We start from the raw sequence: 54,921 nt of genomic DNA on the forward strand, positions 1-54,921 counted from the left end.
TCAGCGCGAGATAGGCGGATTCCTTGATCCCGTCAACCCGGTTTGCCTCTGCCACACCGATCATTTTGCCCAAACAAGTGGTGTGGGCAAGTCTGCCGCAGCGTAATCAATACGAAGCACTCTGCGGGTCGTTGGCATAGCGGCAGGGAATGAACGGTGCAGTGTCAGCATGTTCAAAACCAGAATGTCGCAGCGCTGCGCCGTGCAAATGTGATGCGCATAGGAGTTGGCAACGGTCTCTGCGTCTTCGGCAGGCACGCGGCCCGCATTTTGGCTGCCAGCGGCGATCTCCATTGCGCCGGTTTCTGCCCCGCTGTCATCAAGGTGGACGCGAACAAACAACATGTGCTTGAGAAGCGAAATTGGTGGTTCGCAATGCCAGACACCGTGTTTGCGGGACCAATTGTGGAAGCCAGACACATCATGCTTTGCATCGACCGCGATGACCCGGTCTTGATGCCAAGGCAGCACCCAGTTCGTTTCGGGCGTCTTGTCAAAGGCGATTAGTCGCACTGGCACCATGTCGCGATCAAGATTTTGAATGAGACGGGTCACAGGTGAAAGCGCGTCAGTGGCAGACTGATCAAGCGGGATGCGCACACCTGGCCTTTGTCTATTTGTGCCGAGTTTGTCCAACGCGGCGAGGTCTTGGCGATCTACCGCGCCGCGCAGCCACGCCATGCCATCGCCAGAGTTGCCCTGATCCACCCTACGCCAACCGATCCCGCAAAGGTCCCAGCACCTGCGCTGCCGCTGCCGCAGAGGTCACGCGGCCTGTTTTCACGTCTTCTTGGGCTGCCCTCATCCGTTCTGCTGTTTGTGGGTCTTCCAACAGGAGTGCCAGCAACCCGTTACGGACATCTTGCGCGAACCAATAGCTTGCCTGCGCCTCGCGGTTCGCGTTCCAGATGCCGTTTTTGTGCCGCCAATCGGTTAGCGTCATCATCTCGTCCCAAGCGCTTTGCAAACCCTCTACCTCAAGTGCCGAGATGGTCATCGCCTTGGGAAACCCATCAGGATCTTGCGCCCGTTTGCGCAGCAAGCGCAAGGCACCCGCATAATCCGCACAGGTCCGGGTCGCTTGCGGTTTCAGATCACCATCGGCCTTGTTCACCAAGATCAAGTCGGCCATCTCCATGATGCCACGCTTGACACCTTGCAGCTCATCCCCGCCCGCAGGGGCCAGCAAAAGCACAAAGAGGTCCGCCATTTGCGCGACCACGGTTTCGGACTGGCCTACGCCTACGGTCTCAATCAATACCACATCAAAGCCCGCCGCCTCGCAAAGCGCCACAGCCTCGCGCGAACGTCGTGCCACGCCGCCCAGTTGCGTTTGACTGGGTGAGGGCCGGATGAAGGCATTGGGATCGCGCGCTAAGTAATCCATCCGGGTTTTGTCACCCAGAATTGAGCCTCCAGAGCGGGCCGATGACGGATCAACCGCCAGCACGGCGACACGTTTGCCCAAGCCGGTCAGCATCAGACCAAAGCTTTCAATGAAGGTGGACTTGCCGACACCGGGCGTGCCCGACAGACCTATGCGCAAAGCCTGTTTGTCTGTTCCAAGCCTGTCCAGCAGCGCCAGCGCATCGTCGCGATGATCTGCGCGCCCGCTTTCAACCAGCGTGATCGCGCGCGCCAAAGCCCGGCGATCGCCTGCTTGTACACCTTCGGCCAGTGTCGCGATATCTGTGGTCTTGCTCATGGCACCCTTCTTATCGGGCGACAGCCAAAGGTCCAGCCCCTAGCATAGCGTGGCGACCCATGCTGGCACGACCTTGGTTGCGGGGCCAAACAGGTGATCATCGAAGGCATTTGCGCGAGCGGAAGGCTCCAGATTGATCTCAAGCGTCTGTCCTTTGGCCAGTTCCACAAGACCAGCCGCAGGATAAACCTCAGCCGAAGTGCCAATGGCGACAAAGAGGTCGGCCGTCCCCACTGCGTCCATGATCGTATCCATCGCGTAAGGCACTTCGCCAAACCAGACGATGTCGGGGCGAGTCGCGGCTTGGCCGCAGGACGGGCAGGCATCAGCGGGGTCCATCTTTAAAGGTGCATCCCATCGGGCCGCGCAAACAGCGCAAAGGGCGCGCATCAGTTGGCCATGCATATGGATCACATCCGGCGATCCCGCGCGAGCGTGCAGATCGTCGACATTCTGGGTAATCAGCGTCACCTCATGTGCGCTTTGGGCCAGTTGCGCCAGTGCAGTATGCGCGGCATTGGGCGTGGCCCCTGCACAATTAGCGCGGCGGGCATTGTAGAAATCGTGGACCAGTGCAGGATTGCGGGCAAAACCTTCGGGGGTTGCGACCTCGTTGAGGTCATAACGGGTCCACAACCCGTCTTTGTCGCGAAAGGTCCCAAGTCCGCTTTCGGCCGACACCCCGGCCCCTGTAAGGATCGCAATTTTCATGAGCGTCACTTTGACCGCGAAAGTGGCACCACAGCAAGCCAAAGTGGCGGGGCCCCGCAACATTTGGTAGCATGTCAGCAATTGAAGGGGAGGAAAGACCATGACCAAAACACCTATCCATCTTTGGGTTGTCGGGGTTCTATCGCTATTGTGGAATGCAGGCGGGGCGGTTGATTACGTCATGACACGCACCAACGCGCCTGAATATCTGGCGGCGCAGCCCCCCGAACGGCTAACGATGTTGCAGGACGCGCCGATGTGGTTTGGGGTCACCTGGGCGCTGGGCGTGTGGTTTTCGGTCATCGGATCACTGTTGCTGCTACTGCGGTCGCGGTTTGCGGGATCGGCTTTCGCGCTGTCGCTGCTCGGGTTGATTGGATCGTCGGTCTACACATACGGCATCGCAGAAGGGGGCGGCATGGTGGCCGCCGCTGGACCCGCCGCGATTGCATTCACGGTTGCGATCCCGGTTATCCTGATCCTGCTTTGGATATATGCGCGGGCGATGACCAGACGCGGAGTGCTGCGCTGATGCGGATTGTCTTTGTCTGTCTTGGAAATATCTGCCGGTCGCCCGCTGCGGAAGGGGTAATGCGCAGCCTCGCGCCAGACCTGACGCTGGACAGTGCGGGCACTGGAGGCTGGCATGTGGGGGACGCGCCTTATGGGCCGATGCAAGAAGCTGCAGCGGCAAGGGATATCGACTTCAGCAGCCTGCGCGCACGCCAGTTCAGCCGGGCTGACTTTGACACCTTCGACCTGATTGTCGCGATGGACCAACAAAACAAGGCAGATATCGAAAGGCTGCGGCCTGCGGGGAATACCACGCCTGTGCAGTTAATGGCGGATCAGGACGTCCCTGATCCCTATTACACGCGCGACTTCGAAGGGGCGCTGGACATGATTGAGGTGGCGGCTAGACGTCTACTGGCTGACATATCTCGGACGCCAGATCGGTGAAGGACCTATAGCGGTCCCAGAACCGCTCATCCCCGCGACGGTCAGACTGGCGGGTGTCCTGCGCCAGTTGCGGGTTTTCAAAGAATGTGACAGCGCGGGCCTGATCACTGTTCGACAGGGTCTGGTTCGCGACTTGCTGAATACACGAACACAGTGCTGGCGAGGCCGCACGGCGATCCGCGTCAATACAGGCACGGCTGATGTCACCTGTCGCGCCCCGGCTACCACCGCCACAGGCGGCAACTGATGCCAAAGCACCTGCCAATAGAAAATACCGCATTCGCCTATCCTCTGCCCGACCTCCGGGTTTGTCCCGGATGATCCACGTTAGGTTATGCCCCACGGGGAGAGTATGGCGGGGAGAGGGGGATGTTGCAATTAGACAAATGACTTTCTGCAAGCGTGGCAACCCTTGTCTTGAAATAAGAATGCCCAGATGGTGGTATAGACCAACATTCAACTAAGGATTGTTTTCAATGCGATTTCTAGGCTTTGCTTTGCTGTTTGTTTTGCTACCAGTCTGTGTCATGTCGCAAAGTCGCGCGGATGATATTCGGGCATTTTCATATGATGGCAATTTCGAAGCGCTGGAGGCTGCTTTCGCGCAAGCGCACGAACAGTCGCTGACAGGTGAACTTGAGTTTGATGAACTGCGCGATCTTGTTTCGGCGATAGCAACAAGTCATCCGACCTTTTTTGAAACGATTAATCAATGGCTAGTTGCTTATCCTCAGTCGCCTTATGCAAATGCGGTGCGCGCTTTTCAGTACAGAACGACCGGCTGGAACATACGCGGTAGCGGTCCCGCAAGACAAAAACCGCGCGATGCGCTGGCATTGTTTTCAGAGTATCAAAATGCTGCTGCCGAGCATGCCATGATAGCCTATCAAGCTGCGCCGGATTATGTGCCAGCAAGTGATGCAATTTTTAGATTGCAGCCCGCAACCAAAATGGTTCCGCGCCTTGCTTATCTTGTTGTGGTCGCGAAAGTCATGGAAACAACGCCAAATTTGGGATCCCTTGAACGCGCAGCAGGATTTGCCGAACCTGGTTGGGGCGGTCGTGGTCTGGAAGACGTAAGGCTGCTGTGTGAAACCCATGCTGAAAAAGTGCCTGACCCCGATTATGACGTCGATATCTGTGTCGTTCAACTGTCTTATGCCTCTGGGTGGCGGGGCGGAGAGCTTCCACGAATATGGCAAAACATTAGGGATCGAACGCATCCCTCAATCGCTTACGCTTGGGCCTACCGCGTTACCGCTGGCGCATATGAACGGCGCGCGGCACATGATATCGCGGTTGTTCAAGATTATCTGACAGGTGCGGGTCAGACTGACTACGAGGTTGCAGAACGGTTTATGCAATCATTTGATGTGCGTGGGCCGGAACCGCAACGGATTTTGACTGACTTGGCACAGCGGCTGATGGCCGAAGCCCGTAAAGAAATCGAGCATGACCCATTCAATCCGCAGCTTATTCGTGTCTTGTTGCGTGAGCCACGGGTGCTGCAAATGAACATAAATGAGCATTTGGACGAGTCCAGGAGTGATGCGTACCGTATTTTGCGGTCACGCTTAGCCGTGGCCCGTCCGTTTGATCCAGACATTTGGCTTAGCGTTGCCAGCAGTTATTCAAATGACATCGAAGAAGTGCTTTCCAACCGCGCGATGCCGTATTTTCAGAATGCGCTCTACTACAGCGATTATGACGTCTATACTATTGAAAAAACACTATTTTACTTGATCGATCGCTTGGCTACTACGCATTATACCAGAAACCCCGGCGATCCGGATGTCCGGGTCGTCGACAGTATGCCCGCCGATCTCGTTTGCGAATTTGTGAGGTTAGACAGGATTGCGACGCATCAATGCCGTGGTGATGGCTTGGGGCCTGACAGGTGTATGGAAGTGATAAAAGAGTTTCGGCCCAATTATGAACGCTATGTTTCAGAAGCTGCCGCGACAGGGCTTTGTTCTGCAGAGATAAGTCAGAGCATAGCGGATCTCAGACATCAACCTGCAACTATACTGCTGCAGCAACTTGCAAAGCCGTTGAATTGGGACTGAGACAAGAGGTGTAAATCGAGGAAGGGTGAGGGCTGACGCCATGTAACGTGCGGAACGCCGCATCGATAGCCGGCCGCGTAACGTCGTACAGTTTTGCTGCCTCACCATCCCACTTGACCGCCCCTCAAAACCCCTACATATCCCTGCTATGACAGACCTCTCGCATATCCGCAATTTCTCGATCGTGGCGCATATCGACCACGGTAAATCGACGCTTGCTGACCGGCTGATCCAGTCCACCAACACGGTGGCCGATCGCGACATGAAGGCGCAATTGCTTGATAGTATGGATATCGAGCGTGAGCGCGGCATTACCATCAAAGCGAACACCGTGCGCATTGATTACACAGCTGACAACGGTGAGGCCTATATCCTCAACCTCATCGACACCCCCGGTCACGTCGATTTCGCCTATGAGGTGTCGCGCTCCATGCGCGCCGTCGAAGGGTCCTTGCTGGTTGTTGACAGCACCCAAGGGGTCGAGGCGCAGACGCTGGCTAATGTTTATCAGGCCATTGATGCGGATCACGAAATCGTCCCCGTCCTGAACAAGATCGACCTGCCTGCGTCAGAATGTGACCGTGTGGCGGAACAAATCGAAGATGTGATCGGGATCGACGCATCCGGGGCCATTCGGGTCAGTGCCAAAACCGGCATCGGCATCCATGAGACGCTGGAAGCCATCGTCAACCTGCTGCCTGCGCCCAAGGGCGACCGCGATGCGCCGCTGAAAGCGATGCTGGTGGATAGCTGGTACGACAGCTACCTTGGCGTCATCGTGCTGGTGCGCGTCATCGACGGGGTGATGAAGAAAAACGACCGCGTCAAATTCATGTCCAACGGGACGGTCCACGGGATCGACAAGATCGGGGTGTTCCGCCCGCAAATGCAGGACGTGGCCGAATTGGGACCGGGCGAGATCGGGTTCATCACCGCCTCCATCAAACAGGTGCGCGACACGCGGGTAGGGGATACGATCACGTCGGAACGTAAAGGAACCGAAGTGGCGCTGGACGGCTTTAAGCCCGCGCAACCCGTGGTCTTCTGCGGGCTCTTCCCCGTCGACAGTTCCGAATTCGAAGACCTGCGCGATGCGATTGAAAAACTCGCGCTCAACGATGCGTCCTTCAGTCACGAGATGGAGACATCGGCGGCGCTGGGCTTCGGCTTCCGCTGCGGCTTCCTCGGGCTTTTGCACCTCGAAGTCATCCGTGACCGGATCGAGCGGGAATATGACATCGACCTGATCACGACCGCCCCCTCGGTCGTCTACCACGTCTACATGCGCGATGGTGAGATGATCGAACTGCACAACCCCGCCGACATGCCCGACCTGACGCATGTGGACCACCTGGAGGAACCGCGGATCAAGGCCACGATCCTTGTGCCCGATGAATACCTGGGCGATGTGCTGAAGCTGTGCCAGGACCGGCGCGGCGTACAGCTGGACCTGACCTATGCAGGATCGCGCGCGATGGTGGTCTATGATCTGCCGCTGAACGAGGTGGTGTTCGACTTCTACGACCGGCTGAAATCGGTGACCAAGGGCTATGCGTCCTTTGATTATCAGATGACGGGGTATCAGCAGGACAATCTGGTGAAAATGTCGGTGCTGGTGAATGACGAACCCGTCGATGCGCTGTCGATGATGGTGCACCGCGACCGGGCTGAGGCGCGCGGCAGGGCGATGGTCGAAAAGCTCAAAGACCTGATCCCGCGCCACATGTTCAAAATCCCGATCCAGGCGGCGATTGGCGGCAAGGTGATCGCCCGCGAGACGCTCTCGGCACTGCGCAAGGACGTGACCGCGAAGTGCTACGGCGGGGACGCCACACGGAAACGCAAACTGCTGGACAAGCAGAAGGCCGGTAAGAAGAAGATGCGGCAGTTCGGTAAAGTTGATATCCCGCAGGAAGCATTTATCTCCGCCCTGAAAATGGACAGCTAGAATATGACAATGGTCCCGCCCCCCAAGCTGCGCAAAAGACTGCGCAAACTGTCGCTGAAACTGGCGCGGCTGGGACGGGAACCTTCGGATCGTCAGGATTACACCTGCCCGCTTTGCGGCTACGAAGGGCCGTTCAAACCGCGCTTTGGAACCGTTGCCATCCGTCTTGATGCGGCCTGCGCGCAATGTGGCGCGCTGGAACGGCACCGCCATATCGGGTTGTGGTTTCGTGACAACGCGCACCGGACCTGGGGGGATATCCTGCACTTTGCCCCCGAACGGCAGATGCGCAAGCTGTTGCAGGGGCTGGGGTCCAGCTACACAACGGCCGAGTTGTTGGCAGGCGTCGCCGACCTTGCGCTGAATATCGAGGCGATTGACCTGCCCGATGCGTCCTACGACACGATCATGTGCAATCACGTGCTGGAACATGTGGATGATGCCAAGGCGCTGCCGGAACTCTACCGTATCCTGCGGCCCGGCGGGCAAGCCATTCTGACCTTCCCCCTGATCGCGTCATGGCCCGAAAGCTATGAAAACCCGGACGTGAAAACGGAGGCCGACCGACACAAGCACTTCGGACAAAGCGACCACGTGCGCTACTTCGGCTGGGACGCCACGACACGGATCGCGGCGGCGGGGTTCAAACTGACAACAATCGTCGCAACAGGGCAAGAAGCGGTGACCTATGGGGTTGCCCGGGGGGATGTGATTTTTCTGTGTGAGAAGGGGTAGGGGGATGCTCTTGAGCACGCAGAAGGCCGGTAAGAAAAAGATGCGGCAGTTTGGCAAGGTGGATATCCCGCAGGAAGCGTTTATTTCGGCTTTGAAGATGGATGAGTGATGTATTTCTGCTTGGAAGACAGAGGGCATTGGCCGATGCGCGCGAATTGCTTTGGGACAACCTGGAAGAAAGCATTTGGTGGGACAAATACCGTGACCTTACTGCAAGCGAATTATCTGCCGAGAAAATTCGACTTCAGCACGAGAATTTTCATCCCGTACTTGTTTCCTTTCAAACGTCTTTTGTTCCGACCATCCTTGAGGTCCAAAATGAAGCTGCCCGTTTGGTGCTACAGTATGGGGCATCAAGACGCCTAGCATCTATCTATGCAGCAATGAATGTCATTGCGGATGTATCATATCCTGCGCGAAGCGAGGTTTGCTCTGAAGAGGAACATGGCCGTCTTAGCGATGCTTTGATGATATTCTATGTTAGTATTCCAGCATTTTTTGATGCCCTTTCAATGGCAAGCCATCGTGTTTTTCAGCCGAAGCACTACTCGGAAAAAGACGCTGATTTGTTTTCAAGAAAATACTGGGATGCAATCGGATTGATCGAGGGCTACTCGAATATATCCGGCTTTACCGGATGGTTTCGTCGAATAAAGAACGTAATGAGGCATCCGTACGCACACCGAATTCCGCCTTACGTGCCGGCGGCAGAACACTCGATAGAAGACGCAGAAAAGAACAAACGGCTTCAAGCAGCTTATTCTACAGCTTTAGTCGAAAAAAGGTTCGATGATCTTTCAAGAATAATGGGTGATCAAAGGCGACTTGGTACCTTTTCTCCGAAGATTTACTTCTTTGAAGAAGACTCTTGGACGCCGCTGAATCCTACAGTTTTCGAAGATTTATTCACATTTCAGGTTGCCGCACTGTCTATGCTTGAGGCGTTGCTACCGTCCGAGGGGTTTCTCAATAAAGGAACGTAGGGTGGGTGAAACCCACGCGTCACCCAAACCCGGACCGTTTACGCGTGGGTTTCACCCACCCTACGGAAACTCGAATACGGCCAATCTTCCGGTCGCTTAACCAAACCGTGTTTCACCGGGTTCCACCGACAATAATCCACATGCGCCTGAAAATCACTGGCGTCCCGGATCGCGTGCTCCCAATACCGCCGTTGCCAAATGCCCTTTTCACCGCGCGCCACTTTGCTGGGCGATGGCGCACCCGTTGCCCGGCAAGCTTGTGAAAACCGCCCCTTGATCTTTTTCCAACGGACCGAGAAATCCGCGTCCCCCGGCGGTAACGTCCACACTGCATGGATGTGGTCCGGCAGGATCACCATGGCGTCACAGCTGATTGGATGTTCGCGCGCCACAGACGCATAAACCGACCTAAGAAGGTCAATCTCATCCACCAGCGTCGTTGCCGACCGGTCCGCGAGCGTGACCGTGAAGAAATAGGTACCACCCGGCACATAAAGACGACGATAGCGCGACATGCCGCCACTATGACGAAAGATGGTTAATAATGCGTAGGGTGGGTGAAACCCACGCGCAAAAATATCGGTTCAATGCGCGTGGGTTTCACCCACCCTACAGCGCGTTATCAATCGCCGCGCCCGATCCCTTGGACGGTTTCACAGGCGGCAAGGCCAAGAATGGAAAGGACAAGGGCGATACGGATCGTGGGTGAACCTCTTTGCATCGCGATGTTCGGCGGCAGCCTAGCGCACAAGGCTTTGCCTTTTCAGCCCAAAAAAGCGCTTACTGCCGCCGCGAACTCACGCGGCCTTTCGGCGTGCAGCCAGTGGCCTGCGCCGGGGATTTTGGCGAATTTTGCATTGGGGAAAAGGGTTTTGATTTGGGGGCGCGCGTCGCGTTGTACGTAGTCCGATGTGCCGCCTGACAAGAACAGTGTGGGGCCGTCGAATTGGCCTGAGACCTGCGGAAATCCGATGATCTTGTCCATCTCGATGCTCAGCACATCCAGATTTAGCCGCCACTTTCGGTCTTTCATATCAAGGCTTTGCAGTAGGAAATCTGCGACCCCGGGTTCCAGATCACCCAGTTGCGCCTTGGCGTCGGCCCGGCTTTCCACGGCTGTCAAATCAACCCGCCGCATCGCCTCAATCGGCCCCATCTGGCTGTGGCTATAGGTGACAGGGGCGATATCTGCGACAATCAACCGGTTCACCAGCGACGGGTTTTGCAGCGCCAGCACCATCGCGGCTTTGCCTCCCATCGAGTGTCCGAGTACGTCTGTTGGCCTGTCGATGACCTCAGCTAGGTCAGTCGCTAAATCGGGGTAGCTGTGGCTATCCGCCCAATCGCTGCCCCCATGATTGCGCATATCAACCGTGATCACAGGCTGCGTGGCCGACAACCGTTTCGCGATCACTCCCCAATTGCGCGCGGACCCAAAGAGCCCATGCGCGATCAATAGCGGGGTGCCCGCAGGCCCGTCATATGTCACCGTGTTCAACATGCATCTGTTGGTAGCCAACCGCGGCGTCGGGGGCCAGAGGGATTGAGCATATTGCCCCAACCAATTACCGGGGGCCTCATGGGGATGACGCTGCAACAGATGGTGGATGAGGTTCGTGACGCGCTGGCAGACAAGTTGCGCGTGCGGGGGCGGACGTTGGATGCACAGGTCCGCAAGGCGGGGCGCTTGTTGCCCCGTGCGGTGCGGCGGGACGCCACCTTTCTGGCGCAGGCCGTTGGGTTGGCGGACAATCCAAAGCTGGCTCGCATGGTGGACATGGCCAAGGCCCGGCAGGCGCGTCGCCGCGTCTTGGCCTATCTGCAAAGTGTGGATATGGCCGCACAACGGCGTGATGCTGCGCTGAACCTCGTGGCCTCGATTGCCTTTGCTTTGCTGGCAACGGGTGTCTTGCTGCTGTTTGTGTTGTGGGCGCGCGGGTTTGTGTAAGGTGGCCCGGCATTACCGCCAGGCCGAACCTTGATTTAGAGCGCCGGATAAATCGGGAACTGATCGCAGAGCGCTTCGACTTCGCCGCGCACCTTCGCTTCAACCGTGCCATTGCCATCTTCACCGTTCGCTGCCAGCCCTTCGGTGACTTCCACGATCCAGTCGGCGATCTGTCGGAATTCAGGTTCGCCAAAGCCCCGTGTGGTCCCCGCGGGTGACCCAAGGCGGATGCCGGATGTCACCATCGGCTTTTCAGGATCAAAGGGAATGCCGTTTTTGTTGCAGGTGATATGGGCGCGACCGAGCGCCTTTTCCGTCGCGTTGCCCTTCACACCTTTGGGGCGCAGGTCAACCAGCATAACGTGGGTGTCTGTGCCGCCTGTGACGATATCCAGACCACCTTTCATCAGTTGGTCAGCCAGGGCTTGGGCGTTCTTCACAACTTGTTCTTGGTAAGTCTTGAACTCAGGGCGCAGTGCCTCGCCAAACGCGACAGCTTTGCCTGCGATGACGTGCATCAAAGGCCCGCCTTGGATGCCGGGGAAGATGGCGGAGTTGAATTTCTTCGCCATCGCTTCGTCATTGGTGACGATCATGCCGCCGCGTGGACCGCGCAGGGTTTTGTGCGTTGTGGTTGTTGCCACATGTGCGTGCGGGAAAGGCGATGGATAGAGGCCAGCGGCAACGAGACCTGCGAAATGCGCCATGTCGACCAAGAGGTAGGCACCGACGCTATCGGCAATCTCGCGCATTTTTGCGAAATCAATGATGCGTGGGATGGCAGAACCACCGGCGATGATCATCTTGGGCTGGTGTTCGGTGGCAAGACGCTGCACCTCATCATAGTCCAGCATGCTGTCTTGCTGGCGGACACCATACTGCACCGCGTTGAACCATTTGCCGGATTGGTTGGGCTTGGCGCCGTGGGTCAGGTGGCCGCCTGCATCCAGCGACATCCCTAGGATCGTGTCACCGGGCTGGAGAAGCGCTTGAAAGACGCCTTGGTTGGCCTGAGAGCCTGAGTTGGGCTGCACATTGGCGAAACCGCAGTTGAAAAGCTGCTTGGCGCGTTCAATGGCAAGGTTCTCGGCCACGTCCACGTGTTCGCACCCGCCGTAGTAGCGGCGGCCCGGATAGCCTTCGGCGTATTTGTTCGTCATCACGCCGCCTTGCGCTTCCATCACCGCGGCGCTCACGATGTTCTCGGATGCGATCAGCTCGATCTCTTTGCGCTGGCGCTTGAGTTCAGCTTGCATTGCGGCGTGGATTTCTGGATCGCGGGTTTCCAGTTTTTCTGTGAAAAAGCCGTTGTCGCGGACAGTGACGTTCATGGGTGCATCCCCTCTTTTGCAGGTGCCATGTTTGAATTCTTGCGCCCTCATAGCGCAGCGCACGGCCTTTCTAAAGCATCAAAACGACCATGATCTTCATGAGGGCGGCACGGGGGTTTCGTATCGGCGTCTTGCGTTTCGGGGCTGATCACCGCACAACTTATCGGAAATGAAAGGTTTTTGACCAATGCCCCGCCCCAAGATTGCCTTTGTCGCAAGCCCTGTGCCGATTGCGCAGACAGCCCTGCGCGAATTGGCCGCAAAGCATGGTGACGTCCCGCAGGCCGAGGCGGATGTGATCGTAGCCCTTGGTGGCGATGGTTTCATGTTGCAGACTTTGCATAGCACCCAAGGATTGGACGTGCCCGTTTATGGGATGAACCGGGGCACCGTTGGGTTCTTGATGAATGAGTATCACGACGGCGATCTGCGCGCCCGGCTGGACGAGGCTGAGGAAGAGGTGATCAACCCGCTGACCATGACCGCCCTGACGGTTGACGGCACCATGCATGAGGCGCTGGCCATCAACGAAGTCAGCCTGCTGCGCGCGGGTCCACAAGCGGCCAAGCTGCGGATCACGGTGGACGGACGGTTGCGGATGAACGAACTGGTTTGCGACGGCGCGCTGGTCGCGACGCCTGCGGGATCGACGGCCTATAACTACTCCGCGCATGGCCCGATCTTGCCGATTGGGTCGGACGTCTTAGCACTCACCGCGATGTCCGCGTTCCGCCCACGTCGTTGGCGCGGCGCGTTGTTGCCCAAGAAGGCTGTCGTCCGGTTCGATGTGATTGATCCCGCGAAGCGGCCTGTGATGGCGGACGCTGACGGGAAATCCGTACGGGATGTGGTGAGTGTTGAGATACACTCAGAACCTGCCATCGCCCATCGGATATTGTTTGATCCCGGGCATGGGCTGGAAGAGCGGTTGATTAGGGAACAGTTTGCCTGACGGTGTAGATTGGATGTGGTCTGACCCCAGCAGATAGCGCAGCTATTCTTCTGTCTCGGACACTTGCTGCGCAAGCCGCTGAAATATGCCCATGACCTCTTCCGTCGTGGCGTGGTTGAAGGCGCCCGCGTTGATCTGCTCGCGTGTCCACATCCAACTTTGCACCGGGTCGTCGCGCATGGCCCACTTCCCAAACAGCCGTTCAGACACATCATGACGCAGCAGTTCGGTGACCTCAACATGGCGGTCGTCTTGCTGGATTTTGCCATAGATGCGCCTGACGCTATGCGCGGGCCCTTCTAGTAGTTGGAGGTAGATATCATCGCGGCAGATCAGACAGCCTGTCACTTCGGACTGTGCATTATGGGCGCGGGCATGAAACAGGATACTAAGCAGCGTACTCGCATCAAATCCAAAGGGACGCGATGCATAAACGATCTGGAGATAGGACATGGTGCGGGTCAATTCCTTAGGAAAGGGTGTCCACCCCTCAGGATCGCAGGACGCAGCAAAAATTAGCGTGCCGCCTTTTCGCGTGATTGTCCAGCGAGATGCAATCGCAATGGTTGTGCGATCCCCCTTTGATGTCTCTAGGGTGTGCTGGATGCGATCCAATCCACATCCAGTTCAGCCTCATAATCCGCGCCATAGGCGACGATCCCAAGGCTGCGGATGCCGCCGGCTGCAAAGGCCCCCGATAGTCCGCCTTGCGGTTTGAAGGCGGACCAAGGCAATGCAATCTCTTGCCAGTCACCGGAGGTTTCAAAGGCAGCTTGATAGAATTGCCACGGGCGGCGCGAAGCATCCGGGCGGATGTGGATATAGTAGGTGGCGCCATTGCCTCTGGCACGCAGCGCAATGCCTGTCGCATCGGCGGGCAGGCGCGTTGCCAGTTCTTGCCGTACCTGAATGAATCCACCGTTGTTTGCCGTGCTGACGGTACCGCGCAGTTGGACATAGGTAACCCCACCCTCGGCGCCGATCCCGGCGCGACCTTCCGAGACACCGCCCATCACCTGGTCGCTGGTATAGCGCCAGCGGGTTTCGGCACCTTCAGAGAAATCTTCAATCAGCATAGGCTCCGCCACGACAGGGGCTGCTAGAAACAGCAAGGTCAGGATCATCTTCATCACCCTGACCTAGTGCGTGTGCCTGCGATTTCTATGCCGTGCCAGAGACTAGCCCTGCGCGTAGCCCAAGGGTACCAGCGCCGCCTTGATCTCATCCAGAATAGCCGGGTCATCAATCGTCGCGGGCATTTTGAAGTCCTGCCCGTCCGCGATCTTCACCATCGTGCCGCGTAGAATCTTGCCCGAGCGCGTTTTAGGCAGCCGGTCCACCACTGCAACCATCTTGAAAGCGGCCACTGGGCCGATCTTGTCACGGACCAATGTCACGATTTCCTTGGCAATCTCATCATGTGGGCGGTCGCAGCCTTTGTTGAGGCAGACAAACCCCATGGGCAGTTGCCCTTTGAGTTCGTCCGTCACGCCGATCACGGCACATTCGCCAACGTCCGGGTGCCCTGCAAGGACTTCCTCCATCGCACCCGTCGAAAGCCGGTGCCCGGCGACGTTGATCACGTCATCGGTGCGCGCCATGATGTAAAGGTATCCGTCCTCATCAATCATGCCTGCGTCGCCCGTCTCGTAATAGCCGGGGAAGGTGTTGAGGTAGGATTTAATGAACCGATCTTCAGCATTCCAAAGCGTCGGCAACGTGCCCGGCGGCAGGGGGAGTTTCACGGCGATAGCGCCAAGCTCACCCGCAGGCAAAGGGTGCCCGCCATCGTCCAAAATCTGCACGTCGTAGCCGGGCATTGCCACGGTGGGCGAGCCGATCTTGACCGGCAGCGCCTCGATCCCCGCAGGGTTGCCCGCGATGGTGTAGCCGGTTTCCGTTTGCCACCAGTGGTCATAGACCGGCACGCCCATGACGCGCTGTGCCCATTCAATTGTATCGGGGTCCGCACGTTCGCCCGCGAGGTAGAGTGCGCGCAGGCCAGAGATGTCGTAGTTCTTGATCATCTCGCCTTTGGGGTCTTCGCGCTTGATCGCGCGGAAGGCGGTGGGGGCGGTGAAGAAGGATTTGACGTCATATTCTTCGATCACCCGCCAAAAGGTGCCTGCATCGGGCGTGCCGATAGGTTTGCCTTCGAATACAACGGTCGTGTTGCCGTGGATCAGTGGTGCGTAGCAGATGTAGGAATGGCCCACGACCCAGCCGACATCAGACGCGGCCCAGAAGACCTCGCCCGGGTTCACGTCATAGATGGCTTTCATGGTCCAGTTGAGGGCGACAAGGTGGCCCGCCGTGGGTCGCACAACTCCTTTAGGTGCGCCCGTGGTGCCAGAGGTATAGAGGATATAGGCTGGGTGGTCGCCTTTTACGGGGACGCATTCGGCGGGTTCTACACCGGCCTGAAAGCCGTGCCAGTCATAGTCGCGACCTTCGATCAGCTCGGCGACTTCCTGTTCACGCTGGAAAATGACGGTGAAGTCAGGCTTGTGCGCCGCCAGTTCAATGGCACCATCCAGCAGCGGTTTGTAATGTACAACGCGTCCCGGTTCAATCCCGCAGGACCCGGCAATGATCGCCTTGGGGGCCGCATCATCAATCCGCACGGCCAGTTCGTTTGCCGCAAAACCGCCGAACACAACCGAGTGGATGGCACCAAGGCGCGCACAGGCCAACATCGCCTCCAGTGCTTCGGGGATCATCGGCATGTAGATGATGACACGGTCACCTTTTTCGACACCTTTGGCGCGCAAAGCACCGGCAAGCGAGGCAACGCGGGTTTGTAACTCCGCATAAGTGATCTGGCGTTTGGTGTTTGTAACGGGGCTATCGTAGATAATCGCCGCCTGATCACCGCGCCCGTTTTCGACGTGGCGGTCAACGGCATTGTAGCAGGTGTTCACCTCGGCATCGGTAAACCAGCGATAAAGCGGGGCTTTGCTGTCATCCAGCGCCTGCGTCGGCGGGGTTACCCAGTCGATTGCTTTGGCCTGATCCATCCAGAAACCCTCTGGATCGTTCTTCCAAGCGCCATAAACGTCAGCGTATCCCATGATGTCCTCCCAAACCTGTTGGGCGGATTGTTAAGCGCGCTGCGAGGGCAGAGCAAGCGCGGCCTCGTAAAGACCCAGTCAGGATGTCAAAAACTTGACTACCCGTAGTGCGCGACGGGTGTGCCTGCCACGGCTGACATGTTCAGCAATCCGCGTGCGGTAATTGACGGCGTTACGATATGGCAGCGGTTGCCCATGCCCATCAGGATCGGTCCAACCTCAAGCCCGCCACCCTTCATTTTCAGGATGTTACGCACGCCAGAGGCCGCATCGGTGTTGGCGAAAACCAATGTGTTGGCCGCACCCGGCAGGTGGGCCGCAGGGAAAACGCGGTTGCGCAACTCGACATCCAGTGCCGCATCGACGTGCATTTCGCCTTCATAGTCAAAATCGCGGGGTGCTGCGTCAAGGATCTCCATCGCCGCGCGCATTCGCCGTCCGCTATCACTGTCGAGGTTGCCGAATTGGCTGTGTGAGCACAGCGCGATCTTGGGATCAACGCCAAAGCGCCGCACATGGCGGGCTGCACCGATGACCGTTTCAGAGATTTGTTGCGGCGTCGGTTCTGGGTGTACCTGTGTATCTGCGATAAACAGTGGTCCATCTTCGAGGATCATCAGCGACAGGCCAGCAATCGGGTGGAATTCCGTCGCGCCAAGGATTTCGCAGACATATTTCAAGTGCCACAGATACTGGCCGAATGTGCCGCAAATCATACTGTCAGCTTCACCACGCTGCACCATCACTGCCGCAATCGCGGTGGTATTTGTGCGCATGATTGCTTTCGCCAGATCAGGGGTCACGCCCTTGCGCGCCATCAGATCGTGGTAGGTGCCCCAATAGTCGCGGTACCGGGGGTCGTTTTCTGGGTTCACGATGCTGAAATCGACGCCGGGCCGGATTGTCAGGCCCGCGCGCTTACAGCGCCGCTCGATCACCTCGGGGCGGCCGATCAGGATCGGCGTGTCGGTGGTTTCTTCCATGATTGCTTGTGAGGCACGCAACACGCGTTCATCTTCGCCTTCGGCAAAGACGATTGAGCGCGAGGCGGTGCGCGCAGCGTCAAACACCGGGCGCATGATCATCGCGGACTTGAAGACAGAGCCGTCGAGGTTGGCTTTGTATGTTTTCATGTCTTCCACGGGCCTAGTTGCCACGCCGGTTTCGATGGCGGCACCGGCAACCGCGCTTGCAACGACGCCCATGAGGCGCGGATCGAACGGTTTTGGGATCAGGTAGTCGGCCCCGAACGTCAGTTGCTCGCCTTGATAAGCGGCGGCTGCTTCCGCGCTTGTTGTCGCACGGGCAAGGGCCGCGATGCCTTCAACGCAGGCGACTTTCATCTCGTCGTTGATCTCGGTCGCGCCAACATCAAGCGCGCCGCGGAAGATGAAGGGAAAGCACAGCACGTTGTTGACCTGATTGGGGAAATCGCTGCGGCCTGTGGCGATGATGGCGTCGGGGTTGGCGGCGCGGGCATCCTCTGGGCTGATTTCAGGGTTAGGGTTGGCCAGCGCAAAGATGATTGGCCGCGCGGCCATTTTCTTGACCATTTCGGGCTTGAGGATGTTCGGCCCTGACAAGCCCAAGAATAGGTCGGCACCGTCGATGACATCCCCCAGCGTAGCGGCGGTTTTGCCTTGTGCGTACTCCGCCTTTTGCGGCGTCATGTCCTTTTCGCGGCCTTCGTAGACAAGGCCCTCGATATCGCAAAGATAGATGTTTTCGCGCTTCACGCCGAGTTTCAGCAGCATGTTCAGACAGGCAATACCCGCCGCGCCGCCGCCGGTGCTGACAATCTTGATGTCTTCGAATGCCTTCCCCGCGATGCGCAGAGCGTTGGTTGCCGCTGCACCGACCACGATGGCTGTGCCGTGCTGGTCATCGTGGAAAACGGGGATGTTCATGCGCTCGCGGCAGAGTTTTTCTACGATAAAACAGTCAGGCGCTTTGATGTCTTCAAGGTTGATCGCGCCAAACGTGGGTTCCATCGCGCAGACGATATCTGCTAGCTTTTCAGGATCAGGTTCGTTCAATTCAATATCAAAGCAGTCGATGTTGGCGAATTTCTTGAACAAAACCGCCTTACCTTCCATCACCGGTTTGGACGCCAACGCGCCAATGTTGCCAAGGCCCAGTACCGCAGTGCCGTTCGTGACGACGGCCACCAAGTTGCCGCGCGATGTATAGTCACGGGCGGTGTCGGGATTGGCTTTGATTTCGGTGCAGGCCTCGGCGACGCCGGGTGAATAGGCACGTGCCAGGTCGCGACCTGTCGCCAGCGGTTTAGTTGCGCGGATTTCGAGTTTTCCGGGTTTGGGGTACTTATGATAGTGAAGTGCGGCCTCTCTCAGGCTGTTCTTTGCATCGTCTGTCATAACGTCCTCCCAATATGGTTTAATGTTAAACCATTCTGCTTCCCTTAGGGAAAGCATGTCGCGGGGTCAATCGCGGTACGCCTACTCTTGCAAAAAATTCACCGCAGGGACAGGGTGCAAAACATGACACAGACACATGAAATACGCGCTGAGGTCTGCCTGAGTACGACGGACCTGCGTGCAGACTTGGGCTTTTTTGGCGGTACCTTGGGGATGCGGTTGGATATGATTTATCCGGCGGATGATCCTTCTGTAGCGGTTTATTCGGGGCATGGGTTGCGGGTGCGGTTGGATCAGGCCGCCGGGGTGAACCCCGGCTTACGGATTTTGACAGACGATCCTGCGTTTGCGGATGGGGCGACTGAATTGACCTCACCGGGCGGCACGCAGGTGCAGGTGCGACCGCTGAACCCACCGCTAGAGCTGCCGCAGACAGATCATGCCTTTGTTGTCCGCCGTCTTGCAGACCAAGCGCCTTGGGTGATTGGCCGTGCGGGGATGCAGTACCGCGATTTGATCCCCAGCCGTTTGGGCGGTTCGATCATTGCCAGTCACATCCGTATTCCCGATGGCGGCCCGGTCCCTGATATGGTGCATTTCCATAAGGTCGGGTTTCAGTTGATCTTTTGTTATCGTGGCTGGGTCGATGTTGTGTACGAAGACCAAGGGCCGCCGATCAGACTGAAGGCAGGGGATTGCTTTATCCAGCCGCCCGAGATCAGGCACCGGGTGCTGGAAGCGTCAGATGGCATTGAAGTGATTGAGATTGGTGTGCCCGCCGAACACATCACAGAGATTGATCACGAGATGGACCTGCCGACCCCGCATCTGCGCCCAGACCGTGAATGGCAGGGGCAGAAGTTCGTTTTCAACGAAGGGGCAACGGCCACATGGCATTCTGCGCATTTACCCGGCTTCATCGCGCGCGACACCACGATCGCCACAAATACCAAAGGCGTCGCGGGCGTGAATGTGATCCGCACAGGGGAAGGCGCGCCGGTTTGGGCCAGCCATGACGCGGACATCCACTTCACCTTCGTGATGGAAGGCAGCATGACGTTAGAAGGTGAAGGCAAAGACCCCTTTGCGCTCGCCCCCGGCGATGCCTTCGTCATTCCACCGGGGATGCGGACACGCTACTCTGATCCGTCCGACGATCTGGAACTGTTGGAAGTAACGCTTCCGGGTGTCTTCACGACGACCTAAGCCTCTTGCATCCGCCCGCGTCCCGTCACACTCTGGTTTGAAGTTCAGTAGGAGGCCGATATGTCCTTGATCGACAGCGCGCGTCGCGTCCGTGAAAACGCCCATGCACCCTATTCCAAGTTCAAGGTGGGGGCAGCACTCAAGGCAGCGTCTGGCGCGGTCTATACCGGGTGTAACGTGGAAAACGTAGCCTATCCCGAAGGCACATGCGCAGAGGCAGGTGCGATCGCTGCCATGGTCGCGGGCGGCGATACAGCCATCGCTGAGATTGCAGTGATTGCCGACAGTCCCAAGCCCGTAAGCCCGTGCGGTGGATGCCGCCAAAAGATCGCAGAGTTCGCGCAAGGCGATGTGAAGGTGACCCTCGCCACGACGGATGGTGTGGTCCATGAAACGACCGTTGCGGCGCTTTTGCCGGGTAGTTTTGATGCCGACTATATGAGCCGCGTGTGATATGGACGCCCGTGCGATCATCGCAGCCGTTCGTGGTAAGACGACCCCAACGCAGGAGGAACTGACGTGGTTTGCCCAAGGCCTTGCCTCGGGTGATGTCAGTGACGCGCAGGCCGGCGCATTTGCGATGGCCGTCGTGCTGAACGGGCTGTCAGACGAAGGTCGTGTGGCCCTGACCCAAGGGATGCGTGACAGCGGTGATGTGATGGCCTGGGATTTGCCCGGCCCTGTGATTGATAAACACTCGACAGGCGGGGTGGGTGACTGCGTATCGCTGATCCTTGCCCCTGCATTGGCCGCTTGTGGCGCGTATGTTCCGATGATTTCTGGGCGGGGTTTGGGCCATACCGGCGGCACGCTGGATAAGCTTGAGGCGATACCGGGCCTGAACATCAACGTCACCGACAAGCAGTTGCGTTTGATCACGCGCGAAGTGGGTTGCGCGATTGTCAGTGCCACAGGCCAGATCGCGCCTGCTGACCGCCGCCTTTATGCAATCCGCGATGTCACAGCGACGGTGGAAAGCGTTGATCTGATCACGGCTTCGATCCTATCGAAAAAGCTTGCCGCAGGCTTGGAAAGCCTGATCTTGGATGTGAAATGCGGCTCTGGCGCCTTCATGAAAACCCACGATGAAGCGCGAAAGCTTGCCCGTGCTTTGGTGGATGCCGCGAACGGGGCAGGGTGCAAGACGGCTGCCCTGATCACTGACATGAACGAACCGCTGGCGCCTGCATTGGGCAATGCGGTCGAAGTGGCCGTCTGCATGGAGGTGCTGGCGGGCAATACCGCTGCCGCCCCACGTCTTTACGACCTGACCGTTGCACTTTGCGCGCAGCTTTTGGTGATGCAGGGTGAAGACGCCGCATCCGCTGCGGATCGCGTGACCGTGGCAATCAGTTCGGGTGCCGCGATGGAACGCTTTGCCCAGATGATCGCCGCTTTGGGTGGTCCGCCCGATATGGCGCATGACTGGCACACCCATTTGCCAAAAGCGCCGGTTGTGGGTGAGGTGACGGCGCCTGCATCAGGTCACATCGCAGCGATTGACGGAGAGGCGCTGGGCCTTGTTGTTGTTGGCTTGGGCGGTGGGCGCAAGGTCGAAACGGACCGTGTTGATCCAAGCGTTGGACTGACCGAGATGGTGGGTTTGGGCGATGCCGTCAGCCGTGGTGATCCGCTTTGTGTGCTGCATGCCGCTGATGAGGATGCAGCTATCGCGGCGGCACAGGCCGTGCAGGCTGCGATCACAATTGGCGATCCGGTTGAGCCCGGTCCATTGATCATAGAAGGAATAACCTGATGCCACGCGCGTTTCTTGTGGTGATTGATAGCGTCGGCATTGGCGGCGCGCCGGACGCTGATCAGTTTTTCAACGGTGATTTGCCAGACACAGGGGCCAACACTGTGGCACATATCGCCCGCGAAGCCGGGCTTAATGTGCCAACGCTGGACGCGCTGGGGCTTGGGGCTGCGGTCAAGCTGGCCTCTGGCGAAGACGCAGTTGGTTTAGGGATAGAACCCATTGGCGCATGGGGTGCAGCTACTGAGGTGTCGCGCGGTAAAGACACCCCATCGGGACATTGGGAACTGGCCGGCGTTCCAGTGCCGTGGGAGTGGCACACCTTCCCGGATGATGATCCTGCATTCCCGGACGACGTGACCGCTTTGATTTGCAAGCTGGCGGGAACAGACGGGATTTTGGGCAACCGCCACTCCTCAGGCACCGTTGTGATCGAAGAGGAGGGCGAGGCGCATCTCAAAACCGGCTGGCCGATCTGCTATACATCGGCGGATAGCGTGCTTCAGATCGCGGCGCATGAAGAGACGTTCGGGCTTGAGCGGTTGATGCAGCTTTGCAAAGATCTGGCCCCCGCGTTGCACAAGATGAAAGTCGGTCGCGTCATCGCCCGGCCATTTGTGGGCGAGGTGGGCAATTTCAGCCGCACCGCCAACCGCAAAGACTTTGCCATTGCACCCCCGTCACCCACGCTTTGCGACTTCGTGCATGATGCCGGACGGACCGTGCATGCGGTCGGCAAGATCGGCGATATCTTTTCGATGCGCGGTATTGATGACCTGCGCAAAGGGCGCGATGTGGCCTTGATGGATCACTTGAATAATCTGGCAGATGAGGCGGGTGACGGATCGTTCGTCTTTGCCAACCTCGTCGAATTTGACAGCGAATATGGGCACCGTCGCGATCCCGTGGGTTATGCTGGCCATCTGGAATGGTTTGACAAAGAACTCGCCGCATTGCTGCCGAAACTGCGCGATGATGATCTGTTGATCGTTACCGCCGATCATGGCAATGACCCGACATGGGCAGGCACCGATCACACGCGCGAACGGGTGCCGGTTCTGGTGCATGGTATGGGGGCGAAAGCTTTGGGCCAATTGGCGTTTACGGATGTTGCAGCGACGATCGCTGCCCATTTGAATGTGCCCTACAAAGGTAAAGGAAAGAGCTTTCTATGAATTTCCGCGAGCTACCGAAAGTTGAGCTGCATACGCATCTGGAAGGCTGCGCGCCGCCTGCGTTCATCAGGCAGTTGGCGCATGAAAAACGGCTCGATCTCTCGGGGATTTTCACCGCAGAGGGTGGCTATGATTTTCGCGATTTCGATCATTTCTTGCAAGTCTATGAGGCAGCATGCACCACGCTGCAAAGCCCAGAGGACTTTCGCCGTCTGACGATGGCCGTGCTGGAAGAAACCGCATCGCATGGTGTGGTTTACATGGAAACTTTCGTCTCGCCCGACTTTTGCGGTGGGGGCGATCTGGTGGCATGGACAGACTATCTGGCTGCGATGCAAGAGGCAGCGGCTGAGGCCGAAGACAAGTTCGGGATCACACTGAAGGGTATCGTCACCGGCATCCGCCACTTTGGGCCAGAGGCCTGCAAGCCAGCGGCGCTTTGCGCGGCCGAGACCTATGGCGATTTCATCACCGGCTATGGGATGGCGGGTGGCGAAATGGTGGGGCGTCCGGCTGATTATGCCTACAGCTTTGATCTGGCGCGAGAGGCGGGGATGCCGTTGACCTGTCACGCGGGCGAATGGGGTGGTGCCTTGATGGTGGCCGAGACGATCCGTGATTTGCGCGTCGCCCGGATCGGACATGGCATTGGCGCGATTGATGATCCAACACTCATTGATGAAATTCTGGAAAAAGATATCGTGCTTGAGGTCTGCCCCGGCTCAAACGTGGTGCTGAAGGCGGTGGATGGCTGGGCCAGCCACCCGATTGCCAAGCTGCGCGATGCGGGCGTGAAGGTTACGGTGTCCACCGATGACCCGCCGTTTTTTCATACAACGATGACTGCTGAATATGACATGCTGCACCAGACCTTTGGCTGGGGTGAGGACGAATTCAAAGCGCTGAATGCCACAGCCCTCGCAGCCGCTTTCTGCGATGATGATACAAAGGCCCGTGTGGCCAAACGACTGGAGCCTGCCCAATGACTGATCATGTCACGCATGTCACACACCCGCTGGTACAACATAAGCTGACGCTGATGCGCCAGCAGGACACCTCTACGGCGGTGTTCCGGCAGTTGCTGCGCGAGATCAGCCAACTGCTCGCCTATGAGGTGACGCGTGGGCTGCCGATGACAACCAAGCGGATTGATACGCCGCTTGAGCCGATGGACGCGCCGGTGATCGACGGCAAAAAGCTGGCGCTGGTGTCGATCCTGCGCGCGGGTAACGGCCTGTTGGATGGTGTGCTGGAACTGATCCCATCGGCCCGCGTGGGGTTTGTTGGGCTATACCGAGATGAGGAAACGCTCAAACCTGTCCAGTATTATTTCAAAGTGCCGACTGAGTTAGAGGACCGTTTGGTCATTGCTGTTGATCCTATGCTGGCGACAGGCAACTCATCCGTCGCCGCGATTGATCTGCTGAAAGAAGCAGGGGCCAAGAACATCCGGTTTTTATGCCTTTTGGCGGCACCCGAAGGGATCGCGCGGATGAAAGAAGCGCACCCGGATGTGCCCATCGTCACCGCCGCGATTGATAGTCACCTGAATGAAAAAGGCTATATCGTGCCCGGCCTTGGTGACGCGGGTGACCGGATGTTCGGTACGAAGTAATCTTCAGATATTGCAGATATTCTGTAAGCTGACCCAATCGCTGTCGTTCAGGATCAACGGGATCGTGCGCTCAGTCAGCGGATCTGCACCCAGTTCCGGCATTGTGCCGGTGCGCGCATCGGCGGCAGCCAGATAGGGGGCTTGCGGTATTTCTGCGGCAGCCAGCGTGGCCCTGAGGATATCTGCGTCCGGTTGGGGTGCGTCACCTTGCAGAAGGGCTACTGCGTTTTCGCGCAGGATTGCGCTGGGGATTTCGCCTGTCGTTAGCAGACGGAACGTTGTGCCAAGCCCCTCGCGGTGCAGCAAGCTTTCGAGCGGATCATCGTGGATGACCGCGGCACGCGCGGCGAGGATGAAACCCGCGGCGACCGCTGGGTCATCAGAGAGTTGCAAAATCCCATAATCCAGCACTGTCAGCCCGCCGGGCAGGGCGAGAGCCGCTTGCGGCAGGTTGGGAACGACGACAATACGCGCGGCGGTGTCGAGGCCGAAAAGCCGCTCGGCGAGGCTTGTGGCCGCATCGTTTGCGCGGGGTGACTGGCAGATAGCCCCTGTTTGGTCCTGTAGATAGCCCAACATCTCGATCCCGATTTCGGCCCGTTTGGGGGCGGGTACAACGGCAAGCGTCTGCCGGGTCAGCGCACCGGGTAACCAAAAGATCGCCAGCGCCAAAGTCACGATGATGAATGCACCTGTCAGCCAATGGCGCAATTTTCCGGGATGCGGTTGGGCCTTGGCAAGGGCGCGGCGTACCTCCTCAATCGCGTCGATCATGGTGGTGTCCGCGATCTCTAGAATCTCGCTGGCGTCCTCATCAGGGGCATAGATCGCTGGCGTGTCCTCTGGGTTTTGCCGGATCAGCGCAGGCAAGGACCAATGCGCCAAAGGGCTGCCAGTGGGGTCAGTGATGACCAGCGTCGCATCGCCAAATGAAATGGCAACATCGCGGCGCTGTCCATCAGGTTCGGCGCGCCAAAGCGCCTCGCTTTCCAGACGCACGTATCGGTCGAGTGCTGTCATGTGCCCCACTGCCCTTTTTGGCGCAGCGTAGCGGGCTGTGCGCGGATTGTCATGTTGGAAACGAAGAGCCAGCGACAGCGCGCTTTGCGGGGGTGGACCCTCCGGGGGAAGTTTGATTGGACGAAGAAAGGTGGAGGGTGCGCACTGACAACTTGCCCACTACAGGCGGATCGGTTCAGATCATTGTCAGTGCGACTTTCCACGTCACGGTCATCAACGCTTCCGCCTGTACCGTGCGGTTAGACTTAAGTGAGCATGGTTAACAAACTTTTGACTTTCTTCGTCCAATCAAACTTCCGCCGGAGGCATCCGACCATTTGCTCAGAGCGCCTTTGCCTGCTTTCTAAGCTCAAACTTCTGGATTTTCCCGGTTGATGTTTTGGGTAGCTCTTGGAACACCACCTTCTTGGGGCATTTGAAACCAGCCAGACGTTCGCGGGTGAAGGCGATGATTTCGGCCTCACTCGCCGTTGCGCCGTCTTTCAACTCAACAAAGGCGCAGGGCACCTCGCCCCATTTGTCGTCAGGCTTTGCCACCACCGCGCAGAGGTTAATCGCTGTGTGGTGCATCAATGCGCCTTCGACCTCGACCGAACTGATGTTTTCGCCGCCAGAGATGATGATGTCCTTGGCCCGATCCGAGATTTGGATCGACCCGCTGGGATGCTGAATGGCGAGGTCTTCGGAATGGAAGTAACCGCCAGCAAAGGCTTTCTCGGTCGCATTGGCGTTTTTGAGGTAGCCTTTCATCACCGCATTCCCACGCATCACGATCTCACCCTGCGTGGCCCCATCGCGTGGAACTTGCCCCATCTTGTCATCCACAACAGTAACGTCTTCCATCATCGGGAAGGCGACGCCCTGGCGTGCTTTTATGGCGGCTTGTTCATCTTCCGGCTGCGCATCCCATGCGTCATCCCAGATGCATTCGGTGACGTGACCATAGGTTTCGGTCAGCCCGTAAACCTGCTTGACGTTGAACCCCAGCTTGCCAATCGCGGCCAGCGTGGCGGGGGCGGGGGGCGCACCAGCGGTAAAAACCTCGACCGTGTGGTCGAAGGCGCGCCGTTCGTCATCCTTGGCGTTGACGATCAGGTTCAGCACAATGGGTGCCCCGCCGAAATGTGTGACGCCTTCGTCGCCAATTGCATCGTAGACTGCCTTGGCCGAGATATCGCGGCAGCAGATCACAGTGCCGCCCAAGGCCGGCATCATCCATGTGTGATTCCAGCCGTTGCAGTGGAACAGCGGGACGATTTGCAGATACCGCATAAACAGCGGCAGTTCCCAGCTGATCGGCGTGCCCATCGTCATCAGGTAAGCGCCGCGATGGTGATAGACGACGCCCTTGGGCCGCCCTGTGGTGCCGGAGGTGTAGTTCAGCGCGAGGCTTTCCCATTCGTCTTCGGGCAGCACCCAGGCGAACTCTGGATCACCAGTCGCCAGAAAGTCTTCGTAGTTTTGCTGTTCGGCCATCGCATGCACGCCCGCCTGATCATCGGGGACTTCGATGATCAGGGGGGCGGGGCCTTCGATCAATTCGATGGCGGCCATGGCCAGCGGCAGGAACTGGCTGTCGACCAAAGCGACCTTGGCTTCGCCGTGATCAAAGATGTAGGCGACCGTATCGACATCCAGCCGTGTGTTGATTGTGTTCAGCACCGCACCACAGGCAGGCACCCCAAAGGCGGCCTCTGACTGCGCAGGGATGTTTGGCAGGATTGTCGCGACCACATCGCCCGGTTTGACTCCAACCTTGGTGAGCGCGGACGCCAGTCGCGACACGCGGCGATAGTATTTCGCATAGGTCAGCCGGGTTTTTCCGTAGACAACGGCCTCCCGATCCGCAAAGATCAGGGCTGCCCGTTGTAAGTGAGACAATGGCGTGAGCGGCACATAATTGGCCGCTCTTTTGCCCAGTCCCGTTTCATCACGCATCCAACCCATGTCGCCCTCCCGCAGTGCCTGTCGCTTTGAGGGTTGAGTATTGCGCCATGTTGGTCGTTTTTGGAAGTCAGAATTAAGAAGGTGGATATTTCCATGACCCAAGCCGTTGCCCCCACCCGTGCCGCCCTGACGATTTTGGCAGGTATGGCCGTGCTGGGGTTAAGCGATAACTTTATCCTTTACATCACCGATGCCAGTTCACTTTGGCAGTTTCACCTGCTGCGCAGTCTGGTTGCCTTGCTGATCATTGGCGCGGTGGCTGCATTGGGGCTGGGGGTGATCCGTCCCAAAAGGTTCGGCGCTGTTGCGGCGCGTAGCGCCATTCAGGGTATCTCCATGCTGATCTATTTTGGCTGTCTGGCCATTCTGCCGGTAGGCTTGGTTGTCGCAGGCTTCTTTACCGCGCCTCTGTTCGTGGCGTTGATTGCAGCCGTGTTTCAAGGCAAGCGGATCACGCCGCTGCATGCCTTTGCGATCCTGCTTGGGTTTACGGGCGCGCTGCTGGTCATCCGGCCCGATCCTGCCAATCTGGATCTGGTGGCCTTTCTGCCGATCGTGGCGGGTCTGTGCTATGCCATTGGTGCGGTTGCCACGCGGGCGTGGTGTGAGGGTGAGGGTACGCTTTCGCTGACTGCCGGTTTCTTTGTCGTGCTTGTGCTGATGGGGGCGGTGGGTTGTCTGATCTTCCCCGGCGCCGGGGCCGGGGCGGATGGGTTTGCCAGCCGTGGCTGGATGCCGCTGAGCACCAGTATTTTCTTTTGGATCGCATTGCAGGCGATAGGCACGCTGATCGGGATCATGTGTTTATTCCGGGGCTATCAGATTGGCGAGGCAAGCTCGGTCGCGGTGTTTGAGTTTTCATTGCTGATCTTTGCCAGCGCATGGGCGTGGTATTTGTGGGATCAGGCGGTGACGCCATTGGCCTTGTTTGGCATGGCATTGATCGTGCTGTCGGGGATTGTGATCGCACTACGCAGGACGCCGTGACCTGTGAAAAACTTAGCTCCTAAGCTAAGTGTCTTGCCTGACAAGCGGCGCACCCCATCACAGGATGCGCCGTATTGCCTTAGGCCGCTTTCGCAGCGGTGCCGAAACGCTTGTAAAAGTCCTGACCTTTGTCGGCCATCTCGCGCAGCAGGTCGGGCGTTTTGAAACGCTCGCCGAACTGTTCGGTCAGCTGGTCACACAGCTCGGCGGCATAAGGTGCGCCGATGATATCAAGCCAGCTGAACGGGCCACCGGACCAGGGTGCAAAGCCCCAGCCGAGGATCGCGCCAACGTCGCCTTCGCGGATGTCTTCCAGCACGCCTTCTTCCAGCGCGCGGACCGCTTCCAGCGTTTGTGCAAACAGCAGGCGATGCTGCACGGTGGTCAGATCAGGCTGTTCGTCAGCGACCGGGTATTGGGCGGCCAGCCCTTCCCAAAGACCGCCGCGCTTGCCCTTTTCATCGTAGCTGTAGAAACCCGCGTTGGATTTCCGGCCAAGGCGTTCTTGGTCAAACATCCAGAACAGGACCTCGTCGACTTCACCGTCTGGGTAGGCGTCGCCCATCGCGGCTTTGGTCGCTTTGGCGATCTTCACGCCCAAATCGACAGAGGTTTCATCGACCAGTTGCAGCGGGCCGAGTGGCATGCCCACCAGTTTGGCGGCGTTTTCGATCAGTGCGGGTTCCACACCTTCCTTCACCATCCGAATGCCTTCGTTGATGTATGGAATGATGCAGCGGTTGGCGTAGAAGAAACGTTCGTCGTTGACGACGATTGGCGTCTTCTTGATTTGGCGCACGAAGTCGAGCGCCTTGGCCACGGCCACATCGCCGGTTTCCTTACCCTTGATGATCTCGACCAGCAGCATCTTGTCGACAGGGCTGAAGAAGTGGATGCCAATGAACTTTTCAGGATCGTTTGAGGCTTTTGCCAGTTCCGTGATTGGCAAGGTAGATGTATTGGTGGCAAAGATGCAGTCGGGGCCAGTGACGGCTTGCACCTTGGCAGTGACGTCCGCCTTCACGCCCACATCCTCGAACACCGCTTCAACGATCAGATCGCAACCTTTCAGCGCGTCATAATCGGTAGTCGCGTTGATCAAGCCCAGCACGGCATCTTTCTTTTCCTGTGTGACCTTCTTGCGGGCCATGCCTTTGTCGAGATGCGCGGTGGTGTAGGACTTACCCTTGTCTGCGGCTTCCTGTGTGCTGTCGATCAGCACAACTTCGATGCTAGCCAGCGCGGATACCAGCGAGATACCCGCGCCCATCATACCCGCGCCAATGACGCCAACCTTCTTGACCTTCTGGTCGGGGGCTTCGGGGCGGTTCGCACCTTTTTCCAAAGCTTCTTTATTGATGAAGAGGCTGCGGATCATGGCTGAGGACGAGGGGTTCATCAGGACGTTGGTGAACCAGCGGGCCTCAATCTTGATGGCGGTATCGAAAGGCACCAATGCGCCTTCATAGACAGCCGACAGCAGCGCCTTGGCGGCCGGATAGACGCCTTGGGTCTTGCCGTTGACCATGGCAGAGGCGCCAACGAAGGTCATGAAACCGGCAGGGTGATAGGGGGCGCCACCGGGCATCTTGTAACCCTTTTCGTCCCATGGTTTGACGATTGATGGCTCGGACAGGACCCATGCTTTCGCGGCAGACAGCAGCTCGTCGGCAGGGACGACTTCATCCACGACACCAGCAGCCTTGGCCTTCTTGGGGTCATTCAACTTACCCTCAAGCAAGAGCGGCGAGGCACCCATCGCGCCCAGCTTGCGTGACAGACGTGTTGTGCCGCCCGCACCGGGGAAGATACCAACAAGGATTTCTGGCAGGCCGATTTTGGCCTTCGGGTTATCAGCGGCAAAGATGCGGTGACAGGCCAGTGGAATTTCCAGACCAATCCCAAGGGCAGTGCCGGGCAGGGCGCAAGCAATCGGCTTGCCGCCTTTGTTGGTCTTGGGGTCCATGCCCGCGCGTTCGATCTTGCGCAGCACAGCGTGCATGTTCATCACACCTTCGAACAGGCCACGCGCTGGATCATCGCCCGCGCTTTCTTTCATCCTGGCGATGATGTTGAGGTCCATACCACCGGCAAAAGAGCCTTCCTTGCCGGATGTGATGATCACACCCTTGATGGCATCATCGGCCAGCGCCTGATCCACAAGCGCGTCCAGATCAAGGAAACCCTGCTGGTTCATAACGTTCATGGATTTGCCAACAGTGTCCCAGACGATGGTGGCAACGCCGTCGGCGTCTGTGCTCATGGTGAAATCGGTCATATTTGTCGTTCCTTTGTGTCGGGGGCTCTTGACGCGGTGTCGCGGCGGCCCGGCCTATGGATTAATTCGTGGGTTCCGGGCGGTGGGATGCATCCGCCCGGCTGATTGCAAGTGCTTGGCCATTCGAGGCTTCGAGTGCATATTCGCCGCCTGTCACCTTCCAGTTGCCGTCGATCATCTTGAGAACTGAGAATACCGGATAAGGTTCGTTCAGGCGTTTCCCGTCCTGCAGCAGTTCAGTTACATGGGTCGATTCGATCATGCTGGGTGCCTTGAACTCTGCCGCAACAACGGTGCGGTACATATGGGTCACGCCCATCGCCGTGAGGTGTTCGTGCATCCCATCAAAGGCGCGCCGCATATCATCCACTGTTTCCATGTGAACTGGCCCGGCCATCGTCGCCATGACCTGCGGCGCATGAAAGACAGCCGCAAAGGCATCAAAGTCACCAGACATCAAGGCATTGCCTGTGGTCTCCAGCAATGCCTCTGCGATATCTTTTGCGGCAATCTGTGCGTCGGTGGGCATTCGATCAGACCCGCTCGATGATTGTGGCTGCCCCCATGCCAGAGGCGATGCAAAGCGTAGCAAGGCCCGTGCCTTTGCCGGTCCGTTCCAACTCATCCAGCAGCGTGCCGATGATGATCGCGCCAGTGGCCCCCAACGGGTGACCCATCGCGATAGAGCCGCCGTTGACGTTGACCTTGCTGTTGTCGACGTCGAAAGCCTGCATGAAACGCAGCACGACTGAGGCGAAAGCTTCGTTGACTTCGAACAGGTCGATGTCGCTGATGGACATGCCACTGTCTGCCATGATCTTTTCGGTCACCGGCACCGGGCCGGTCAGCATGATGGTCGGATCGGTGCCAATCTTGGCCGTCGCACGGATCACAGCGCGCGGTTTGATGCCCATTGCTTCGCCATATTCCTTGGACCCGATCAGAACGCCCGCGGCGCCGTCCACGATACCAGAGGAGTTACCTGCGTGGTGGATGTGGTTGATCTTTTCCAAATGCGGGTACTTCATGAGTGCCACTTTATCAAAGCCCGGCATGACCTCACCCATCGCTTGGAACGCGGGGTTCAGACCACCCAGCGACTGCATGTCAGTGCCGGGGCGCATGTATTCGTCATGATCCAGAATGGCCAAACCGTTCACATCGCGCACAGGTACGATGGACTTGTCGAAACGTTTGTCGTCCCACGCCGCCTTGGCACGCTTTTGGCTTTCCATAGCGAGCTGGTCGGCATCGTCACGAGAGAAGCCATACTCGGTGGCGATGATATCAGCAGAGATACCCTGCGGGACAAAGTAGGTGTCCATTGCAATGGAGGGATCAACCGCAATCGCCGCACCGTCCGAACCCATCGCCACACGGCCCATCATCTCAACACCGCCAGCGATATAGGCTTGGCCAGCGCCGCCTTTCACTTGGTTTGCCGCAAGGTTCACGGCTTCCATGCCCGAGGCGCAGAAACGGTTGATGGCAAGGCCGGGGATCGACTGATCCAGATCAGAGGCCAGCACTGCCGTCCGCGCAAGGCAACCGCCCTGTTCGCCGACTTGGGTCACGTTGCCCCAGATCACATCCTCAACGGCATGGCCTTCGAGGTTATTCCGTTCTTTCAGGGCATTCAGCACGCCAGCGGACAGGCGCGCAGATGTCACCTCATGCAGGCTGCCGTCTTTGCGGCCTTTGCCGCGCGGGGTGCGGATGGCGTCATAGATATAGGCTTCGGTCATAGGGTCCTCCGGGTATTTGGGTCCGCGTTAGCCAAGGGCGCGCGGCATCAGGTCATAGGGGTGTTTCCAACCGGGCTGATCTGCGATTGCAGTCAGCCAACGGTTGATATTGGGGTAATCGGCGCGGTCGAAGGTGAAATCTTCGGTGTAAAACAGGTAACCAGCGCAGGCGATATCGGCGATCGTGATCTCCTCACCTGCCAGCCAGTTGCGACCGTCCAGATGGGTCTCCATCACCTTGAGGGCAGAGGCGAGGCGCATCGCCATGAAACTATTCACATCTGCGTTTCGCTTGTCTTCCGGCAGGAAGTTCATGTTGAACCGCAGGGGCCCCGCAACGCCAGACACTTTGTGGTTATCAAAGAACATCCAGCGCAGCACTTCGCGGCGTTCAGCGGCGGAACGACCGCCCAGTTTGCCAGTTTTGGAGCTGATGTAATCTTGGATCACGCCGGATTGGGTCAGGATCATATCGCCGTCCTCAAGCACAGGCACTTCGCCCATGACGTTGAGCGCGCGAAACTCGGGGCTGCGGCCTTCACCTTTGAAAAAATCAACAAAAACAGGTTCCCACTCGGCATCAGCGAGGGTCAGGGTCAAGGCTGCTTTGTAAGCGTTTCCGCTTTCAGCAAAGCAATGTAGTTTCATGGTCATCTTGCAGGCCTCCCAACCCAAGCGGGGGATTTCCTGGGTGTGGAAATCCGGTAAGGGCGCGTTGAAATCAACGCGCCCTTGCAGAGCTTAGAAGTTTGCGGCTTCAAGCGCCATGATAGTATCGCCGCCTGTGTTGATGCGCGCGAGGTGCATCGCTGTTGCGGGCAATTGGCGGGCCATGTAGTAGCGGCCCGTTGCGATCTTGGTCTCGTAGAACTCGGTGTCAGATGCACCACCTTCCAGCGCTTCCATCGCCGCTTTTGCCATCCGTGCCCACATCAGGCCAAGGCAGACGTGGCCCATCATATGCATAAAGTCGTAAGACCCTGACAGCGCGTTGTTTGGCTTGGTGGCGTTCTGCATAAAGTACATGCCAGCGGCCTGCAGATCCTTGGAGGCGGCTTTCAGCGGTGTCAGGAAGTCCTTGTTCAGCGCCTCATTGCCTTCGTTTTCCTTAATGAAGGTTTTGATCATCTCAAAGAACGCCATCACATGCTTGCCGCCATCGAGTGCCAGCTTGCGGCCCACAAGGTCCAGCGCCTGCACACCGTTGGCCCCTTCGTAGATCATCGCGATGCGCGCGTCGCGGGCGTATTGGGACATGCCCCATTCTTCGATATAGCCGTGCCCGCCGTAAACCTGCTGGGCGGCTGTAGCGTATTCAAAACCCTTGTCGGTCAGGAAGCCTTTGATCACAGGCGTCATCAAGGAGATCAGGCCATCTGCTTCGGCGTCCTGGTTTTTATGTGCGCGGTCGATCAGATATGCGCCCCAGAATGTGAAGGCACGTGCGCCTTCGACAAAGCTTTTCTGATCCATCAGGTTGCGGCGAATGTCCGGATGCACGATCAGCGGATCGGCAGGGCCATCGGGATTCTTGGCGCCGGTCACATCGCGCCCTTGCAGGCGGTCGTTGGCGTAGGCCACAGCGTTTTGGTACGCGCTTTCCGCTTGGGCATAGCCTTGCAGGCCCACACCCAGACGCGCTTCGTTCATCATGGTGAACATGGCGCGCATGCCCTTGTGCTCTTCACCCACAAGGTAACCGGTCGCCTCGTCATAGTTCATCACACAGGTCGAGTTGCCGTGGATGCCCATCTTTTCTTCGATTTTGCCGCAAGCAACGCCGTTGCGTGCGCCAAGTGAACCGTCATCATTGACCATGAATTTCGGTACGATGAAGAGCGACACACCCTTGATGCCCTCTGGCCCACCTTGGATCTTGGCCAGCACGAGGTGGATGATGTTTTCGGCCATATCGTGTTCACCGGCAGAGATGAAAATCTTTTGGCCAGAAATTTTGTAAGACCCATCATCATTTGGGACGGCCTTTGTGCGCATCAGGCCCAGATCAGTACCGCAGTGCGGCTCGGTCAGGTTCATGGTGCCGGTCCATTCGCAGGACACCATTTTTGGCAGGTACTTTTGCTTCTGCTCGTCCGACCCATGCGCGTAGATTGCGGAGTAGGCACCATGGGTCAGGCCCTGATACATGTTGAATGCCATGTTGGCGGACACGAAGGGTTCCTGTGCCGCGGTGTGCATGACGTAAGGCAGGCCTTGGCCGCCATATTCAGGATCGCAATCCATTGCGGTCCAGCCACCTTCTTTCATCTGCTCGAAAGCTTCTTTGAAACCTGTGGGCGTGCGCACGACGCCGTTTTCCATGACACAGCCTTCGGTGTCACCCACCACGTTCAGCGGGTGCAGCACTTCGGAGGCCACCTTGCCGGCTTCTTCGACAACGGCACTGGTAAAGTCACGGTCAAGGTCGTCAAACCCTGGGATGTCTTGCTCTGAGACCTTCAAAAGGTCGTGCAGCACGAACTGGATGTCTTTGTTGGGTGCGTTGTAGATCGGCATCTGGTGTCTCTCCGTTTTGGTCGTGTTGGGTGGTTGCGCCCTGTTTTAGGCAGCAACCGTTTTCTGTTTGGCTAACTGGGTCAGTTTTTCGGCGCCCCATGCCATTTGTTCTTTCAATTCGCCAATAGCCTCTTCCAACTCGGCCTTTTGGGCCTCCATGTCGGCAAGGTGGCTTTCGGCAAGTTCGTAAGTCTTTGACAGCTGGGCCTCTTGCCCATCGTCCATGTGGTAGAGGTCAAGCAGCTGGCGGATTTCCTCCAAGGAGAACCCAAAGCGCTTGCCGCGCAGGATCAACTTGAGGCGTGCGCGGTCGCGCTTGGTGAACAGGCGTTTCTGACCTTCGCGGATCGGGAACAACAACTCCTTGGCTTCGTAAAAGCGAAGCGTGCGTGGCGTCACATCAAATGCGTCACACATCTGGCGGATGTTAAGTGTTTCGGTCGTCATCTTCTCATTCCTTTATGCGTGTTTCGAATGCCACGCACTTGCGAAGGATGTGACTACCATACAAGCAAAGTTGACGTGCACGTAAACGTAACGTGGCGTCACGGGCAAGCTGACGAAAGGTCAGCAAAGATGACGCGGGGTCAGGCGCAATTAAAAAACGGGGAAAAATTTCATTTTTTCCCCTCAAAGCGCTTTGAATGGGTTTTTTGGCCTATTTTTGAGGTGAGTCTTTTGCATTGTTTGGATAGCTGATGCCCATCGAGAGACAGACGATCAGCGGCTATTAACGCAATTGTGACCCCCATGCTCGGGCAGTGTCGCACTTAGCCGAGCGTTTGGGCCGTTGTGTCGCGTAGATTCTTTAGCTCGTCGATCGTTTCTTCGAGCTGCTGTTTTTGCTCTGCCAGTTCGATCAGCTGTCTGTCAGCAAGGGCGACCCATTCATGCATCTGTGCGGTGGTGCCCTCTTTTTCGTAGATCAACAGCCATTGTCGGATATCTTCAAGCGAGAACCCAAATCGCCGTCCGCGCAGGATAAGCGTCATGCGCGCCAGTTCTTTCGCGCCGTAAAACCGCGAACGCCCCTCTTTTTCGGGGTGAAGCAGTTCAATGTATTCGTAGTAGCGCAACGTGCGTGGCGTTACGTCGAATTTTGCGCACATCTCTTTGAATGACAGGCGTGTGTCCGACATCGTATTCTCCCTTACCCGCAATCGTAGCCGTTACAATTAAATGGGGCAACAGGTGGGATGCTGAACAACGAAGTGTTGAAGGTGGTCAATTGCATAAAACGGGGATACCCAAATACCAGACGACATCAGGAGCGCATATGTCTGACACACAAAAGACCCGTCGCGACCTACTGGCCCGCCAGTTTATCGAAGCCATTCCGCATGCGCAGGAACTTGGGATGCAATTGACGGCCATTGAGGATGGCAAGGCCGTGATCGGGATGGATTACGACCCGCGCTTGGTGGGTGATCCTGAAACAGGCGTCATTCACGGCGGTGCGGTGTCTGCGTTGATGGATACCTGCGCAGGCGCTGCAGTGATGTCGCATCCGGCGGCGGCTGTTGCGACAGCGACTTTGGACTTGCGCATCGACTACATGCGTCCGGCCACCCCCGGTGAGCGGATCACGGCAACGGCGGAGTGTTACCATGTGACCCGTTCGGTGGCCTTTGTCCGCGCAACCGCTGTTGATGGCGATCCCGACCGACCGGTAGCGACCGCGACGGGTGCCTTTACGATTGAAAGGGCAAAATCGTGAGCCGCCGCCCTGAACCCGTCCAAGTTATCAAGCAGCGCCGCGATGCGACGTTGCAAAAGCTGGTCGCGGGTGTGCCTTACATCCAGTTCCTCGGCATTCAGATCGACCGGCGCGGGGATGAGTTGACGGCTGTACTACCTTACGCGGACAAGCTGATCGGGAATCCCATGCTGCCTGCGATCCACGGCGGGGTAACCGCAGCCTTTCTTGAAGTGACCGCGATTGTTGAGCTGAGCTGGGCAATGATCTGGGAAGATATGGAAGCGGGGCGCGTGGACGAGGATGCGCCACGCATCCAACTGCCCAAGACGATCGACTTCACCGTCGATTACCTGCGCTCTGGCCTGCCGCGCGATGCCTATGCGCGGGCGCGTGTGAACCGCTCTGGCCGCCGTTATGCCTCTGTGCATGTAGAGACGTGGCAGGACAATCGCAGCCGGTTGTTCGCGCAAGCCACTGGGCATTTCCTGATGCCTCCGCGCGATGGCTGAGGTGCTGACGCACAAACGGGTCCTCGCGATTGCCTTACCAATTGTGCTGTCGAACGCGACGGTGCCGATCCTTGGGGTGGTGGACACCGGCGTGGTCGGGCAACTGGGCGAAGCCGCACCCATCGGGGCCGTTGGCATCGGTGCGATTATCCTGTCGGCGGTCTACTGGATTTTTGGCTTTCTGCGGATGGGCACGACTGGCCTGACATCGCAGGCCAGCGGGGCAGGGGACGCAGAAGAGGTCGATGCGCTGCTGTCGCGAGCGCTGTTGATCGGCATTTCGGCTGGTCTGGTGATGATTGCCGCACAGGTCGCCATCTTCAAAGGCGCGTTCTGGGTGTCACCCGCCAGCGCCGAGGTCGAGACGCTCGCACGTGAGTACATGACGATCCGTATTTGGTCGGCCCCGGCGACGATTGCACTTTATGGCATCACCGGATGGCTCATTGCCCAAGAACGGACCCGCGCCGTGTTGGTCATTCAGGTGGGTATGAATGGCGTCAACATCGCGCTGAGTTTCTATTTAGGGCTAGAGCTTGGCTGGGGCGTGCAGGGGGTGGCTTGGGCCACGTTTATTGCTGAATGGGGCGGGCTGGCGCTGGGCCTTTGGTTTTGCCGGGGGGTTTTTGTGCGACCAGCATGGCTTTCTGCCGCGCGGGTGTTTGATCTTGCGCGGCTCAAGCACATGGCGTTGGTAAACACCGATATCCTGATCCGGTCGGTGTTGTTGCAGGCGATCTTTGTCAGTTTCCTGTTCTACGGCTCGGACTTTGGTGACGTTCAATTGGCGGCCAATCAGATATTGATGCAGTTTTTGCAGGTGACGGCATATGCCTTGGATGGGTTTGCTTTTTCAGCCGAAGCCTTGGTTGGACAGGCGTTGGGCGCACGCGCAAGGGCGGCATTGCGGCGTAGTGCGGTCCTCAGCAGCCTGTGGGGTGGCATTGTGTGCGCGATCTTGGCTGTTTGTTTCGCAGTCTTTGGTGGCGCAATCATCGACATTATGACCACTGCACCTGAGGTGCGTGAAACAGCGCGTATCTATCTGCCCTATATGGTGGCCGCCCCCATTGTCGGTGTGGCTGCTTGGATGCTTGATGGCATATTCATTGGCGCAACGCGCACCAAGGACATGCGCAACATGATGATTGTCTCGGCAGTGATCTATTTTGCCACCGTTATCCCGCTGATGGCCATGTTCCAGAATCACGGTTTGTGGATTGGACTATTGCTCAATTTCGTTGTGCGCGGCGCGACATTGGGTTGGAAATATCCTGGGCTAGAGGCCGAGGCGGACAGGCCTTCACGTCCAGTCGCTGCGGCTTGACCCAACAGCATCGGCGACATTTGCGAAACCATCACGCGTGAGCAAGTCGTCAAGACCTTGTGCGATGTCGCCTGCCAGTGAAATGCCGCCATAAACCAAGGCGGTGTAAAGCTGCACCGCAGACGCGCCAGCGCGGATTTTCTGATAGGCTTGGTCCGCGTTGCTGACACCGCCGACACCGATGATCGGCAGCGTTGTTAGCCCTGCCAGTTGCGCCAGCACACGGGTGGATTTTTCAAAGAGCGGCTGACCTGACAGCCCACCCATTTCAGTCTTATGCGGTCCGTGCAGACCTTCGCGGTCCAGCGTTGTGTTGGTCGCGATGATCGCGTCGATGGCCGAAGCGTTAGCGACCTCTGCCACTTCGGCGATTTCATCGCTGCTGAGGTCTGGTGCGATTTTCAGAAAGATGGGGATAGGCTTGGCAAGGCCTGCACGCGCTTCCATCACGCCAGCCAGCAAACCCGCCAAAGCCGCCTTGCCCTGCAAATCACGCAGCTTTTCAGTGTTGGGCGAGGACACGTTTACCGTGGCAAAGTCGACAACCGGCCCACAGCGCGTCAGGACGGTCGCAAAGTCGGCGGCTTTGTCTGCGCTGTCTTTGTTGGCCCCCAGGTTCAGCCCGATAACGGCGCCTTGTGGACGAGCGGACAGCCTGTCAGCTATCGCATCCATGCCATCGTTGTTAAAACCAAAGCGGTTGATGGCTGCCTGATCATCGGTCAATCGAAACAGTCGCGGTTTTGGATTGCCTGGTTGGGCGCGCGGCGTTGCCGCTCCGACTTCTAGAAAACCAAAGCCTGTCTTCGCCAGTGCGTGCAAGGCCGTTGCGTTTTTATCGAAACCGGCGGCAAGGCCGACAGGGTTCGCAAGAGCGATACCGGCCAGTGTGGTCTTGAGCCGATCAGAAGTGACCGGCCCCGATCGCGGGCCCAACCCAGTGTTGAGCGCCTTCAGCGCCAGCCCATGCGCTGTTTCTGGATCTATCCGGCGCAAAGCCGTCAGGCCGATTTTCTCCAGTGCGCTCATGTCAGATCAGGAAATTGATGCACGCCGTCCTGCAAGGGCAGGGGTTTGCTCCAGACGACATCATCCATCCGCAGTTTGCGGTAGAGATGCGGGAATAGCACATCCTCGCGGGCGGGTTCCCATTTGAGCTGCTCAAGCCCTTCGGTCTCAACGGCCAGCAGCATAAGGCCCTCTGCATCGGCAAAATACTTCGCCGCCGTTTCAGCGACTGTTTGGGTCGTCGAAAAGTGGATATACCCATCGGCCACGTCAATCGGTGCACCCACAGTTTCACCATCGGCTTGCAAAGTGGACCATTCATCGGCGCGGAAGATTTTGTAAATCAGCATATGCGCGTGATGGCCTTTGCGACAAAGATGGTCAAGCGCCCAAGGACTGCGCGTTGACGTAAGGGTCGCTTGACGCGAGGCGTATTCAATTTGACTCTCGCAAACGGCCTCGCCAAGCTGACGTTATTCCAACCTTGGGGGACACGATCCAATGATTTTACGTATGATGACGACGACCTGCGCGCTGGCGATGACCGCAAGTGTGGCAGCGGCGGACTATTCGCTGACCATCCTGCACACCAACGACTTTCATGCACGGTTTGAGCCGATCAGCCGTTTTGACAGCGGTTGTTCCGCCGAAGACAACGCTGAAGGCAAATGCTTTGGCGGTACGGCCCGTTTGGTGACAGCGATTGCCGATGCGCGCGCTCGGACGAATAACTCTATCCTCGTGGATGGCGGCGACCAGTTTCAGGGCACATTGTTTTACACCTACTATAAGGGTGCGATGGCTGCTGAGTTTATGAACAAGCTTGGCTATGACGGCATGACCGTCGGCAACCACGAATTTGATGACGGGCCCGAAGTGCTGCGTGGCTTTATGGATTCGGTCGAGTTTCCAATCCTGATGTCCAACGCTGATGTCTCGGCAGAGCCGCTTCTGGCTGACGCTCTGATGAAATCAACCGTCATCGAACGCGGCGGTGAGCAGATCGGCATGATCGGCCTGACGCCAGAGAACACCGACGAACTGGCAAGCCCCGGTCCGAACGTCACCTTCTCTGATCCGGTTGCTGCGGTGCAGGCCGAGGTCGATAAGCTGACCGAGATGGGCGTGAACAAGATCATTGTTCTGTCACACTCGGGCTATGGTGTGGATTTGGACGTTGCTGCCAACACGACCGGCGTTGACGTGATTGTTGGTGGTCACACAAACACGCTTTTGGGCGATGATGAGGATGCCGCAGGGCCGTACCCGACAATGGTCGGCGACACGGCCGTTGTTCAGGCTTACGCCTATGGTAAATTCCTTGGCGAGTTGAATGTCACCTTTGACGATGAGGGTGTGATCACCGAAGCCGCAGGAGCGCCATTGCTGATTGACGCCTCAGTCGCCGAAGACGCGGCAACCGTTGCGCGTGTGGCAGAGCTTGCTGCTCCGCTGGATGAAATCCGTCAGCAGGTCGTGGCCGAGGCAGCCGCACCAATTGAAGGTGATCGGTCCGTTTGCCGTGCCATGGAATGCTCAATGGGGAACCTGATCGCAGATGCGATGCTTGCACGTGTGGCTGATCAGGGCATCCAGATTGCCTTCCAGAACTCGGGCGGTATTCGTGCATCAATCGACGCGGGCGAAGTGACAAAGGGCGAAGTGCTGACTGTGCTGCCGTTCCAGAACACGCTGTCCACGTTCCAAGTGACGGGTGAGGCGATGATCGCCGCCTTAGAGAACGGCGCCAGCCAGCATGAAGAGGGATCTGGCCGCTTCCCGCAGGTATCCGGCATGTCGTTTGTCGTCGATCTGAGCCAAGAGCCCGGTTCGCGGATCAGCGACATCATGGTTGGCGGAGAACCGATTGATCCCGCCGCGACTTATGGTGTTGTGTCCAACAACTTTGTGCGCAACGGCGGTGACGGCTACTCCATGTTTGAGGACGCGATGAACGCCTACGACTTTGGTCCCGATCTGGCCGATGTGACGGCTGAGTATATCGCCGCGAATGCGCCGTATCAGCCATATACCGACGGTCGTATCACGATGAAGTAAAGACCCGTTTTTGGGTTTGGCAGAGGGCGCGCCGCGGGAAACCGTGGCGCGCTTTTTGTTATGATTTGCCCTGAAATAAGCGTTTTAACAGCGCTAATCGGTAAATCTGCGTTCCCTGAATAAGTGGCGCGACAAGAGATACATGCGCCGTCTCGCGCCCCCGGCCAGTGCCCTGACACTTCAAGCGTCAGGCGCGCGCAAACAGGTGCTGATGGGGCCTGCGATGTATAATTGTTTTGTGAGAGAGGTTGGGGATTAGGCAACACAGTGGCCGACGCCGCAACTATTGCGTGGGCGCCAGACGTCGGCTGTGTGGGACTTTGCTGCCGTTCACAGCAGGCGTTTCAATGTCAGCTTTCGTAATGGCGTTAAAAGTTGTTTATTGGCGATCACGGTGACCATTTGAGGACGTTGAGACAAGGCTATGATCGAGTGGATCAAATCTCTTTTTGGAAAGCGCAGGGCGGAAAACTCTTCAACCGACATGGCGCAAGACGGCGATCTGCTAAAGCAGTTTGAGGTCTTCCTCGCTAATCGGATGGAAGAGTATTATCCCGATGTTAGAGACGCATTCGCTAAACTGCTGGACACTGACTTTCCCGATAGCATCAAAGGGCTTCACATCGAAGTATTTCTAGATGATCCCGCCTTTTCTTTTCGGCTCTTCAGCAAAGGAAAAAACGAGGTTTGGGTAAATGAACCTGAACCAGTCAAAGAGCTAAATGATACCGTCGATCGTCTTTGGCCCATCGTGACAGAGGACGAACTGGATCAATACACGATTTGGGAAGATGATCCAAAGTGGGGGCGTCAGGTGGCCTTGGAGCAACCACTCGACAAGCTAAACGTATCTAGGATCGTCTTCCCTTGGCTCAAGAAGATTGTGTCAGAGACCAAAAGAGATTTCTCACATCCCATTACAGCGTCGATTCACGATATAACTTTGCCGAAAGAACTTTAGTCAAAGCACTCAATAGCCGCCGTTCATGCGCTGCGCAGCATCGGCTACATTGGCCTCATTGCAGACCTTCGCCGCTACTTGTTCTTGGGGCAGCAAAGCAGACAGAGCGGACCTCGATGTCTGTTTGATCAATGGTGACTGCCTTCGAGATCGAAAGTTTTTTCTTGGCGTCAACTTTCATTGGAAGGGAAGTCACCATAATCAATGCCCGAGTTTATCCGGATAATTCTTAATCGGTTTGCAACCCAAATGATCCAATCTATGAATGGGGAATGACATTTGATCAGATCAAGACTTTTCTTTGGGTGGCCCGCCTAGGCGGGTTTCGCCGCGCGGGAAAGCGGTTAAATCTATCGCAACCCGCGATCTCCACCCGCATCGCCAACCTTGAACAAGAGCTGCGCGTCCCGTTGTTTGAACGCGGCCCCGGAGAGTTGGTCCTGACCAAACAGGGCACTTTGCTGTTGTCCTATGCCGAACAGATGCTGTTCGTCGAGGAAGAGATCAAACAGCGCGTCGCCAACCCCTCCGAGACCGAAGGCCTGTTCCGCGTCGGCGCATCCGAAACGATTGCCCAAGCGTGGTTGCCCGATTTCCTCAAGGCACTCAGCGAAGAATACCCCCGCGTGAACGTGGATCTTACGGTCGATATTTCCCTGAACCTGCGGTCCGCGCTACTGGAGCGGAAACTGGATCTTGCGCTCCTCATGGGGCCGGTGTCTGAATTTTCGGTGGAGAACGTCGATCTGCCATCCTTTGATCTTCATTGGTATCGCGCCAGTGCCAATCCGCAGACGGACCTGACCCAGATCCCGGTCATTTCGTACTCCAGCAAGACGCGCCCATACCGCGAACTGATGTCGGAGTTGTCGCGCAGGGTGGGGCCGAAGTTGCGGGTCTTTGCCTCGGCCTCATTGTCGGCCAGTCTAAAGATGATCGCGGCGGGAATCGCTGTTGGGCCTTACCCCCGGGCGCTGGCGAATGATTTTCTTGCCTCCGGGCAGATCGTGGAATTCGATCCGGGGTTCCGGCCACAGCCGCTGTCGTTCACGGCGTCCTATCTTTCAGAACCGCGCAGTTTTCTTGTCGAAAACAGTGCGGAAATGGCGCGTGCGGTGGCTGTCGACTGGGACAGGTCGCATCCAAAATAGATTTAGAAAATCTATCACGATAGATACAAAATGATAATTTGATTGGAGACGTGACACCATGTGATGCTGAGATTGATCACACCGGGGGCAAGCGTGACCATAACCACAGTTTCACATTCCGATCTCATAGGTGCCTCTGCTGCAGAAGTTCGTGCCGCAATCCGCAGCGGTGCCTACACCGGCCATACGGCTGGGTTGGCGGCTGGAAAGCTGCAATGCAACGTGGCCATTCTGCCCGAGCAAGACGCACTCGACTTCTTGCGGTTTTGTCTGCGCAATCCCAAGCCCTGCCCTGTCGTGGGTGTCGGCGACAGCGGCGACGCAAAGCTGCCCACGCTGGGCCGCGACATCGACATGCGCACAGACGTCGCCAGATATCGCGTATTCCGCGATGGTGCATTGAGCGAGGAAGTCACGGATATTTCGGATGTGTGGACCGATGACCTAGTGACCGTTGCCCTGGGCTGTTCGTTCACCTTTGAAAACGCGCTGGTGCGTCACGGCATTCCCGTGCGCCATCTGGAAACGGGCCGCAATGTACCGATGTTCAAATCCAATATCAATCTGGTCCCTGCTGGGCGGTTTGGTGGGCAGATGGTGGTGACCATGCGCCCTATCCCGGCCGATCAGGTTGATGCCGCCCGCGAGATCAGCCGCCGCTATCCGCAAGCCCACGGCGCCCCCATCGCGGCGGGCGACCCCGCACATATCGGCATTACCGATCTGTCTGCCCCCGATTGGGGCGACGCGGTCGAGATCAGAGACGGCGAAGTCCCCGTCTATTGGGCCTGCGGTGTCACCCCGCAGAACGTGCTGCTGGACGCGGCACTGCCAATCTGCATCACGCATTCGCCCGGTCATATGCTGATCGCTGATGTGGCCGAAGACGCCGAAACAACAATCCTCAACTGAGGACCGACAAATCCAACAAGGAGACTAAGACAATGAAAAAGATGATCTCAATTCTGGCCGCAACAACGGCACTGGCTGCACCGGCCAACGCTGAAAACCTGTCAGTTGTCGGCAGCTGGTCCAGCCTGCCGCTGCACAACCAATACGAAGCGCCGTTCTGGTCCACGACCCTGCCCGAAGCCTCTGGCGGTGCCATCACGGTTGAGCTGACGACCCACAACCAGATGAGCCTTGGTCTGGGCGATATCTATCCGCTGCTGGGTCAGGGTGTGTACGATGTTGCAATGACTGTGGCTGACTATGCGGTGGCCGATGCACCCGAACTTGAAGGCCTTGATGTGCCGCTTCTGGCGCTCACCGCGGATGAAGCGCGCGCCATGGTGGACGCGGCCCGGCCGATGGTCTCTGACATTTACCGCGACCGTTTCAACAGCCACGTGCTGGCGATTGCGCCTTACCCGCCGCAGGTCGTGTTCTGTAACCACGAGATTGCGAACCTTGGCGATCTGGAGGGCCTCAAAGTGCGTGCATCAGGCCGCATGACCGCCAAACTGCTTGAAGCGCTGGGCGCTGAGGGCGTGAATGTGTCCTTCGCCGAAGTTCCGGGCGCCTTGCAGAACGGCGTTGTCGATTGCGCCGTCACCGGTGCCGGCTCGGGCTACAGCGCGGGCTGGTGGGAAGTGTCCACACATCTGTTGCCGATCCCGCTGGGTGGCTGGGACTCTGTGGTCACTGCGATCAACCTCGACAAATGGAACAGCCTTGACGCAGACACACAGGCGCTGATCAGCGGCGAAGTTGCCAGCGGTTTCGAAGACCCGGCATGGGCCAGCGCGCAGAACGCCTTGGTTAACGACATCGCCTGCCTGACCGGCAATGGTGAGTGCCCATCAGGTGACGCGCGGTCCATGATATTGGTTGCGGTCAGCGACGCTGATTTTGATCGCGCCCGCGAGATCCTGACCAGTGAAGTTCTGCCGGAATGGGCAGAGCGCGCAGGAGGAGACTGGGCAACGCGCTGGAATGACAGTGTTGGCCAGGTTGTTGGCGTGACAATCGAGTAAGGTCTTGCACCTTTAACCGACTGACAGGGGACGGACCTATCATGGAACGCAAGATGATTCAAAGCCTTCGGGTGATCAACAGAGGGGTGGCGCTGGTCGTCGGCTTTGGCCTGCTTGCCTGCGCAGCCTTTGTGCTGCTCGATATCATCATGCGCCAGATCGGGACGTCCCTTGGCGGCACCGAAGAGATCGCAGGCTACGCTATGGCGCTCGTGACGTCTTGGGGCATGTCCTACACTCTGCTGGAACTGGGGCATGTGCGCATTGATCTGCTGCGGTCGCGCTTTCAAAGCTTCGGGCGCGCATTGCTGGATGTGTTTTCCATGATCGTGATGTCGGGCGTGATCATCACCATCGCGATCAAGGCCTGGCCGGTTTTGGAACGCTCTCTGACCATGGGATCGCGCGCCAACACACCGCTTGAAACGCCTCTCGCCTGGGTTCAGTTGCCTTGGTTTGCGGGATGGGTCTGGTTTGCGGCCATGTCGTGCCTGACAACCCTTGCCGCGCTCAGCTTACTGATCAAACGCCGCTTTGAGGACAGCGAAGCGATTGTCGGCGCTTTTGCCGAGCAGGAGACACTGCAATGATCGGGTTTGTTTCTGTCGGGCTTCTGGGGCTGCTGGCCCTGTCCATTCCGGTTGGCATCGTCCTGTTCTTGCTGGGTTTTGGGATTGATACCTTCTTTTCGAGTTTTCCATTGACGCGCGGTCTGGGTAACATGGTCTGGTCGTCATCCAATTCCGCGACGCTAATCGCCATCCCGTTTTTTGTACTGCTGGGTGAAATCCTCGTGCGCAGCGGGGTTGCAACGCGAACCTACGCCGCCCTTGACCGCTGGGTCAGCTGGCTGCCCGGCGGGTTGATCCATGCCAATGTGGCGACCGCGACGATGTTTTCCGCAACCTCTGGGTCGTCTGTTGCCACCGCAGCCACGGTCGCGACCGTGGCCATGCCGCAGGCCGAAAAGCTGGGGTATGACCCCAAGCTGTTTTCCGGCGCCATTGCTGCGGGCGGCACACTCGGGATCATGATCCCGCCGTCGATCAACCTGATCGTCTATGGGTTTTTGACACAATCCTCGATCCCGCAACTGTTTCTGGCGGGTCTGATCCCCGGTATCGCGCTGGCTTTGGCGTTTATGGTTGTTACGGCAATCATTTGTCTCATTCGCCCGGATCTGGGCGGTGTGCGCCGGACATTCCCGTTTGGGCAAATGCTGCGCGCGCTGGTTGATCTGATCCCGATCCTGATCCTGTTTGGCCTGATCGTGGGGTCGATCTATCGCGGCTGGGCCACCCCGACAGAGGCCGCCGCCGTGGGCGTTGCAGGCGCGTTTCTGATCGCTTTCGCCTTTGGCGGCGTGTCATGGGACATGCTGACGCAAAGCCTGACCGGCACCATCAAGATCACCTCGATGATCATGCTGATCGTCATCGGCGCGTCATTCCTGAATTTCACGCTGGCATCAGCGGGATTGGGCCGCGAGCTGACTGCATTCATGGAAGGGCTGGGCCTGTCGCCATTAGGCTTCATCCTTGTGGTGGTCGTCCTTTACATCGTGCTGGGCTTTTTCATCGAAACCCTGTCACTCATGGTTGTGACGATCCCGATCATCGTGCCCATGGTCCTTGTACAGGGCTATGATGTGATCTGGTTCGGCATCCTGATGATTGTGCTCATTGAAATGGCGTTGATCACCCCGCCCGTTGGTTTGAACCTCTACGTCGTGCAAGGGGCGCGCAAGTCAGGTAGCCTGAACGAAGTCATGCTGGGGGCGCTCCCTTACTGCCTGACGATGCTGGCCATGGCCTTCCTGCTGATCGCTTTCCCCAACATCGCGTTGTTCCTGCCCACCGCCTTGCAATAGGACTGAGGCTATGCGCATCGACCTTAATTCAGATTTGGGTGAAGGGTTTGGTCCTTGGGACATGGGCGAGGATGCGCAGATGCTGTCCATCGTTACCTCTGCAAATATCGCCTGTGGCGGTCATGCAGGTGATCCCGACACCATGTTTCGCACGCTTTCGCTGGCCCGTGACAACGGCGTGACTGTGGGTGCCCACCCCGGATACGCTGATCGCATCGGGTTCGGGCGGCGTGTGATCCCCATGTCGATGGATGAGATCGCACGCATGTGCGCAGCCCAGATTGGCGCGTTGCAAGGGGTGGCCGCATTAGTCGGCGTGCCCGTGGCCTATGTCAAACCACATGGCGCGCTGGCCAACCTTGCGGCGCGGGATCGTCACGTGGCCGATGCCATCATGGCGGCCATTCAAAAGATCGACCCGGATATGGCGGTTTTGGCGATATCCGGCACCCAAACCGAACACGCCGCCCGTGCGGCAGGCATGAACGTGTATTCCGAGATTTTTGCGGATCGCGCCTATCTGTCATCGGGCCAGCTGGTGCCCCGCGACCAGCCCGGCGCGATGATCCACGACGCAGGCAAGGCCGCAGCGCGTCTTTTGTCGTTCCTTGAAACCGGGCGGATGCCCGTAGTAGACGGTGACCCGGTCAAGCTTGCAGCGCATTCGATCTGTGTGCACGGCGACAGCCCTGGTGCATTGGCGATGGCGCGCGAAATCCGCGATCGGTTGATGGCGCAAGGCGTGCAGATCGTCTCTTTTCTGGACAGCTGAGGACCGCATGGACCCGCAATTCAAAGCCATCGCTGATCACGCGCTGCTTGTGACCTTCGCTGAGGAAATCTCGGACGCCGCGCATGGCGCTGTGCTGGCGCTGGATGCAGCCCTTGGCGCAAATCCGCCAGATGGGATGATCGAAACAGTCCCTGCCATGGTCAACCTGCTGGTCTCGTTTGACCCTATCTTGACCGAACATGACGCCATCAAAACCTATGTTCAAGGCTGCCTTGGGGCGTCGCTCAAGGCCCGGACGGAGGGTATAACGCGCACGGTGCAGGTTTGCTACGAAGCGCCATTTTCGCCCGATCTGGCGGCCGTGTCCTCGGCCACGGGCCTCACCCCGGAGGCCGTGATCAATGCCCATCTGTCCGGAGATTTTCGCGTGCTTATGTATGGCTTCTCACCGGGCTATGCCTATTTGTCGGGCGTCCCAGGCGCCATTCAGGTGCCACGCAAACCCGCACCTGTGCGCGATGTCCCCGCAGGGAGCGTGATCATCGCCGGGCCGCAATGCCTGATCACGACGCTGAAAATGCCCACGGGCTGGTCGATCATTGGGCGATCGCCCACAGCGATCCTGACGGGCGACCCGGATGCGCCGTTCCTGTTTGACGTCGGCGACCGGGTGACGTTCCAACGGATTGATGCCGCTACCTTTGCGCAACTGGACAAGGCAAGCGACCATGGCTGAGGCTGCCTTCACTGTCGCTTTTGCCGGCCCGCTGGTCACGCTGCAGGATGCGGGCCGCCCCGGACACATGCGTTTCGGCGTTCCTCAATCCGGGGCCATGGACCGGCTGGCGTTTGACGCGGCCAACGCCGCCCTTGGCAACAAAAGCGGGCAGACCGGAATCGAAATATCGCTGGGCGGGTTGGTCCTGCAATGCACCCATGGGGCGGCCACAGTGGCCATTGCGGGTGGCGATTTTACCGTCCAGCTTGGCACGCAAAAGACCCGCTCATGGACAATCCTAACGGTTCAAAAGGGCGAGCGTTTGTCGATCACCGCAGGCAAGGTCGGAAGCTGGGCCTATCTTGCCTTCGCGGGGCGGATCACGGCGCCGGAGTGGTTGGGTAGTCAGGCGACGCACGCGACGTCCGGTTTCGGCGGGGGTGCCTTGCAAAGCGGACAAACGATTATCTTGTCCGATACGGCCGTGCGCGAGGATCGTCTGGGCGACATCCCAAAACCGGACTTTCAAACCTCCCGGCCGATCCGTGTCGTTACCGGCCCGCAAGATCAGCATTTTGCCAAAGAGACGGTCACGCAGTTTCTGACGGACAGTTTCGCCGTCTCAGACGCCTTTGATCGCATGGGGATGCGCCTGAAAGGGCCGGAGTTGCCCTTGGCCGGGGCGCTTTCGATCCCTTCGGAACCCATTGTGCGCGGGTCCGTGCAGGTATCTGGCGACGGCGTCCCGACAGTGCTGCTGGCTGACCATCAAACCACAGGCGGCTATCCCAAGATCGCCACCGTCATTTCACCCGATATTGACCGGTTGGTACAGCATCGCGCAGGGCAGAGCGTGCGGTTCGCGGATATCACCAGCGCCCAAGCTGTGGCAGAGGCCCGCAGCTATGCCCAGCAAAAGGCGGCATATCTGGCCGAGGTTTCCGTCGCACGCGGGACTTTGGCGCAGCGCTTAATGCGCGAAAACCTCAGTCATGGCTGCGCTTTCGACTAACGCGTCACGCAACAATCGGCAGCGTCTTTACTGTATAGGACAGGTCTATGGTCTTGCCACGGTGGGGGTCCGATACTTCCATCCGATAAGAACGGGCGGGTCGCACTCCGCCGATTGCGGCGAAGGTGCCACATAGCATGGCTGTCCCATCGTCAAACCCGGCCCCGTCGCACAGATCTTCCAGCGGGCGAATGCCAGCCAGGGTTCCATCTTGATACAAAACCTCTTGCCCGTTCTCTGTGATCCAACAACGCAAGCGCATATCATCAAGATGGCCGACAATATCGTCAAAGTCCCACAGCGTGGTGGCAATGGGTTTGGCGCAAACTTGCTTGGACGCGGCAACGGAATGGGCCTCCAGATCGCGGTCCGTGTGGTCGGATGCGAGGCCAAAATAGGTCTTGCCACCCGCCCGGATCAACAAGGGTTCGACCTCGCCCGAAGAGCCTTCGCCCAGAACCTCGATCTTGTCAGATTGGGTCAAAAGCGCGGTTGAGACGCGATAGTACAGGGGGACCTGACTGGGCGGGCTGATACCCAGTTCGGCCAACTCATCAATGTGGTGCTGGACAGCCGCCAAGTCTCGCCCCGTCCACCCTGCGACGACACACGCGTTTATCGGCAGAGTGATGCTCCTGTTTTCAACATTGAAAGCTATATCCACGGTTTCAAGTCCTTTCGTGATCATCAATGCGATTAGCGGCGCTCAAAGCAACAGCGTGACAATCTATCGGATCGCACATTTGCCAGTTGGGCAAGCGGCAGCAGAAGCGGCGTTCCAAGTGATCCCTTCAAAAGTTTGGAAGATCCAGCCTCGCATGAATTTCTAACGTGGAACGCATTGGCATTCGCACATGACCAAAGAAGACATCCGCTTCACTTGAAGCATCCGTCACTTTGGGCTTTAAGCGGTCATCCAATGTCTCACCCGCCCACCATATAGGGCATCAAGATCACCTCGTTCTCTGGCCCGATCTTGGTGAACCATGCTTCCCGGTAGATCACCCCGTCCAGTGCCAGCGATACGCCGCGTTTGATTTGCGGTTTCAATCCGGGGTACTTCTCTGCCAAGGCATCCAGCAATTCCTTGAAATTGCTCGCCTCGACCTCGACCCATTCTTCGCCATCGGCCAAGGCGCGCAATGATCCCCAGAGTTTGACCCGCACCATGGCCCTAGCCTGTCATCGCTTTCAGCAATCGCGGTGGTGACATCGGCAGTTCCGTCATCCGCACACCCGCCGCCCGCGATACCGCGTTTGAAACCGCAGCCAAAGGCGGCACAATGGGTGTCTCGCCCACGCCGCGCACGCCGTAGGGGTGGCCGGGGTTGGGGATTTCAAGGATCACCGTTTCGATTGGCGGCAGGTCGGAGGCCACGGGCACGCGGTAGTCCAAAAACCCAGCGTTTTGCAGCCGCCCATCTTCGCCGTAGATATACTCTTCGTTCAGCGCCCAGCCGATGCCTTGCACGGCCCCGCCCTGCATCTGCCCTTCGACGTAATCGGGGTGCACGGCTTTGCCTGCGTCTTGAAACACCGTGTAGCGCAGAATTTTGACCGCGCCTGTTTCGCGGTCCACTTCGGTGTCGCACAGGTGCACGCCAAAGCTGACGCCTGCGCCGTCTGCGTTCACCTCATGGTGCCCCGCAATCGGCCCGCCGGTTTTGCCTGCGATTGCGGCAATCTCGGCCAGTGTCATTGGGGGATGTGTGCCCGCGTTTGGCCCTGCCGGTTTGGCACAGCCGTCTTCCCAGATCACCGCCTCTTCGTCGATATCCCATATTTTCGCGACACGGCGGCACATCTCTTTGATCGCGGCGCGCGCGGCCTCGATCGTGGCGAGGCCGACGGCAAAGGTCACCCGGCTGCCGTCGGTGATATCGTTGAACCCCAGCGACGAGGTGTCTGCGATGACCGTACGTACCTTGTCGTAAGGGACACCCAGTTCCTCTGCCGCCATCATCGAAATGGAGGCGCGCGAACCGCCGATATCAGGGTTGCCTTCGACCACGCCGATGGTGCCATCATCGTTGATATTCAGCGACACGCAGGTGTTGCCGCCAAAGTTGAACCAGAACCCGCAGGACAGACCCCGCCCTTGGTTCGGCCCAAGGGGGGCGGTGTAATGTGGGTGGGCCTTGGCGGCTTCGAGCGTAGCGACCAGTCCGATTTCATTGAATGTTGGCCCGTAGGACGACCGCGTGCCTTTGCGTGCCGCGTTCATCAGGCGCACGTCCAGCGGGTCGAGACCCAGCTCCTGACACAGCTCATCCACCACGCTTTCAACAGCGTAGATCGCGGTCGGCGCACCGGGTGCACGATAGGGAATTTCCTTAGGACGGTTCGTCATCGCGTTCCACCCGACAGTTTCCACTGCTTCAAGGTCATACGCCGCAAAAGCCGCCTGCGCGCCCATATCCACCGTCGCGTTCGGATAGGCGCCGCCGGAATAGCGCAGCTCGCCCCGTGCCGCCGTGATACGGCCATCTTTGGTCATGCCGATCTTGATATCCATCGACGTCGAAATCGTTGGTCCCGTCGCTTTAAGAACCTCATCGCGGGTCATCACGATTTTCACCGGTTTGCCCGCCTTGCGTGACAGGGCAAGTGCGACAGGTTCAATGAAGGTCGAGGTTTTGCCGCCAAAGCCGCCCCCGATTTCGGACGCGGTGATGCGCAGCTGGCTTTCCTCGACCCCCAGTGCTGCGGCGCAATTCGCGCGCACCATGTATTGCCCTTGCGTACAGCACCAGACCTCGCCTCGGCCATCGCTGCCAAGGCTCGCCATGCAGGCCTGTGGTTCGATGTAGCCTTGGTGCGTTGCGGCAGTCTTGAAGCTGCGTTCGATAATCTTGTCGGCCTTGGCGAACCCGGCCTCCAGATCGCCATGACCGAACTGGCAATGTGTGGTGACGTTTTGGGACATGCCTGCAGGCACGGTTTCAAGTGCGCGACCTTCCTGCACCACGGGCGCGTCGGGCTTCATCGCTTCGTCCACGTCCGTCACATGCGGCAGTTTCTCGTAGTTGACCTTGATCAGCCGGATCGCCTGTTTGGCAATCGCTTTGCTGGTTGCGGCAACAGCGGCGACAGCATGCCCATCATAGAGAACCTTGTCGCGTGCAAGGCAGTTGATCGCGACATCCGCAAAGGCTTCGTCCTCGGGCTGTGCAAGATCTGTGCCAGTGACTACGGCTTTGACGCCAGTCAGCGCCTTTGCCGCTGACGTATCAATCGACACGATCCGTGCGTGTGCATGCGGGCTGCGCAGGATGCGCCCGTGCAGCATGCCGGGGGCCGAGACATCCGCGCCATAGGCCGCTTTCCCGGTAACCTTGTCGATCCCATCAGGCCGTGTGACCCGTGTGCCGACGACCTTGAAATTACGCTCTGCTTGTGCGTCGAAAGCCATATTACGCGCTCCTCATTTCTGCCGCGGCGGTCTGGACCGCTTTGATGATCTTGTCATAGCCGGTGCAACGGCAGAGGTTCCCCGCCAGCCAATAACGCAACTCGGTATCCGTCGGATCAGGGTTCTTTTCCAAGAGCGCCTTGGCCGCGACCAAAATACCTGGCGTGCAGACGCCGCATTGCAGGGCCGCTTCCTCTAGGAAAATCCGCTGCAAGGGATGCAGTTCCTCACCATTCGCCATGCCTTCGATGGTCTCAACCTCAGCCCCTTGCGCTTCGACGCCCAACACCAGACATGAACAGACCACACGCCCGTTCAGCATCACGCTGCACGCACCACAGTCGCCGGTTCCGCAGCCTTCCTTGGCACCGGTCAGGCCCAGACGGTCGCGCAAGACGTCCAGCAGGCTTTCATCCGCGTGGCACAGAAACTCGGCGCTATCGCCGTTGATCGTTGTCTCTACTGGGATCGTTTTCATGCCTGACCTCCGGCGCGAGCGTATGCGATATGCGCGGCGCGCTTGGCCAGCACACCTGCCGTTTTGGTACGGAATTCAATCGTGCCGCGTTTGTCGGTGATCGGATTGCAGGCGGCCTCAACCGCCGCGACAAGCCCCGCGATAGCAGCGTCGTCCAGCTTTGAGCCGACGAGTGCCACGCCTGCATCCTGTACCAGCAACACCGTAGGCGCCACGGCGCCAACCGCGACATGTGCGGCCGTGACAACGCCGTCACTATCCAACTCTAAGCTGACCGCCGCGGATGAAACGGCAATGTCCATTTCGGTACGCGGGATGAAACGCAGGTAAGCGTCCGACGCCGTATCAGGACGCGCAGGCAGGAGGATCGAGGTGATAAACTCGCCCTTTGCCAATGAATTCTTGCCCGGCCCTGTCGGGATATCGACAACAGGCACGTCGCGCACGCCATCCGGTCCTTGCACGCGGGCCACAGCCCCGGCCGTCACCATCGCAGGAACGCTATCACCCGCAGGCGATCCGGTGCAAAGGTTGCCCGCCATCGTTGCACGGCTTTGCACCTGAGACGAGCCGATCAACTCGACGCCCTCAACCACACCGGGCCACATCGCTTTCAACGCGGCGTGCTCGCCCATCTCGGCACCCGACACAGCGGCGCCCACACGGAAACCCCCGTCCTCGGCCACTATCTCGCGCATGCCGGGCAGGTGCTTGAGATCGACCATCAAGTCAGGCTCGACCATTTCGGCCTTCAGCTGAACAAGAACATCGGTGCCGCCCGCCAGAATGCGTGCAATACCTGCTTCCTCATGCAGCAGCGTTGCTGCGGCCTCAAAGCTCTGCGGCTTTACGTATCTCATCTGCGTCTTGATCCTTTAGCAAGCAATCACATGCGTGATTCCATCTACTTCGCGTCCAGTGTGTCGCGTCCGACCTAGGGGGTCAAATCCATTATCCCCGGTTTTTGGGCGTATG

58 protein-coding genes are annotated in these 54,921 nt (G+C 58.1%); 30 read left to right on the plus strand and 28 right to left on the minus strand.

The genetic code is table 11. The annotated features are described in order from the left end of the window. Window positions 1-60 precede the first annotated feature (60 nt). The 3 genes from MWU60_RS08050 to MWU60_RS08060 are packed head-to-tail and all read right to left on the minus strand — an operon-like array spanning window position 61 to window position 2,416. Complete coding sequence (locus MWU60_RS08050; protein WP_247226728.1) at window positions 61-708, minus strand: phytanoyl-CoA dioxygenase family protein; 648 nt, start codon at window positions 706-708, stop codon at window positions 61-63. Window position 709: 1 nt separating this feature from the next. Then, the gene (gene meaB, locus MWU60_RS08055) at window positions 710-1,705 is read right to left on the minus strand and encodes a methylmalonyl Co-A mutase-associated GTPase MeaB (protein ID WP_247226729.1); all 996 of its coding nucleotides are present in this window, start codon (window positions 1,703-1,705) and stop codon (window positions 710-712) included. A 39-nt stretch (window positions 1,706-1,744) separates the two neighbouring features. Beyond that, on the minus strand, window positions 1,745-2,416 hold the full coding sequence (locus tag MWU60_RS08060; protein ID WP_247226730.1) for an NAD-dependent deacylase: 672 nt from the start codon (window positions 2,414-2,416) through the stop codon (window positions 1,745-1,747). 100 nt (window positions 2,417-2,516) lie between these two features. On the opposite strand from MWU60_RS08060, the gene MWU60_RS08065 reads away from it, so the two are divergent. Both MWU60_RS08065 and MWU60_RS08070 read left to right on the plus strand, forming a co-directional pair. Then, a complete protein-coding gene (locus MWU60_RS08065; RefSeq protein ID WP_247226731.1) occupies window positions 2,517-2,948 on the plus strand; it encodes a hypothetical protein in 432 nt (143 codons plus the stop codon). Then, window positions 2,948-3,376 (plus strand): low molecular weight protein-tyrosine-phosphatase, encoded by a 429-nt coding sequence (locus MWU60_RS08070; protein WP_247226732.1) that lies wholly within the window; start codon window positions 2,948-2,950, stop codon window positions 3,374-3,376. The genes MWU60_RS08065 and MWU60_RS08070 overlap by 1 nt, the downstream gene beginning before the upstream one ends. Here the strand turns inward: MWU60_RS08070 and MWU60_RS08075 are convergent. After that, on the minus strand, window positions 3,333-3,656 hold the full coding sequence (locus tag MWU60_RS08075) for an arginine transporter (RefSeq protein ID WP_247226733.1): 324 nt from the start codon (window positions 3,654-3,656) through the stop codon (window positions 3,333-3,335). The two genes, MWU60_RS08070 and MWU60_RS08075, sit on opposite strands and share 44 nt — an antisense overlap. Before the next feature lie 196 nt (window positions 3,657-3,852). On the opposite strand from MWU60_RS08075, the gene MWU60_RS08080 reads away from it, so the two are divergent. The 5 genes from MWU60_RS08080 to MWU60_RS08100 all read left to right on the plus strand — a co-directional run bounded on the left by MWU60_RS08080 (window position 3,853) and on the right by MWU60_RS08100 (window position 9,108). Then, entirely contained in the window at window positions 3,853-5,442 is a 1,590-nt protein-coding gene (locus MWU60_RS08080) for a DUF4034 domain-containing protein (protein WP_247226734.1), read from the plus strand. A gap of 148 nt (window positions 5,443-5,590) precedes the next feature. Further along, window positions 5,591-7,390 (plus strand): translation elongation factor 4, encoded by a 1,800-nt coding sequence (gene lepA / locus MWU60_RS08085; RefSeq protein WP_247226735.1) that lies wholly within the window; start codon window positions 5,591-5,593, stop codon window positions 7,388-7,390. Window positions 7,391-7,393: 3 nt separating this feature from the next. Continuing rightward, entirely contained in the window at window positions 7,394-8,125 is a 732-nt protein-coding gene (locus MWU60_RS08090; protein ID WP_247226736.1) for a class I SAM-dependent methyltransferase, read from the plus strand. Window positions 8,126-8,135: 10 nt separating this feature from the next. Next, window positions 8,136-8,234, plus strand: a complete 99-nt coding sequence (locus tag MWU60_RS08095; protein ID WP_247226737.1) for a hypothetical protein — start codon at window positions 8,136-8,138, stop codon at window positions 8,232-8,234. Then, entirely contained in the window at window positions 8,227-9,108 is an 882-nt protein-coding gene (locus tag MWU60_RS08100; protein ID WP_247226738.1) for a hypothetical protein, read from the plus strand. The genes MWU60_RS08095 and MWU60_RS08100 overlap by 8 nt, the downstream gene beginning before the upstream one ends. Window positions 9,109-9,146: 38 nt before the next feature. Here the strand turns inward: MWU60_RS08100 and MWU60_RS08105 are convergent, their stop codons facing one another. Next, window positions 9,147-9,623 carry a transposase gene (locus MWU60_RS08105; protein ID WP_247226739.1) on the minus strand — a complete coding sequence of 159 codons (477 nt, stop codon included), beginning with the start codon at window positions 9,621-9,623 and terminating at the stop codon, window positions 9,147-9,149. A gap of 248 nt (window positions 9,624-9,871) precedes the next feature. Continuing rightward, on the minus strand, window positions 9,872-10,609 hold the full coding sequence (locus MWU60_RS08110; protein ID WP_247226740.1) for an alpha/beta fold hydrolase: 738 nt from the start codon (window positions 10,607-10,609) through the stop codon (window positions 9,872-9,874). 84 nt (window positions 10,610-10,693) lie between these two features. Here MWU60_RS08110 and MWU60_RS08115 point away from each other — a divergent pair, with 84 nt between their 5' ends. Next, on the plus strand, window positions 10,694-11,056 hold the full coding sequence (locus MWU60_RS08115) for a hypothetical protein (RefSeq protein WP_247226741.1): 363 nt from the start codon (window positions 10,694-10,696) through the stop codon (window positions 11,054-11,056). A 35-nt stretch (window positions 11,057-11,091) separates the two neighbouring features. On the opposite strand, the gene glyA is transcribed toward MWU60_RS08115, so the two are convergent. After that, window positions 11,092-12,387, minus strand: coding sequence for a serine hydroxymethyltransferase (gene glyA, locus MWU60_RS08120; protein WP_247226742.1), 1,296 nt, complete (start codon window positions 12,385-12,387; stop codon window positions 11,092-11,094). Between the two features lie 187 nt (window positions 12,388-12,574). On the opposite strand from glyA, the gene MWU60_RS08125 reads away from it, so the two are divergent. Continuing rightward, a complete protein-coding gene (locus tag MWU60_RS08125) occupies window positions 12,575-13,339 on the plus strand; it encodes an NAD kinase (RefSeq protein ID WP_247226743.1) in 765 nt (254 codons plus the stop codon). Window positions 13,340-13,381: 42 nt separating this feature from the next. On the opposite strand, the gene MWU60_RS08130 is transcribed toward MWU60_RS08125, so the two are convergent. The 4 genes from MWU60_RS08130 to MWU60_RS08145 form a co-directional block, all read right to left on the minus strand. After that, entirely contained in the window at window positions 13,382-13,792 is a 411-nt protein-coding gene (locus tag MWU60_RS08130) for a BLUF domain-containing protein (protein ID WP_247226744.1), read from the minus strand. Window positions 13,793-13,929: 137 nt separating this feature from the next. After that, window positions 13,930-14,463: a CIA30 family protein gene (locus tag MWU60_RS08135; RefSeq protein WP_247226745.1), complete on the minus strand. Its 534-nt coding sequence runs from the start codon at window positions 14,461-14,463 to the stop codon at window positions 13,930-13,932. Window positions 14,464-14,517: 54 nt separating this feature from the next. Further along, entirely contained in the window at window positions 14,518-16,410 is a 1,893-nt protein-coding gene (prpE, locus tag MWU60_RS08140) for a propionate-CoA ligase PrpE (RefSeq protein WP_247226746.1), read from the minus strand. Between the two features lie 98 nt (window positions 16,411-16,508). Further along, entirely contained in the window at window positions 16,509-18,788 is a 2,280-nt protein-coding gene (locus MWU60_RS08145) for an NADP-dependent malic enzyme (RefSeq protein ID WP_247226748.1), read from the minus strand. A gap of 123 nt (window positions 18,789-18,911) precedes the next feature. Here MWU60_RS08145 and MWU60_RS08150 point away from each other — a divergent pair, with 123 nt between their 5' ends. The 6 genes from MWU60_RS08150 to upp are packed head-to-tail and all read left to right on the plus strand — an operon-like array spanning window position 18,912 to window position 24,540. Continuing rightward, window positions 18,912-19,994, plus strand: coding sequence for a cupin domain-containing protein (locus tag MWU60_RS08150; protein WP_247226749.1), 1,083 nt, complete (start codon window positions 18,912-18,914; stop codon window positions 19,992-19,994). Window positions 19,995-20,054: 60 nt separating this feature from the next. Then, the gene (locus tag MWU60_RS08155; RefSeq protein ID WP_247226750.1) at window positions 20,055-20,447 is read left to right on the plus strand and encodes a cytidine deaminase; all 393 of its coding nucleotides are present in this window, start codon (window positions 20,055-20,057) and stop codon (window positions 20,445-20,447) included. 1 nt (window position 20,448) lies between these two features. Beyond that, window positions 20,449-21,750, plus strand: coding sequence for a thymidine phosphorylase (locus tag MWU60_RS08160; RefSeq protein ID WP_247226751.1), 1,302 nt, complete (start codon window positions 20,449-20,451; stop codon window positions 21,748-21,750). Further along, window positions 21,750-22,925, plus strand: coding sequence for a phosphopentomutase (locus MWU60_RS08165; RefSeq protein ID WP_247226752.1), 1,176 nt, complete (start codon window positions 21,750-21,752; stop codon window positions 22,923-22,925). Before MWU60_RS08160 ends, MWU60_RS08165 begins: the two co-directional genes overlap by 1 nt. Next, window positions 22,922-23,911 (plus strand): adenosine deaminase, encoded by a 990-nt coding sequence (locus MWU60_RS08170; protein ID WP_247226753.1) that lies wholly within the window; start codon window positions 22,922-22,924, stop codon window positions 23,909-23,911. Before MWU60_RS08165 ends, MWU60_RS08170 begins: the two co-directional genes overlap by 4 nt. Beyond that, entirely contained in the window at window positions 23,908-24,540 is a 633-nt protein-coding gene (upp, locus tag MWU60_RS08175; RefSeq protein ID WP_247226754.1) for a uracil phosphoribosyltransferase, read from the plus strand. The genes MWU60_RS08170 and upp overlap by 4 nt, the downstream gene beginning before the upstream one ends. A gap of 3 nt (window positions 24,541-24,543) precedes the next feature. Here upp and MWU60_RS08180 read toward each other — a convergent pair whose 3' ends face one another. Further along, window positions 24,544-25,560, minus strand: coding sequence for a hypothetical protein (locus tag MWU60_RS08180; protein ID WP_247226756.1), 1,017 nt, complete (start codon window positions 25,558-25,560; stop codon window positions 24,544-24,546). A gap of 321 nt (window positions 25,561-25,881) precedes the next feature. Continuing rightward, the gene (locus MWU60_RS08185) at window positions 25,882-27,507 is read right to left on the minus strand and encodes an AMP-binding protein (RefSeq protein WP_247226757.1); all 1,626 of its coding nucleotides are present in this window, start codon (window positions 27,505-27,507) and stop codon (window positions 25,882-25,884) included. 93 nt (window positions 27,508-27,600) lie between these two features. Between MWU60_RS08185 and MWU60_RS08190 the strand changes: the two genes are divergently transcribed. Further along, complete coding sequence (locus tag MWU60_RS08190; protein WP_247226758.1) at window positions 27,601-28,494, plus strand: DMT family transporter; 894 nt, start codon at window positions 27,601-27,603, stop codon at window positions 28,492-28,494. A gap of 79 nt (window positions 28,495-28,573) precedes the next feature. Here the strand turns inward: MWU60_RS08190 and MWU60_RS08195 are convergent, their stop codons facing one another. The 7 genes from MWU60_RS08195 to MWU60_RS08225 all read right to left on the minus strand — a co-directional run bounded on the left by MWU60_RS08195 (window position 28,574) and on the right by MWU60_RS08225 (window position 36,173). Next, window positions 28,574-30,772 (minus strand): 3-hydroxyacyl-CoA dehydrogenase NAD-binding domain-containing protein, encoded by a 2,199-nt coding sequence (locus MWU60_RS08195; protein WP_247226759.1) that lies wholly within the window; start codon window positions 30,770-30,772, stop codon window positions 28,574-28,576. Between the two features lie 61 nt (window positions 30,773-30,833). Beyond that, the gene (locus MWU60_RS08200) at window positions 30,834-31,301 is read right to left on the minus strand and encodes a hypothetical protein (RefSeq protein WP_247226760.1); all 468 of its coding nucleotides are present in this window, start codon (window positions 31,299-31,301) and stop codon (window positions 30,834-30,836) included. Window positions 31,302-31,305: 4 nt separating this feature from the next. Continuing rightward, a complete protein-coding gene (locus MWU60_RS08205) occupies window positions 31,306-32,517 on the minus strand; it encodes an acetyl-CoA C-acetyltransferase (RefSeq protein WP_247226761.1) in 1,212 nt (403 codons plus the stop codon). A 27-nt stretch (window positions 32,518-32,544) separates the two neighbouring features. Beyond that, window positions 32,545-33,171: a glutathione S-transferase family protein gene (locus MWU60_RS08210; protein WP_247226763.1), complete on the minus strand. Its 627-nt coding sequence runs from the start codon at window positions 33,169-33,171 to the stop codon at window positions 32,545-32,547. An 87-nt stretch (window positions 33,172-33,258) separates the two neighbouring features. After that, window positions 33,259-35,034, minus strand: a complete 1,776-nt coding sequence (locus tag MWU60_RS08215; RefSeq protein ID WP_247226764.1) for an acyl-CoA dehydrogenase C-terminal domain-containing protein — start codon at window positions 35,032-35,034, stop codon at window positions 33,259-33,261. A gap of 45 nt (window positions 35,035-35,079) precedes the next feature. Next, window positions 35,080-35,481 (minus strand): MerR family DNA-binding transcriptional regulator, encoded by a 402-nt coding sequence (locus MWU60_RS08220; protein ID WP_247226765.1) that lies wholly within the window; start codon window positions 35,479-35,481, stop codon window positions 35,080-35,082. A gap of 323 nt (window positions 35,482-35,804) precedes the next feature. Then, window positions 35,805-36,173 (minus strand): MerR family DNA-binding transcriptional regulator, encoded by a 369-nt coding sequence (locus MWU60_RS08225; protein ID WP_247226766.1) that lies wholly within the window; start codon window positions 36,171-36,173, stop codon window positions 35,805-35,807. A gap of 137 nt (window positions 36,174-36,310) precedes the next feature. Between MWU60_RS08225 and MWU60_RS08230 the strand changes: the two genes are divergently transcribed. The 3 genes from MWU60_RS08230 to MWU60_RS08240 are packed head-to-tail and all read left to right on the plus strand — an operon-like array spanning window position 36,311 to window position 38,569. Next, entirely contained in the window at window positions 36,311-36,751 is a 441-nt protein-coding gene (locus tag MWU60_RS08230; protein ID WP_247226767.1) for a PaaI family thioesterase, read from the plus strand. After that, complete coding sequence (locus MWU60_RS08235) at window positions 36,748-37,242, plus strand: PaaI family thioesterase (protein ID WP_247226768.1); 495 nt, start codon at window positions 36,748-36,750, stop codon at window positions 37,240-37,242. The genes MWU60_RS08230 and MWU60_RS08235 overlap by 4 nt, the downstream gene beginning before the upstream one ends. Continuing rightward, window positions 37,235-38,569, plus strand: coding sequence for an MATE family efflux transporter (locus tag MWU60_RS08240; protein WP_247226769.1), 1,335 nt, complete (start codon window positions 37,235-37,237; stop codon window positions 38,567-38,569). The genes MWU60_RS08235 and MWU60_RS08240 overlap by 8 nt, the downstream gene beginning before the upstream one ends. Here MWU60_RS08240 and MWU60_RS08245 read toward each other — a convergent pair. Together MWU60_RS08245 and MWU60_RS08250 are read right to left on the minus strand one after the other, a co-directional pair. Continuing rightward, on the minus strand, window positions 38,546-39,598 hold the full coding sequence (locus tag MWU60_RS08245) for a quinone-dependent dihydroorotate dehydrogenase (RefSeq protein WP_247226771.1): 1,053 nt from the start codon (window positions 39,596-39,598) through the stop codon (window positions 38,546-38,548). The genes MWU60_RS08240 and MWU60_RS08245 overlap by 24 nt on opposite strands. Continuing rightward, on the minus strand, window positions 39,595-39,927 hold the full coding sequence (locus MWU60_RS08250; RefSeq protein ID WP_247226773.1) for a DUF952 domain-containing protein: 333 nt from the start codon (window positions 39,925-39,927) through the stop codon (window positions 39,595-39,597). The genes MWU60_RS08245 and MWU60_RS08250 overlap by 4 nt, the downstream gene beginning before the upstream one ends. A gap of 151 nt (window positions 39,928-40,078) precedes the next feature. On the opposite strand from MWU60_RS08250, the gene MWU60_RS08255 reads away from it, so the two are divergent. Then, window positions 40,079-41,635: a bifunctional metallophosphatase/5'-nucleotidase gene (locus MWU60_RS08255; RefSeq protein ID WP_247226774.1), complete on the plus strand. Its 1,557-nt coding sequence runs from the start codon at window positions 40,079-40,081 to the stop codon at window positions 41,633-41,635. 330 nt (window positions 41,636-41,965) lie between these two features. On the opposite strand, the gene MWU60_RS08260 is transcribed toward MWU60_RS08255, so the two are convergent. After that, a complete protein-coding gene (locus MWU60_RS08260; RefSeq protein WP_247226775.1) occupies window positions 41,966-42,121 on the minus strand; it encodes a hypothetical protein in 156 nt (51 codons plus the stop codon). On the opposite strand from MWU60_RS08260, the gene MWU60_RS08265 reads away from it, so the two are divergent. The 9 genes from MWU60_RS08265 (at window position 42,120) to MWU60_RS08305 (ending at window position 50,056) form a co-directional block, all read left to right on the plus strand. Beyond that, a complete protein-coding gene (locus MWU60_RS08265; RefSeq protein ID WP_247226776.1) occupies window positions 42,120-42,596 on the plus strand; it encodes a hypothetical protein in 477 nt (158 codons plus the stop codon). The two genes, MWU60_RS08260 and MWU60_RS08265, sit on opposite strands and share 2 nt — an antisense overlap. 272 nt (window positions 42,597-42,868) lie before the next feature. Then, window positions 42,869-43,747, plus strand: a complete 879-nt coding sequence (locus tag MWU60_RS08270; RefSeq protein ID WP_247226777.1) for a LysR family transcriptional regulator — start codon at window positions 42,869-42,871, stop codon at window positions 43,745-43,747. A gap of 93 nt (window positions 43,748-43,840) precedes the next feature. Further along, window positions 43,841-44,659: a putative hydro-lyase gene (locus tag MWU60_RS08275; RefSeq protein ID WP_247226875.1), complete on the plus strand. Its 819-nt coding sequence runs from the start codon at window positions 43,841-43,843 to the stop codon at window positions 44,657-44,659. Window positions 44,660-44,691: 32 nt separating this feature from the next. Further along, on the plus strand, window positions 44,692-45,723 hold the full coding sequence (locus MWU60_RS08280) for a TRAP transporter substrate-binding protein (RefSeq protein ID WP_247226778.1): 1,032 nt from the start codon (window positions 44,692-44,694) through the stop codon (window positions 45,721-45,723). 41 nt (window positions 45,724-45,764) lie between these two features. After that, window positions 45,765-46,313 carry a TRAP transporter small permease gene (locus MWU60_RS08285; RefSeq protein WP_247226781.1) on the plus strand — a complete coding sequence of 183 codons (549 nt, stop codon included), beginning with the start codon at window positions 45,765-45,767 and terminating at the stop codon, window positions 46,311-46,313. Continuing rightward, on the plus strand, window positions 46,310-47,593 hold the full coding sequence (locus MWU60_RS08290) for a TRAP transporter large permease (protein ID WP_247226782.1): 1,284 nt from the start codon (window positions 46,310-46,312) through the stop codon (window positions 47,591-47,593). The genes MWU60_RS08285 and MWU60_RS08290 overlap by 4 nt, the downstream gene beginning before the upstream one ends. 10 nt (window positions 47,594-47,603) lie before the next feature. Then, window positions 47,604-48,365, plus strand: coding sequence for a 5-oxoprolinase subunit PxpA (locus MWU60_RS08295; RefSeq protein WP_247226783.1), 762 nt, complete (start codon window positions 47,604-47,606; stop codon window positions 48,363-48,365). Window positions 48,366-48,372: 7 nt separating this feature from the next. Then, the gene (locus MWU60_RS08300; RefSeq protein ID WP_247226784.1) at window positions 48,373-49,062 is read left to right on the plus strand and encodes an allophanate hydrolase subunit 1; all 690 of its coding nucleotides are present in this window, start codon (window positions 48,373-48,375) and stop codon (window positions 49,060-49,062) included. Then, the gene (locus MWU60_RS08305) at window positions 49,055-50,056 is read left to right on the plus strand and encodes a biotin-dependent carboxyltransferase family protein (RefSeq protein ID WP_247226785.1); all 1,002 of its coding nucleotides are present in this window, start codon (window positions 49,055-49,057) and stop codon (window positions 50,054-50,056) included. Before MWU60_RS08300 ends, MWU60_RS08305 begins: the two co-directional genes overlap by 8 nt. A gap of 4 nt (window positions 50,057-50,060) precedes the next feature. On the opposite strand, the gene MWU60_RS08310 is transcribed toward MWU60_RS08305, so the two are convergent. Beyond that, the gene (locus MWU60_RS08310) at window positions 50,061-50,744 is read right to left on the minus strand and encodes a DUF2848 domain-containing protein (protein WP_247226786.1); all 684 of its coding nucleotides are present in this window, start codon (window positions 50,742-50,744) and stop codon (window positions 50,061-50,063) included. Here MWU60_RS08310 and MWU60_RS08315 point away from each other — a divergent pair. Continuing rightward, the gene (locus MWU60_RS08315) at window positions 50,686-50,886 is read left to right on the plus strand and encodes a hypothetical protein (protein WP_247226878.1); all 201 of its coding nucleotides are present in this window, start codon (window positions 50,686-50,688) and stop codon (window positions 50,884-50,886) included. The genes MWU60_RS08310 and MWU60_RS08315 overlap by 59 nt on opposite strands. 94 nt (window positions 50,887-50,980) lie before the next feature. On the opposite strand, the gene MWU60_RS08320 is transcribed toward MWU60_RS08315, so the two are convergent. From MWU60_RS08320 to MWU60_RS08335, 4 genes are read right to left on the minus strand one after another with little or no spacing between them, the layout of a single operon-like run. Next, complete coding sequence (locus tag MWU60_RS08320; protein ID WP_247226788.1) at window positions 50,981-51,226, minus strand: MoaD/ThiS family protein; 246 nt, start codon at window positions 51,224-51,226, stop codon at window positions 50,981-50,983. Between the two features lie 4 nt (window positions 51,227-51,230). Then, on the minus strand, window positions 51,231-53,468 hold the full coding sequence (locus tag MWU60_RS08325; RefSeq protein WP_247226789.1) for a xanthine dehydrogenase family protein molybdopterin-binding subunit: 2,238 nt from the start codon (window positions 53,466-53,468) through the stop codon (window positions 51,231-51,233). A 1-nt stretch (window position 53,469) separates the two neighbouring features. Continuing rightward, a complete protein-coding gene (locus tag MWU60_RS08330; protein WP_247226790.1) occupies window positions 53,470-53,946 on the minus strand; it encodes a (2Fe-2S)-binding protein in 477 nt (158 codons plus the stop codon). Further along, complete coding sequence (locus MWU60_RS08335; protein ID WP_247226792.1) at window positions 53,943-54,806, minus strand: xanthine dehydrogenase family protein subunit M; 864 nt, start codon at window positions 54,804-54,806, stop codon at window positions 53,943-53,945. Before MWU60_RS08335 ends, MWU60_RS08330 begins: the two co-directional genes overlap by 4 nt. Window positions 54,807-54,921 lie beyond the last annotated feature (115 nt).

Source organism: Yoonia sp. F2084L (assembly GCF_023015625.1).
Taxonomy (GTDB): Bacteria; Pseudomonadota; Alphaproteobacteria; order Rhodobacterales; family Rhodobacteraceae; genus Yoonia.

What these genes read in the sequence shown, in the direction of transcription:
- MWU60_RS08260 (WP_247226775.1), bottom strand. Translation starts at nt 42,121, where the DNA reads ATGTCGGTTGAAGAGTTTTCCGCCCTGCGCTTTCCAAAAAGAGATTTG.
- MWU60_RS08180 (WP_247226756.1), bottom strand. Translation starts at nt 25,560, where the DNA reads ATGACAGCACTCGACCGATACGTGCGTCTGGAAAGCGAGGCGCTTTGG.
- MWU60_RS08210 (WP_247226763.1), bottom strand. Translation starts at nt 33,171, where the DNA reads ATGACCATGAAACTACATTGCTTTGCTGAAAGCGGAAACGCTTACAAA.
- MWU60_RS08100 (WP_247226738.1), top strand. Translation starts at nt 8,227, where the DNA reads ATGAGTGATGTATTTCTGCTTGGAAGACAGAGGGCATTGGCCGATGCG.
- MWU60_RS08280 (WP_247226778.1), top strand. Translation starts at nt 44,692, where the DNA reads ATGAAAAAGATGATCTCAATTCTGGCCGCAACAACGGCACTGGCTGCA.
- MWU60_RS08135 (WP_247226745.1), bottom strand. Translation starts at nt 14,463, where the DNA reads ATGATCCTGACCTTGCTGTTTCTAGCAGCCCCTGTCGTGGCGGAGCCT.
- MWU60_RS08165 (WP_247226752.1), top strand. Translation starts at nt 21,750, where the DNA reads ATGCCACGCGCGTTTCTTGTGGTGATTGATAGCGTCGGCATTGGCGGC.
- MWU60_RS08115 (WP_247226741.1), top strand. Translation starts at nt 10,694, where the DNA reads ATGACGCTGCAACAGATGGTGGATGAGGTTCGTGACGCGCTGGCAGAC.
- MWU60_RS08070 (WP_247226732.1), top strand. Translation starts at nt 2,948, where the DNA reads ATGCGGATTGTCTTTGTCTGTCTTGGAAATATCTGCCGGTCGCCCGCT.
- MWU60_RS08080 (WP_247226734.1), top strand. Translation starts at nt 3,853, where the DNA reads ATGCGATTTCTAGGCTTTGCTTTGCTGTTTGTTTTGCTACCAGTCTGT.
- upp (WP_247226754.1), top strand. Translation starts at nt 23,908, where the DNA reads ATGACTGATCATGTCACGCATGTCACACACCCGCTGGTACAACATAAG.
- meaB (WP_247226729.1), bottom strand. Translation starts at nt 1,705, where the DNA reads ATGAGCAAGACCACAGATATCGCGACACTGGCCGAAGGTGTACAAGCA.
- MWU60_RS08270 (WP_247226777.1), top strand. Translation starts at nt 42,869, where the DNA reads ATGACATTTGATCAGATCAAGACTTTTCTTTGGGTGGCCCGCCTAGGC.
- MWU60_RS08265 (WP_247226776.1), top strand. Translation starts at nt 42,120, where the DNA reads ATGGCGCAAGACGGCGATCTGCTAAAGCAGTTTGAGGTCTTCCTCGCT.
- MWU60_RS08125 (WP_247226743.1), top strand. Translation starts at nt 12,575, where the DNA reads ATGCCCCGCCCCAAGATTGCCTTTGTCGCAAGCCCTGTGCCGATTGCG.
- MWU60_RS08295 (WP_247226783.1), top strand. Translation starts at nt 47,604, where the DNA reads ATGCGCATCGACCTTAATTCAGATTTGGGTGAAGGGTTTGGTCCTTGG.
- lepA (WP_247226735.1), top strand. Translation starts at nt 5,591, where the DNA reads ATGACAGACCTCTCGCATATCCGCAATTTCTCGATCGTGGCGCATATC.
- MWU60_RS08105 (WP_247226739.1), bottom strand. Translation starts at nt 9,623, where the DNA reads ATGTCGCGCTATCGTCGTCTTTATGTGCCGGGTGGTACCTATTTCTTC.
- MWU60_RS08315 (WP_247226878.1), top strand. Translation starts at nt 50,686, where the DNA reads ATGCTCCTGTTTTCAACATTGAAAGCTATATCCACGGTTTCAAGTCCT.
- MWU60_RS08065 (WP_247226731.1), top strand. Translation starts at nt 2,517, where the DNA reads ATGACCAAAACACCTATCCATCTTTGGGTTGTCGGGGTTCTATCGCTA.
- MWU60_RS08305 (WP_247226785.1), top strand. Translation starts at nt 49,055, where the DNA reads ATGGCTGAGGCTGCCTTCACTGTCGCTTTTGCCGGCCCGCTGGTCACG.
- glyA (WP_247226742.1), bottom strand. Translation starts at nt 12,387, where the DNA reads ATGAACGTCACTGTCCGCGACAACGGCTTTTTCACAGAAAAACTGGAA.
- MWU60_RS08130 (WP_247226744.1), bottom strand. Translation starts at nt 13,792, where the DNA reads ATGTCCTATCTCCAGATCGTTTATGCATCGCGTCCCTTTGGATTTGAT.
- MWU60_RS08320 (WP_247226788.1), bottom strand. Translation starts at nt 51,226, where the DNA reads ATGGTGCGGGTCAAACTCTGGGGATCATTGCGCGCCTTGGCCGATGGC.
- MWU60_RS08300 (WP_247226784.1), top strand. Translation starts at nt 48,373, where the DNA reads ATGGACCCGCAATTCAAAGCCATCGCTGATCACGCGCTGCTTGTGACC.
- MWU60_RS08200 (WP_247226760.1), bottom strand. Translation starts at nt 31,301, where the DNA reads ATGCCCACCGACGCACAGATTGCCGCAAAAGATATCGCAGAGGCATTG.
- MWU60_RS08170 (WP_247226753.1), top strand. Translation starts at nt 22,922, where the DNA reads ATGAATTTCCGCGAGCTACCGAAAGTTGAGCTGCATACGCATCTGGAA.
- MWU60_RS08185 (WP_247226757.1), bottom strand. Translation starts at nt 27,507, where the DNA reads ATGGGTTGGATGCGTGATGAAACGGGACTGGGCAAAAGAGCGGCCAAT.
- MWU60_RS08215 (WP_247226764.1), bottom strand. Translation starts at nt 35,034, where the DNA reads ATGCCGATCTACAACGCACCCAACAAAGACATCCAGTTCGTGCTGCAC.
- MWU60_RS08245 (WP_247226771.1), bottom strand. Translation starts at nt 39,598, where the DNA reads ATGAGCGCACTGGAGAAAATCGGCCTGACGGCTTTGCGCCGGATAGAT.
- MWU60_RS08195 (WP_247226759.1), bottom strand. Translation starts at nt 30,772, where the DNA reads ATGACCGATTTCACCATGAGCACAGACGCCGACGGCGTTGCCACCATC.
- MWU60_RS08330 (WP_247226790.1), bottom strand. Translation starts at nt 53,946, where the DNA reads ATGAAAACGATCCCAGTAGAGACAACGATCAACGGCGATAGCGCCGAG.
- prpE (WP_247226746.1), bottom strand. Translation starts at nt 16,410, where the DNA reads ATGGGATACGCTGACGTTTATGGCGCTTGGAAGAACGATCCAGAGGGT.
- MWU60_RS08230 (WP_247226767.1), top strand. Translation starts at nt 36,311, where the DNA reads ATGTCTGACACACAAAAGACCCGTCGCGACCTACTGGCCCGCCAGTTT.
- MWU60_RS08060 (WP_247226730.1), bottom strand. Translation starts at nt 2,416, where the DNA reads ATGAAAATTGCGATCCTTACAGGGGCCGGGGTGTCGGCCGAAAGCGGA.
- MWU60_RS08220 (WP_247226765.1), bottom strand. Translation starts at nt 35,481, where the DNA reads ATGACGACCGAAACACTTAACATCCGCCAGATGTGTGACGCATTTGAT.
- MWU60_RS08310 (WP_247226786.1), bottom strand. Translation starts at nt 50,744, where the DNA reads ATGATCACGAAAGGACTTGAAACCGTGGATATAGCTTTCAATGTTGAA.
- MWU60_RS08145 (WP_247226748.1), bottom strand. Translation starts at nt 18,788, where the DNA reads ATGACAGACGATGCAAAGAACAGCCTGAGAGAGGCCGCACTTCACTAT.
- MWU60_RS08250 (WP_247226773.1), bottom strand. Translation starts at nt 39,927, where the DNA reads ATGCTGATTTACAAAATCTTCCGCGCCGATGAATGGTCCACTTTGCAA.
- MWU60_RS08255 (WP_247226774.1), top strand. Translation starts at nt 40,079, where the DNA reads ATGATTTTACGTATGATGACGACGACCTGCGCGCTGGCGATGACCGCA.
- MWU60_RS08240 (WP_247226769.1), top strand. Translation starts at nt 37,235, where the DNA reads ATGGCTGAGGTGCTGACGCACAAACGGGTCCTCGCGATTGCCTTACCA.
- MWU60_RS08205 (WP_247226761.1), bottom strand. Translation starts at nt 32,517, where the DNA reads ATGACCGAAGCCTATATCTATGACGCCATCCGCACCCCGCGCGGCAAA.
- MWU60_RS08090 (WP_247226736.1), top strand. Translation starts at nt 7,394, where the DNA reads ATGACAATGGTCCCGCCCCCCAAGCTGCGCAAAAGACTGCGCAAACTG.
- MWU60_RS08285 (WP_247226781.1), top strand. Translation starts at nt 45,765, where the DNA reads ATGGAACGCAAGATGATTCAAAGCCTTCGGGTGATCAACAGAGGGGTG.
- MWU60_RS08190 (WP_247226758.1), top strand. Translation starts at nt 27,601, where the DNA reads ATGACCCAAGCCGTTGCCCCCACCCGTGCCGCCCTGACGATTTTGGCA.
- MWU60_RS08150 (WP_247226749.1), top strand. Translation starts at nt 18,912, where the DNA reads ATGACACAGACACATGAAATACGCGCTGAGGTCTGCCTGAGTACGACG.
- MWU60_RS08155 (WP_247226750.1), top strand. Translation starts at nt 20,055, where the DNA reads ATGTCCTTGATCGACAGCGCGCGTCGCGTCCGTGAAAACGCCCATGCA.
- MWU60_RS08325 (WP_247226789.1), bottom strand. Translation starts at nt 53,468, where the DNA reads ATGGCTTTCGACGCACAAGCAGAGCGTAATTTCAAGGTCGTCGGCACA.
- MWU60_RS08075 (WP_247226733.1), bottom strand. Translation starts at nt 3,656, where the DNA reads ATGCGGTATTTTCTATTGGCAGGTGCTTTGGCATCAGTTGCCGCCTGT.
- MWU60_RS08110 (WP_247226740.1), bottom strand. Translation starts at nt 10,609, where the DNA reads ATGTTGAACACGGTGACATATGACGGGCCTGCGGGCACCCCGCTATTG.
- MWU60_RS08225 (WP_247226766.1), bottom strand. Translation starts at nt 36,173, where the DNA reads ATGTCGGACACACGCCTGTCATTCAAAGAGATGTGCGCAAAATTCGAC.
- MWU60_RS08290 (WP_247226782.1), top strand. Translation starts at nt 46,310, where the DNA reads ATGATCGGGTTTGTTTCTGTCGGGCTTCTGGGGCTGCTGGCCCTGTCC.
- MWU60_RS08335 (WP_247226792.1), bottom strand. Translation starts at nt 54,806, where the DNA reads ATGAGATACGTAAAGCCGCAGAGCTTTGAGGCCGCAGCAACGCTGCTG.
- MWU60_RS08160 (WP_247226751.1), top strand. Translation starts at nt 20,449, where the DNA reads ATGGACGCCCGTGCGATCATCGCAGCCGTTCGTGGTAAGACGACCCCA.